Source organism: Streptomyces coeruleofuscus (assembly GCF_039532725.1).
Classification (GTDB): Bacteria; Actinomycetota; Actinomycetes; order Streptomycetales; family Streptomycetaceae; genus Streptomyces; species Streptomyces coeruleofuscus.
Genome location: NZ_BAAASE010000001.1, coordinates 1,282,570 through 1,339,282, shown reverse-complemented (window position 1 = coordinate 1,339,282; position 56,713 = coordinate 1,282,570). Strand labels below are relative to the sequence as shown.

Annotated in this window: 48 protein-coding genes and 3 pseudogenes (2 of these 51 running past the window's edge); 15 read left to right on the top strand and 36 right to left on the bottom strand. The window is 71.4% G+C overall.

All coding sequences use genetic code 11. From position 1 onward, the window contains the following. From ABFX81_RS05815 to ABFX81_RS05805, 3 genes are all read right to left on the bottom strand, one after another. Positions 1-203 carry the 5' portion of a DNA-formamidopyrimidine glycosylase family protein gene (locus ABFX81_RS05815; RefSeq protein WP_086854975.1) on the bottom strand. The gene continues 661 nt to the left of window position 1, outside the view, so only the first 203 of its 864 coding nucleotides appear in the window; its start codon is at positions 201-203; its stop codon lies off the left edge, out of view. A 22-nt stretch (positions 204-225) separates the two neighbouring features. After that, complete coding sequence (locus ABFX81_RS05810; protein ID WP_346137700.1) at positions 226-2,313, bottom strand: SpoIIE family protein phosphatase; 2,088 nt, start codon at positions 2,311-2,313, stop codon at positions 226-228. A 77-nt stretch (positions 2,314-2,390) separates the two neighbouring features. Continuing rightward, positions 2,391-3,533, bottom strand: coding sequence for a DUF6777 domain-containing protein (locus ABFX81_RS05805; RefSeq protein ID WP_346137699.1), 1,143 nt, complete (start codon positions 3,531-3,533; stop codon positions 2,391-2,393). A 140-nt stretch (positions 3,534-3,673) separates the two neighbouring features. On the opposite strand from ABFX81_RS05805, the gene ABFX81_RS05800 reads away from it, so the two are divergent. Then, positions 3,674-5,095 carry a lipase maturation factor family protein gene (locus ABFX81_RS05800; protein ID WP_086853549.1) on the top strand — a complete coding sequence of 474 codons (1,422 nt, stop codon included), beginning with the start codon at positions 3,674-3,676 and terminating at the stop codon, positions 5,093-5,095. Here ABFX81_RS05800 and ABFX81_RS05795 read toward each other — a convergent pair. The 8 genes from ABFX81_RS05795 to ABFX81_RS05760 are packed head-to-tail and all read right to left on the bottom strand — an operon-like array spanning position 5,083 to position 12,938. Then, positions 5,083-5,910, bottom strand: coding sequence for an amidohydrolase family protein (locus tag ABFX81_RS05795; RefSeq protein WP_086853547.1), 828 nt, complete (start codon positions 5,908-5,910; stop codon positions 5,083-5,085). The two genes, ABFX81_RS05800 and ABFX81_RS05795, sit on opposite strands and share 13 nt — an antisense overlap. Continuing rightward, positions 5,907-6,224 carry an L-rhamnose mutarotase gene (locus ABFX81_RS05790; RefSeq protein WP_086853546.1) on the bottom strand — a complete coding sequence of 106 codons (318 nt, stop codon included), beginning with the start codon at positions 6,222-6,224 and terminating at the stop codon, positions 5,907-5,909. Before ABFX81_RS05790 ends, ABFX81_RS05795 begins: the two co-directional genes overlap by 4 nt. After that, complete coding sequence (locus tag ABFX81_RS05785; protein WP_086853543.1) at positions 6,221-7,231, bottom strand: aldo/keto reductase; 1,011 nt, start codon at positions 7,229-7,231, stop codon at positions 6,221-6,223. Before ABFX81_RS05785 ends, ABFX81_RS05790 begins: the two co-directional genes overlap by 4 nt. Then, on the bottom strand, positions 7,228-7,983 hold the full coding sequence (locus ABFX81_RS05780) for an SDR family oxidoreductase (protein WP_086853541.1): 756 nt from the start codon (positions 7,981-7,983) through the stop codon (positions 7,228-7,230). The genes ABFX81_RS05785 and ABFX81_RS05780 overlap by 4 nt, the downstream gene beginning before the upstream one ends. Then, positions 7,980-9,320, bottom strand: coding sequence for an enolase C-terminal domain-like protein (locus tag ABFX81_RS05775; RefSeq protein WP_086853539.1), 1,341 nt, complete (start codon positions 9,318-9,320; stop codon positions 7,980-7,982). The genes ABFX81_RS05780 and ABFX81_RS05775 overlap by 4 nt, the downstream gene beginning before the upstream one ends. Before the next feature lie 36 nt (positions 9,321-9,356). Continuing rightward, the gene (locus ABFX81_RS05770) at positions 9,357-10,385 is read right to left on the bottom strand and encodes an ABC transporter permease subunit (protein WP_086853537.1); all 1,029 of its coding nucleotides are present in this window, start codon (positions 10,383-10,385) and stop codon (positions 9,357-9,359) included. Continuing rightward, positions 10,378-11,868, bottom strand: coding sequence for an ATP-binding cassette domain-containing protein (locus tag ABFX81_RS05765; RefSeq protein ID WP_086853535.1), 1,491 nt, complete (start codon positions 11,866-11,868; stop codon positions 10,378-10,380). The genes ABFX81_RS05770 and ABFX81_RS05765 overlap by 8 nt, the downstream gene beginning before the upstream one ends. Next, positions 11,865-12,938 carry a substrate-binding domain-containing protein gene (locus tag ABFX81_RS05760; protein ID WP_086853533.1) on the bottom strand — a complete coding sequence of 358 codons (1,074 nt, stop codon included), beginning with the start codon at positions 12,936-12,938 and terminating at the stop codon, positions 11,865-11,867. Before ABFX81_RS05760 ends, ABFX81_RS05765 begins: the two co-directional genes overlap by 4 nt. A gap of 166 nt (positions 12,939-13,104) precedes the next feature. On the opposite strand from ABFX81_RS05760, the gene ABFX81_RS05755 reads away from it, so the two are divergent. Continuing rightward, a complete protein-coding gene (locus ABFX81_RS05755; protein ID WP_346137698.1) occupies positions 13,105-13,848 on the top strand; it encodes a FadR/GntR family transcriptional regulator in 744 nt (247 codons plus the stop codon). Here the strand turns inward: ABFX81_RS05755 and ABFX81_RS05750 are convergent. Next, the gene (locus ABFX81_RS05750) at positions 13,841-14,314 is read right to left on the bottom strand and encodes a carboxymuconolactone decarboxylase family protein (protein ID WP_086851414.1); all 474 of its coding nucleotides are present in this window, start codon (positions 14,312-14,314) and stop codon (positions 13,841-13,843) included. The genes ABFX81_RS05755 and ABFX81_RS05750 overlap by 8 nt on opposite strands. A gap of 111 nt (positions 14,315-14,425) precedes the next feature. Here ABFX81_RS05750 and ABFX81_RS05745 point away from each other — a divergent pair, with 111 nt between their 5' ends. The 3 genes from ABFX81_RS05745 (at position 14,426) to ABFX81_RS05735 (ending at position 17,533) form a co-directional block, all read left to right on the top strand. Further along, a complete protein-coding gene (locus tag ABFX81_RS05745) occupies positions 14,426-15,451 on the top strand; it encodes a prolyl oligopeptidase family serine peptidase (RefSeq protein ID WP_086851416.1) in 1,026 nt (341 codons plus the stop codon). Between the two features lie 109 nt (positions 15,452-15,560). Next, the gene (locus ABFX81_RS05740; RefSeq protein WP_086851411.1) at positions 15,561-16,904 is read left to right on the top strand and encodes an amidase family protein; all 1,344 of its coding nucleotides are present in this window, start codon (positions 15,561-15,563) and stop codon (positions 16,902-16,904) included. A 209-nt stretch (positions 16,905-17,113) separates the two neighbouring features. After that, complete coding sequence (locus ABFX81_RS05735) at positions 17,114-17,533, top strand: VOC family protein (RefSeq protein WP_086855221.1); 420 nt, start codon at positions 17,114-17,116, stop codon at positions 17,531-17,533. On the opposite strand, the gene ABFX81_RS05730 is transcribed toward ABFX81_RS05735, so the two are convergent. From ABFX81_RS05730 to ABFX81_RS05720, 3 genes are read right to left on the bottom strand one after another with little or no spacing between them, the layout of a single operon-like run. Further along, entirely contained in the window at positions 17,505-18,110 is a 606-nt protein-coding gene (locus ABFX81_RS05730) for a GNAT family N-acetyltransferase (protein ID WP_086855222.1), read from the bottom strand. The genes ABFX81_RS05735 and ABFX81_RS05730 overlap by 29 nt on opposite strands. A 23-nt stretch (positions 18,111-18,133) precedes the next feature. Further along, entirely contained in the window at positions 18,134-18,616 is a 483-nt protein-coding gene (locus ABFX81_RS05725) for a GNAT family N-acetyltransferase (protein WP_086855223.1), read from the bottom strand. 57 nt (positions 18,617-18,673) lie between these two features. Next, positions 18,674-18,847 (bottom strand): hypothetical protein, encoded by a 174-nt coding sequence (locus ABFX81_RS05720; protein WP_010037330.1) that lies wholly within the window; start codon positions 18,845-18,847, stop codon positions 18,674-18,676. A gap of 426 nt (positions 18,848-19,273) precedes the next feature. Between ABFX81_RS05720 and ABFX81_RS05715 the strand changes: the two genes are divergently transcribed. Beyond that, entirely contained in the window at positions 19,274-20,038 is a 765-nt protein-coding gene (locus ABFX81_RS05715) for an SDR family oxidoreductase (protein ID WP_346137697.1), read from the top strand. 84 nt (positions 20,039-20,122) lie between these two features. Here ABFX81_RS05715 and ABFX81_RS05710 read toward each other — a convergent pair whose 3' ends face one another. From ABFX81_RS05710 to ABFX81_RS05685, 6 genes are all read right to left on the bottom strand, one after another. Beyond that, on the bottom strand, positions 20,123-21,625 hold the full coding sequence (locus tag ABFX81_RS05710) for an SDR family NAD(P)-dependent oxidoreductase (protein ID WP_086852873.1): 1,503 nt from the start codon (positions 21,623-21,625) through the stop codon (positions 20,123-20,125). Between the two features lie 105 nt (positions 21,626-21,730). After that, positions 21,731-23,074 carry a wax ester/triacylglycerol synthase family O-acyltransferase gene (locus ABFX81_RS05705; protein ID WP_346137696.1) on the bottom strand — a complete coding sequence of 448 codons (1,344 nt, stop codon included), beginning with the start codon at positions 23,072-23,074 and terminating at the stop codon, positions 21,731-21,733. A 144-nt stretch (positions 23,075-23,218) separates the two neighbouring features. Further along, positions 23,219-25,837, bottom strand: a complete 2,619-nt coding sequence (locus ABFX81_RS05700) for a PA14 domain-containing protein (RefSeq protein WP_346137695.1) — start codon at positions 25,835-25,837, stop codon at positions 23,219-23,221. Between the two features lie 100 nt (positions 25,838-25,937). Next, positions 25,938-27,158 carry a glucose-1-phosphate adenylyltransferase gene (gene glgC, locus ABFX81_RS05695; RefSeq protein ID WP_086600816.1) on the bottom strand — a complete coding sequence of 407 codons (1,221 nt, stop codon included), beginning with the start codon at positions 27,156-27,158 and terminating at the stop codon, positions 25,938-25,940. A gap of 51 nt (positions 27,159-27,209) precedes the next feature. Further along, positions 27,210-28,361: a glycogen synthase gene (gene glgA, locus ABFX81_RS05690; RefSeq protein WP_086854741.1), complete on the bottom strand. Its 1,152-nt coding sequence runs from the start codon at positions 28,359-28,361 to the stop codon at positions 27,210-27,212. A gap of 39 nt (positions 28,362-28,400) precedes the next feature. After that, the gene (locus ABFX81_RS05685; RefSeq protein WP_346137694.1) at positions 28,401-29,156 is read right to left on the bottom strand and encodes a (2Fe-2S)-binding protein; all 756 of its coding nucleotides are present in this window, start codon (positions 29,154-29,156) and stop codon (positions 28,401-28,403) included. Positions 29,157-29,365: 209 nt separating this feature from the next. Between ABFX81_RS05685 and ABFX81_RS05680 the strand changes: the two genes are divergently transcribed. Then, on the top strand, positions 29,366-30,784 hold the full coding sequence (locus tag ABFX81_RS05680) for a DMT family transporter (protein ID WP_086854743.1): 1,419 nt from the start codon (positions 29,366-29,368) through the stop codon (positions 30,782-30,784). Here the strand turns inward: ABFX81_RS05680 and ABFX81_RS05675 are convergent. Continuing rightward, entirely contained in the window at positions 30,774-32,045 is a 1,272-nt protein-coding gene (locus tag ABFX81_RS05675; protein WP_086854744.1) for a peptidoglycan DD-metalloendopeptidase family protein, read from the bottom strand. The two genes, ABFX81_RS05680 and ABFX81_RS05675, sit on opposite strands and share 11 nt — an antisense overlap. Before the next feature lie 348 nt (positions 32,046-32,393). On the opposite strand from ABFX81_RS05675, the gene gndA reads away from it, so the two are divergent. Continuing rightward, positions 32,394-33,833: an NADP-dependent phosphogluconate dehydrogenase gene (gene gndA, locus ABFX81_RS05670; RefSeq protein ID WP_346137693.1), complete on the top strand. Its 1,440-nt coding sequence runs from the start codon at positions 32,394-32,396 to the stop codon at positions 33,831-33,833. A gap of 550 nt (positions 33,834-34,383) precedes the next feature. On the opposite strand, the gene ABFX81_RS05665 is transcribed toward gndA, so the two are convergent. Together ABFX81_RS05665 and panD are read right to left on the bottom strand one after the other, a co-directional pair. After that, positions 34,384-34,728, bottom strand: a complete 345-nt coding sequence (locus ABFX81_RS05665; protein ID WP_346137692.1) for a GNAT family N-acetyltransferase — start codon at positions 34,726-34,728, stop codon at positions 34,384-34,386. A 28-nt stretch (positions 34,729-34,756) separates the two neighbouring features. Beyond that, on the bottom strand, positions 34,757-35,176 hold the full coding sequence (panD, locus tag ABFX81_RS05660) for an aspartate 1-decarboxylase (protein WP_086598998.1): 420 nt from the start codon (positions 35,174-35,176) through the stop codon (positions 34,757-34,759). Between the two features lie 144 nt (positions 35,177-35,320). On the opposite strand from panD, the pseudogene ABFX81_RS05655 reads away from it, so the two are divergent. The 3 genes and pseudogenes from ABFX81_RS05655 to ABFX81_RS05645 form a co-directional block, all read left to right on the top strand. Next, a pseudogene (locus ABFX81_RS05655) lies at positions 35,321-35,466 on the top strand (fumarylacetoacetate hydrolase family protein); the annotation flags it as partial. Then, positions 35,455-36,014, top strand: a pseudogene (locus ABFX81_RS05650) (SDR family NAD(P)-dependent oxidoreductase); the annotation flags it as partial. The pseudogenes ABFX81_RS05655 and ABFX81_RS05650, both read left to right, overlap by 12 nt. A 63-nt stretch (positions 36,015-36,077) precedes the next feature. Continuing rightward, entirely contained in the window at positions 36,078-36,320 is a 243-nt protein-coding gene (locus tag ABFX81_RS05645) for a CoA-transferase (protein WP_346137776.1), read from the top strand. A gap of 111 nt (positions 36,321-36,431) precedes the next feature. Here ABFX81_RS05645 and ABFX81_RS05640 read toward each other — a convergent pair whose 3' ends face one another. The 3 genes and pseudogenes from ABFX81_RS05640 to ABFX81_RS42160 all read right to left on the bottom strand — a co-directional run. Further along, entirely contained in the window at positions 36,432-37,022 is a 591-nt protein-coding gene (locus ABFX81_RS05640; RefSeq protein WP_346137691.1) for a hypothetical protein, read from the bottom strand. Between the two features lie 434 nt (positions 37,023-37,456). Beyond that, positions 37,457-39,343, bottom strand: a complete 1,887-nt coding sequence (locus tag ABFX81_RS05635) for a DNA/RNA helicase domain-containing protein (RefSeq protein WP_086851126.1) — start codon at positions 39,341-39,343, stop codon at positions 37,457-37,459. A 188-nt stretch (positions 39,344-39,531) separates the two neighbouring features. Further along, positions 39,532-39,792: pseudogene (locus tag ABFX81_RS42160) on the bottom strand (DUF2399 domain-containing protein); the annotation flags it as partial. Between the two features lie 1,085 nt (positions 39,793-40,877). Here ABFX81_RS42160 and ABFX81_RS05630 point away from each other — a divergent pair. Continuing rightward, positions 40,878-41,531, top strand: a complete 654-nt coding sequence (locus tag ABFX81_RS05630) for a GntR family transcriptional regulator (protein WP_346137690.1) — start codon at positions 40,878-40,880, stop codon at positions 41,529-41,531. 35 nt (positions 41,532-41,566) lie between these two features. Here the strand turns inward: ABFX81_RS05630 and ABFX81_RS05625 are convergent, their stop codons facing one another. Both ABFX81_RS05625 and ABFX81_RS42155 read right to left on the bottom strand, forming a co-directional pair. Beyond that, entirely contained in the window at positions 41,567-42,301 is a 735-nt protein-coding gene (locus ABFX81_RS05625; RefSeq protein WP_086851122.1) for an SDR family oxidoreductase, read from the bottom strand. 126 nt (positions 42,302-42,427) lie between these two features. Beyond that, positions 42,428-42,562, bottom strand: a complete 135-nt coding sequence (locus ABFX81_RS42155) for a hypothetical protein (protein ID WP_428837135.1) — start codon at positions 42,560-42,562, stop codon at positions 42,428-42,430. A gap of 623 nt (positions 42,563-43,185) precedes the next feature. Here ABFX81_RS42155 and ABFX81_RS05620 point away from each other — a divergent pair. Continuing rightward, the gene (locus ABFX81_RS05620) at positions 43,186-43,812 is read left to right on the top strand and encodes an isochorismatase family protein (RefSeq protein ID WP_086851132.1); all 627 of its coding nucleotides are present in this window, start codon (positions 43,186-43,188) and stop codon (positions 43,810-43,812) included. A 61-nt stretch (positions 43,813-43,873) separates the two neighbouring features. Continuing rightward, positions 43,874-44,773: an acetylglutamate kinase gene (gene argB, locus ABFX81_RS05615; protein ID WP_346137775.1), complete on the top strand. Its 900-nt coding sequence runs from the start codon at positions 43,874-43,876 to the stop codon at positions 44,771-44,773. Positions 44,774-44,786: 13 nt separating this feature from the next. On the opposite strand, the gene ABFX81_RS05610 is transcribed toward argB, so the two are convergent. Genes ABFX81_RS05610 through ABFX81_RS05600 form a run of 3 tightly spaced genes read right to left on the bottom strand, consistent with a single transcriptional unit; the run spans position 44,787 to position 47,125 of the window. Next, positions 44,787-45,290 carry a GNAT family N-acetyltransferase gene (locus tag ABFX81_RS05610; RefSeq protein WP_086851121.1) on the bottom strand — a complete coding sequence of 168 codons (504 nt, stop codon included), beginning with the start codon at positions 45,288-45,290 and terminating at the stop codon, positions 44,787-44,789. Positions 45,291-45,307: 17 nt separating this feature from the next. Then, on the bottom strand, positions 45,308-46,906 hold the full coding sequence (locus ABFX81_RS05605) for an amidohydrolase family protein (RefSeq protein WP_086851120.1): 1,599 nt from the start codon (positions 46,904-46,906) through the stop codon (positions 45,308-45,310). 6 nt (positions 46,907-46,912) lie between these two features. Continuing rightward, positions 46,913-47,125: an MbtH family NRPS accessory protein gene (locus ABFX81_RS05600; RefSeq protein ID WP_086851119.1), complete on the bottom strand. Its 213-nt coding sequence runs from the start codon at positions 47,123-47,125 to the stop codon at positions 46,913-46,915. A gap of 90 nt (positions 47,126-47,215) precedes the next feature. Here ABFX81_RS05600 and ABFX81_RS05595 point away from each other — a divergent pair, with 90 nt between their 5' ends. Next, positions 47,216-48,316: an alpha/beta hydrolase-fold protein gene (locus ABFX81_RS05595; protein WP_086851117.1), complete on the top strand. Its 1,101-nt coding sequence runs from the start codon at positions 47,216-47,218 to the stop codon at positions 48,314-48,316. Between the two features lie 86 nt (positions 48,317-48,402). Here ABFX81_RS05595 and ABFX81_RS05590 read toward each other — a convergent pair whose 3' ends face one another. The 4 genes from ABFX81_RS05590 to ABFX81_RS05575 all read right to left on the bottom strand — a co-directional run. Then, entirely contained in the window at positions 48,403-50,409 is a 2,007-nt protein-coding gene (locus ABFX81_RS05590) for a nitrate- and nitrite sensing domain-containing protein (protein WP_086851115.1), read from the bottom strand. A 49-nt stretch (positions 50,410-50,458) separates the two neighbouring features. Beyond that, positions 50,459-51,280, bottom strand: a complete 822-nt coding sequence (locus ABFX81_RS05585; protein WP_086851113.1) for an MHYT domain-containing protein — start codon at positions 51,278-51,280, stop codon at positions 50,459-50,461. Positions 51,281-51,652: 372 nt separating this feature from the next. Further along, the gene (locus tag ABFX81_RS05580) at positions 51,653-53,353 is read right to left on the bottom strand and encodes an ABC transporter transmembrane domain-containing protein (protein WP_086851129.1); all 1,701 of its coding nucleotides are present in this window, start codon (positions 53,351-53,353) and stop codon (positions 51,653-51,655) included. Further along, on the bottom strand, positions 53,340-56,713 hold the 3' portion of the coding sequence (locus ABFX81_RS05575) for a non-ribosomal peptide synthetase (RefSeq protein ID WP_346137689.1). It continues 7,537 nt past the right edge of the window; the window shows 3,374 of its 10,911 coding nt (coding positions 7,538-10,911); its start codon lies beyond the right edge, outside the window — the gene reads right to left on this strand; the stop codon is at positions 53,340-53,342. The genes ABFX81_RS05580 and ABFX81_RS05575 overlap by 14 nt, the downstream gene beginning before the upstream one ends.

Here is a 56,713-nt window from a genome sequence, read left to right as displayed (position 1 = left end):
TGCGGGCCGTCCGCGGTCCGGATGTCGAGGAACTTGCCGTACCGGCGCACGGCGGCCACCTCGTGGCCCTCCAGCGCGGACAGGGGCGGGTCGTACGTCTTCAGGACGCTGATCGCGACGGGCAGCACCCGTACGATCTCGTGGCCGACGAGGTGCTCGGTGAGGAAGTCCTTGAGCGCCTCGACCTCGGGGAGTTCCGGCATAGGTCCAGAGTGCCACGCGGTTTCACTCGGGGTCGGGCACCACGAACTCGCACCACACGGCCTTGCCGCCGCCGCGCGCCTCCACGCCCCACACGTCGGTGAGCAGCTCGACCAGCAGCAGCCCCCTCCCGGAGACGCCCGACTCGCCCGCCTCGCGGCGGCGCGGCAGGGCGCTGGAGGAGTCCTCGACCTCGACGCGCAGCCGGCGTTCCGAACCGGTGAGGGCCCGCAGGGTGACGATCGCGGAGCCCTCGGTGTGCATCAGGGCGTTGGTGACCAGCTCGTCGGCGACCAGTTCGATCTCGTCGGCGCGGTCCGCGGCTCCCCAGACGCCGACCGCGGTGCGGATCGTGTGCCGGGCCTCGGCCAGGGCCGCCGGATCGCCGGGGGCGACGAGCCACTGGAGCCGGCGGCCGGACTGCGGGCCGTCCGGCCCTCGCCGGCGCAACAGGAGCAGCGCCACGTCGTCGTCGCCGCCGCGTTCGGCGGCCACGTCGATGAGCCGGTCGGCGAGGTCCCGTACGTCGTCGGGACCGGTGGCGACGAGCGCGGTCAGGGTGCGCATACCGTCGTCGAGGTCGGCGCCGGGCTGCTCCACCAGCCCGTCGGTGCACAGCAGCAGTGTCTCGCCCGGGTCCAGTTCCACGGTGCCCACCGGATAGGAGAGGCGGCCGAACTCGGCGGACAGGCCGAGCGGCAGACCGCCCGGGACGGTGACGCGGCGGCAGGAGCCGTCGGTCTGCCGCACGAGCGGATCGATGTGGCCGGCCCTGACCACCTGGAGCACGCCGGTGGACAGGTCGGCCTCCGCGTAGAGGCAGGTCGCGGAGCGGTCGGTGTCGAGTTCGTGCAGGAAGACGGAGGCCCGGGCCATCACGGTGGCCGGGGTGTGCCCCTCGGCGGCGTAGGCGCGCAGCACGATGCGCAACTGGCCCATGACGGCGGCCGCGTGCGTGTCGTGGCCCTGGACGTCGCCGATGACGGCGCCGACCCGGCCGCCGGGCAGCGGGATCAGGTCGTACCAGTCGCCGCCGATGTCACGGCCGAGGGAGCCGCCGATGGTGGCCGCGCGGTAGCGGACGGCGATGTCGGCACCGGGCACGCTCGGGATGGTCCGGGGCAGCATGGCCTGCTGGAGGCCCTGCGCGAGGTCCATCTCCTGCTCGTAGAACATGGCCCGCTGGAGGCTCTGCGCGATGCTGCTGCCGAGGGCGACGAGGATGTTGCGCTCCTCGGAGGTGAAACCGTGCCGGTCGCTGTAAAGCAGGCCCATCGCGCCGATCGGCTGTGCCTGGACGATGAGCGGCAGATACGCGGCCGACGTGATGTTCAGGTCTGTGATGTGCGGCCAGAGGATCGGGTAGCGCTCGGCGAACTCCTCCGGCGACTCGATGAAGCAGGGAGCGAGGGTCCGTACGGCCTCGCTCATCGGGTAGGGCTCGTCGATCCGGGTGACGCGGGTGCCGGGCACGAAGCTGTCCGAGGGGCCCTCGGCGACCAGACGGATGCGGCCGGCCTCGACCAGGCCCATGACGAGGCTGGTGGCGCCCAGGTGGGTGAGGCCGTGAGTGTCCTTGAGGACGTCGATGACGTCCTGGACGGTGCGGGCGTGGGCGAGGGCGGCCGTGGTGAGTTCGACGACGCTGGTCTGCTGCCGGCGGGCCTCGTCCTGGGCGGCCTGGTCGCTGCGGGCCTCGCTCTCGGCGAGTTCCTGGGTGGCGTCCCGGACGATGCCGATGATGCGGCGGGGCCGTCCGGTGTCGTCGCGCCGGATGTAGCCCTGGGTGTGGGTCCAGCGCAGGGAGCCGTCGCGGCAGCGGACGCGGAAGTAGGCGCCGTAGTTCTCGCTGCCGTCCTTGAGGGCCTGGGTGACCGCGGTGTCCAGGCGCCGGGCCTCGCCGGGCGGGACGCGCTTGGAGAGGGTCTCGGGGTGGTCGTCGTACTCGTCGGGGCGCACGTCGAAGACCTCGTGGGCCCGGGCGTCCATCTGCATCAGGCCGGTGTCCAGATCCCAGTCGAAGCTGCCCATCCGGTTGAGCGCGAGGATCGGGTCCGGGTGGGTGGGCCAGTCGTCCGGGAGGGACAGGGCGCTCGCTCCCCGATCAGCCATGGGCCCACCTTGCCAGGATTCGTCCGATTCTTCGACCGGATGTGCTGAGTTTACGGGCCACTCCGCCGAACCGGCCCTCAGTTACCGAAGACGTCCGTGGGGCTGCCGAGGATGCTGCCGTCGGCCGGATCATCGGGAATCAGCCCGGCTCCGTCGGGCAGATCGGGACTGTCCGGCACGGCGACGGGGCCGACCTCGTCGGGGCCGCCGGGGTCGTCGGGGGGCGGTTCGTCGGGCATCGGGCCGGGCTCGTCGGGCGGTGGTGCGTCCGTGACGGTGACCGGGGGGCTGATGTCACCCGGGGAGCTCACGTCCCGGGGGGACGTGCTGCGCGGGTCCGCGGAGACGCCGGACTCGCGTGGAGCGGGGGGCGGTGGCTCGGACGGCCGGGGCGTCGGAGCCGGGGAGTTCATCGCCCAGACCGGTGGCGGCAGGGCCCGGTCGCGGCGCACGTCGTGGCCGGTGCGCCGTTCGATCCAGGTGCGGGTGGTGACGTCGACGATCGTGAAGTCGGTGATCGTCTGCGGAGCGGGCCTCACGACGACGACCCGGCCGGGCCGGTAGCCGGGCCACGGGGTGCCCTGGACGGCCGGTGTGCCCCGCAGCGCCACCGGGGGGCGGAGCGGGTTGCCGCAGGCGCACCGGACGCGCGGCACGCCCCGGCCGTCGACCAGGACGGCGGTGCCCGCCTGGAGGACGGCCTGGTAACCGACGGCCCGGCCGGCCCGGAAGCCGTGGTTGGTGACGCGGGTGTCGGCACGCAGCACGACCGGCGTCAGATCGCGCAGGCGATCCGGGACGGACGCCGGGGAGACGCCCGCGACCCGGGCGAAGGCGCGTGTCCTGGCCCGGTCGCGGGTGAGGTGGCCGATCTGCCGGGCGACGTCGCAGCTGCCGGTCCGCTCGATGCCGCCGTACAGGCCGGGTGTTCCGCCGGAGAGCGAGCGCAGGCCGCTCAGGTCGGCGGAGACCGGTGCCGCGTCGCCCGGGCCGGCCGTCTCGGGCGTTCGGGGGATGGGGGACGGGGTAGCCGTCGTGGTGGCCGTGGAGTCCGTGAAGGGGTTCGGCCCCTGGGCCGCGGCCGGTTGGAGGAAGAGGGCCCCGTCGGCGCCCGCGGCGTCGTCCTCGCCGGCGCCGTCACCGTCGCCGCCGCAGCCCGAGAGGAGGAACGTCACGAAGAGCACGCAGACCGTGGCGAGGGTCCCGGTAGGTGTCCGCACGTCGCCCTCCAGCCCACTTCGTCACGTATGAGGTAATTGATCACTATTGTTTGCTTCACTCACTCGGGTCACGCAACCGGAGTGGTTGCTCACGGAGCGTGACAACGGGTCTGGCGCGGCACTGGGAGGAGCGCACGGCCGTGGACTGGTTCACCGCATCCGACTACTGGCTGAGCCGGCTGGTCTTCCAGCGGGCGCTGGCCGCCGTCTACCTGGTCGCGTTCCTGACGGCGGCGTTGCAGTTCCGCGCGCTGATCGGGCAGCGCGGCATGCTGCCGGTGCCGAGGTTCGTCGAGCGGGTGCCCTTCAAGCGGGCACCGAGCCTGTTCCAGCTGCACTACTCGGACCGTTTCTTCGCCGTCTGCGCGTGGGCGGGCTGCGCGGTGTCGGCGGCGCTGCTGGCCGGGCTGGACTCGCTGCTGCCGCTGTGGGGCGGCATGCTGCTGTGGCTGGTGCCGTGGGTGCTGTACCTGTCGGTCGTGAACGTCGGGCAGACCTGGTACTCGTTCGGCTGGGAGTCGCTGCTGCTGGAGGTCGGCTTCCTCGCCGTGTTCCTCGGCAACGACGAGGTGGCGCCGCCCGTCGTCGTGCTGTTCCTGCTGCGCTGGATCCTGTTCCGGGTGGAGTTCGGCGCGGGGCTGATCAAGATGCGGGGCGACGAGTGCTGGCGGAAGCTGACGTGCCTGGACCACCATCACGAGACGCAGCCGATGCCGGGCCCGCTGAGCTGGTTCTTCCACCATCTGCCCCGCCCCCTGCACCGGGTCGAGGTGGCCGCGAACCACTTCACACAACTCGTCGTGCCGTTCTTGCTGTTCACGCCGCAGCCGGTCGCGACGGCCGCCGCCGCGCTGATGATCGTCACCCAGCTGTGGCTGGTGCTGTCGGGCAACTTCGCCTGGCTGAACTGGATCACGATCGTGCTGGCCCTGCCGGCGGTGCGGTTCCCGGCCGATCCGCCGTCGGTGCCCGGCGCGCCGCTCTGGTACGAGGTCGTGGTCCTCGTGGTCGCCGCGCTGCTGCTGGGACTCAGCTACCAGCCGGTCCGCAACATGATCTCCCGCCGCCAGGTGATGAACCGGTCCTTCGACCCGCTCCATCTGGTCAACACCTACGGCGCGTTCGGCAGCGTCAGCCGGGTCCGCCACGAGGTGGTCGTCGAGGGCACGGCCGACGACGTGCCCCGCGAGGACTCCGACTGGCAGGAGTACGAGTTCAAGGGCAAGCCCGGTGATCCCCGGCGCTGGCCGCGTCAGTTCGCGCCGTACCATCTGCGGCTCGACTGGCTGATGTGGTTCGCGGCCCTCTCCCCCGCGTACGCCGGGTCCTGGTTCGGCGCCCTGGTGGAGCGGCTGCTGGAGAACGACCGCGACACGCTGAAGCTGCTGCGCCGCTCGCCGTTCCCGCCGGACGAGCCCCCGCGGTACGTGCGCGCCCGCCTCTTCCGCTACCGCTACACGACCTGGAGCGAGCTGCGGGAGACGGGCGCGTGCTGGGAGCGGACGTACGTACGGGAGTTCCTGCCGCCGACGCGGCTGGCGGAGACCGTTCAGAGGTCGTAGACGCGGGTGGCCGTGGCACCGAAGATCCGGGCGTGGTCGGACGGGCCGGTCAGCCGGCGTGCGGTGTCGAGCACGTCGCCGTAGGTCGCCGCGAGGGTGCACACCGGCCAGTCCGAGCCGAACATCAGGCGTTCCGGGCCGAAGGCCTCCAGCACCGTGCCGGCGTACGGGCGCAGGTCGTCGATCGTCCAGGACGCGAGGTCGGCTTCGGTGACCATGCCGGAGAGCTTGCAGACGGTGTTGGGCAGTGCGGCGAGGGCACGGACGTCGGACGCCCAGGGTTCGATCGCGCCGGAGGCGATGGGCGGCTTGCCCAAGTGGTCCAGGACGAAGGTGAGTCCGGGCAGGGAGGCCGCCGCCTCGGTGCAGGCCTGGAGCTGGTGGGGCAGCACGACCAGGTCGTACACCAGCCCCGCCTCGGCCACGGCGGTCAAGCCCCGGCGTACGTCCGGACGCAGCAGCCACCGCGGATCCGGCTCGCCCTGGACTTGGTGCCGGATGCCCTTCAGGTATCGCCCGCCGGGCAGTTCCCGCAGCCGGGCCAGCTCGTCGGCCACGTCGGGGCGGGTGAGGTCGGTCCAGCCGACGACCCCGGCGATCAGCTCGTGCTCGTCGGCGAGGGCCAGGAACTCCGGGGTCTCGTCGGGGACGGTGACGGTCTGGACGAGGACGGTGCGGTCGACGCCCGCCGCGCGAGCCTCGGGTGCGAGATCCTTCACGGTGAAGTCGCGCCGGATCGGGCTGCCTTCCGTGATCCAGTCCTGGTCCCGCACGGACAGGTCCCACACGTGGTGGTGCGCGTCGACCACGGTCATGACGGCAGCTCCCAGACGACGGGCAGGCCGGCGTCCGCGCCCTCGCCGGAGTAGTCGTGCACCACGTCCAGCAGCTCGGCCATGCGGGCCTGCCAGGCGACGTTGACCGGCAGTTTCTCCAGTTCGGCGAGGAGGCGGGCGTAGTCCTCGCACTCCAGGACGTGGAACAGGTCGGTTCCGCTGCGCCAGATGGTCCAGGAGGTGGCGCCCGCGGCGCGGATGGCGTCGGTGAGCTCCCCGGGCACCTCGCGGTGGGCGGCCTCGTACTCCGCGATGCGGTCGGCGCGGACCTTGGTGTGCAGGGCGACTCTCATGACGGCTCCTTGGCCGGCGTCTCGGACTGCTCCTCGGCGGGCACGGGGGCGTCTGCGGGCAGCAGGCCCTTGGCACGCAGTTCCTGCCAGAACGCGGCGGGCACGCGGGCCGCGAACTGGTGGGCGCAGTCGCGGACTTCATGCGCAGAGCGGGCTCCGACGAGGACGCTGGCGACGGCCGGGTGGGCGGCGCAGAAGGCCAGGGCGGCGGCGCGCAGCGTGGTGCCGTGGCGGTGGGCGACGGACTTCAGGCGCAGCGCCCGCTGGACCAGGTCGGAGGGTGCGACGGTGTAGTTGTACTTCGCGCCCGGCTGCGGGTTCGCCAGCAGGCCGGAGTTGAAGGCACCGCCGATGACGACGGACCTGCCCCGTTCCTGGGCGGCGGGCAGCAGGCCGGTGAGGGCGCTCTGGTCGAGCAGGGTGTAGCGGCCGGCGCACAGCACCACGTCGACGTCGGTGTCGCGGACGAAGCGGGTGAGCATCTCCGCCTGGTTCATCCCGGCGCCGATCGCCCCGACCACACCCTCCGAGCGGAGCTTCTCCAGCGCGGGGTAGCCCTCACGGAAGGCCCACTCGGCGTGCTCGTCCGGGTCGTGGAGGTAGACGATGTCGACCCGGTCGAGACCGAGGCGTTCCAGGCTGGCCTCCAGGGTGCGGCGGATGCCGTCGGCGCTGAAGTCCCAGACGCGCCGGTGGGTGGCCGGCACGGCGAAGCCGCCGGCGAGGTCGTCGCCGGTGCCGTCCGTGGGCTCCAGACGGCGGCCCACCTTGGTGGAGACGGTGTACCGGTCGCGGGGGTGGTCGCGCAGGGCGGCGCCGAGGCGGCGTTCGGACAGGCCGAGGCCGTAGTGCGGGGCGGTGTCGAAGTAGCGGATGCCCCGCTGCCAGGCGGCCTCCACGGCCTCGCGGGCCTGCTCCTCGCCGACGGCCGTGTACAGGTTGCCGATCGCGGCCGCGCCGAAGGACAGGGCGCTGACCTCGACGCCGCTGCCGCCGAGCCGGTTCACCGGGCCACCGGCCGCAGCCGCAGGCCCTGCATGCCGCCGTCGACGGCGAGCGAGGTGCCCGTGGTGGCGCCGGACAGGGGGCTCGCCAGGTAGGCGATGGCGCCCGCGACCTCGCCGGCGCCGACCAGGCGGCCGGTGGGCTGGCGGGCCTCCAGGGCGGCGCGTTCGGCGGCCGGGTCGGGGGCGGCGTCGAGGAGGCGGCCGACCCACGGTGTGTCGACCGTGCCCGGGTTGACGCAGTTGACGCGGATGCCCTCGCGGACGTGGTCGGCGGCCATGGCGAGGGTCAGCGAGTACACGGCGCCCTTGGTGGCGCTGTACAGGGCCCGCTGCGGCAGGCCCGCGGTGGCCGCGATGGAGCAGGTGTTGACGATCGCCGCGTGCGCGGAGGCACGCAGGTGGGGCAGGCAGGCGCGGGCGGTGCGCACCATGCCGACGACGTTGACGTCGTAGACGCGGTGCCAGTCGTCGTCGGAGTTGTCCTCGACGGTGCCCTGGGCGCCGATGCCCGCGTTGTTCACCAGGACGTCCAGCCCGCCGAGGTCGGCGACGGCCGCCGCCACGGCCTCGCGCACGGACGCGTCGTCGGTGACGTCCGCCCGGTAGGCCAGCAGGGGCTTGTCGACCGACGACGGGTCCAGGTCGAGGACGGCGACCTGTGCACCGCGCTCGGCCAGCAGTTCCGCGGCGGCCCGGCCGATGCCGGAGGCGCCGCCCGTCACCAGGGCCCTGATGCCCTCGAAGTCGCTCATGCAGCCCGACCCTTCTTCTTGTCGAGGTCGGCGGCCCAGAACTCGCCGCCCGGGTAGGTGAACCGCGCGAGCGACTCGGGCCGCATGGCGGCCGAGAAGCCCGGCGCGGAGGGTGCCGTGTAATGACCTTCGCGGATGACCACCGGGTCGAGGAAGTGGTCGTGCAGATGGTCGACGTATTCGATGACGCGGTCCTCGGTGGTTCCGGTCAGGGCCACGTAGTCGAACATCGACAGGTGCTGGACCAGTTCGCACAGGCCGACACCGCCCGCGTGCGGGCACACCGGGACGCCGAACTTGGCCGAGAGCAGCAGGACCGCGAGGTTCTCGGGGACGCCGCCGACGCGGGCCGCGTCGATCTGGACGACGTCCAGCGCGCCGGCCTGGAGGAGCTGTTTGAAGACGATCCGGTTGTGCACGTGCTCGCCGGTGGCGACCTTCACGGGGGCGACGGCCCGGCGGATCGCCGCGTGGCCGAGGATGTCGTCGGGGCTGGTGGGCTCCTCGATCCAGTAGGGGTCGAACTCGGCGAGGGCCTTGGTCCAGCGGATGGCCTCGTCGACGTCCCAGCGCTGGTTGGCGTCGACGGCCATGCGGACGTCCGGGCCGATGACGGAACGGGCCACGCGGCAGCGGCGGATGTCGTCGTCGAGGTCGGCGCCGACCTTGAGCTTGATCTGCCGGAAACCGTCGGCGACGGCCCCGGCGGCGAGCCGCGTGAGTTTCTCGTCGTCGTAGCCGAGCCACCCGGGCGAGGTGGTGTAGGCGGGGTAGCCGCGCTCCAGCAGCCGGGCCGTGCGCTCCTCGGCGCCCTCTCTGCCCCGGCGCAGCAGGGTCAGGGCCTCCTCGGGGGTGAGGGCGTCGGTGAGGTAGCGGAAGTCGACCTGGCGTACCAGCCATTCGGGTTCGGCCTCGGCGAGCAGCCGCCACAGCGGCAGGCCGGCGCGCTTGGCGGCCAGGTCCCACACGGCGTTGACGACCGCGCCGATCGCCATGTGCATCACGCCCTTCTCGGGCCCGAGCCAGCGCAGCTGGCTGTCGCCGATCAGGTCGCGGTTCAGGGTGGACGGATCGGCGCACAGGTCGTCGACGGAGCGGCCGATCAGGTGTCCGCGCAGCGCGTCGATCGCCGCGACCTGCACCTCGTTGCCCCGCCCGATGGTGAAGGCGAATCCGTGCCCCTCGTGCCCGTCGGCCGCGTCCGTGCGCAGGACGACGTAGGCCGCCGAGTAGTCGGGGTCCGGGTTCATCGCGTCGGAGCCGTCGAGCTCGCGCGAGGTGGGGAAGCGGATGTCGTGGGTGTCGACCGCGGTGATGCGGGCGGGCGTCGGGGACACAGAGGGCCTTTCGGGTCGGTTGCGGAGGCGGGCGGGTCAGTCCTGGGCGCGGCCCGTGGTGACCCGGGCGATCATGAGGGCGACCAGGATGATCCCGCCGTAGATGGCCTGGATCCAGAACGACGGCACCTGGGCGAGGGTGAGCAGGTTCTGCACGACGCCCAGGAGGAGGACGCCGGTCAGGGCGCCGAACATGGTGCCCTTGCCGCCGTCGAGGGCGATGCCGCCGATCACCGCGGCCGCGAACACCGTGAAGATCATGTTCTGGCCCTGGTTGGCGCTGATCGCGCCGACGTACCCGGTCTGCATGATGCCGCCGACGGCGGCGAGGACGCCCGCGACGACGAACACGCCGAGCATGACGCGCTCGACGCGGATGCCCGCCGCCCGGGCCGCGTCCGCGTTGCCGCCGATGGCGTACAGGGCGCGGCCGACCCGGTGGTACTTCAGGACCAGCCCGGCGACGGCGAAGGCGATCGCGGCGATCCACACCGACAGCGGGACGGTGAGGAAGGTGGTGGTCGCCAGCGAGTAGAAGCTGTCGGGCATTCCGAACAGCGTCTTGCCCTTGGTGGCGCCGACCAGCAGGCCGCGCAGCACGATCAGCATCGCGAGCGTCACGATGAACGCGTTGAGTTTGAACTTCACGACCAGCACGCCGTTGAAGGCGCCGACGGCCGCACCCGCGACCAGGACCGCCAACAGGGCGAGAGCCACCGGGAGTTCGGTGCCCCAGCCGGACTGGGCGGCGGGCAGCACGAGCAGGGCGCCCACGGCGGGTGCGATGCCGACGACCGATTCCAGGGACAGGTCGAACTTGCCGGTGATGAGCACGAGGGACTCGGCGAGCACGACCATCGCGAGGGCGGCGGAGGCGCCGAGGATCGAGATGATGTTCCGCTCGGTGAGGAACGAGTCGTTGACCACCGCGCCGAGCACGAGGAGCAGCAACAGGGCGGGCACGAGGGCGAGTTCGCGGGCGCGGCGGAGCAGGACGGCCTTCGCGGCGCGCGGGTCGGTGACGCGCGCGGGCGCGAGCGGCGGGGCCGCCTTGGTATCAGCCATGGTCCACTCCTTCGATGGAGGCGATGAGCTCGTGGTCGCGCCAGCCCGCCGGGTGCTCGGCGACGACACGGCCGTGGAAGAGGACGAGGACCCGGTCGCAGCGCCTGAGGTCGTCGAGTTCGTCGGAGACGACCAGCACGGCGGTGCCGTCCTCGCGGGCGCTGTCCACCCGGGCGAGCAGGGACTCCTTGGACTTCACGTCGACGCCCGCGGTCGGGTTGACGAGGACGAGGAGCCGTGGGTCGGAGGCGAGAGCGCGGGCCATGACGACCTTCTGCGCGTTGCCGCCGGACAGGTCCGAGACGGGCTGGTCGGGGCCCTCCGCGTGGATGTCGAGGCGTTCGATCAGCGCCGTGGCGACACCGCGCTTGCGGTCGGTACCGACGAAGCCGAAGCGGCCGAGCCGGTCCAGGACGCTGAGGGTGGCGTTGTCGCCGATGGACATGCCGAAGACCAGCCCCTCGTCGTGCCGGTCACGGGGGACGAAGCCGACACCCGCCTTCAGAGCGGCCTGGACGTCCCCGAACGGCAGCGGGGCGCCGTCGATCCGGGCCGTCCCACTTGTGGGCGTGTGCAGCCCGGTGAACGACTCGGCGAGTTCGATCTTGCCGCTGGCGCTGGATCCGGCGAGTCCGACGACCTCGCCGCGGCGGACGGTGAGGTCGACGTTCTCGTACGCCGGCGAGGTGAGGCCGCTGACGTCGAGGAGGACGGGCCCGGCGGCCGCGACGGTCCTCAGCCGCTCGGCCTGTTCGGCGATCGTCTCCCCCGCCATGGCCTCCACCAGGGCCCGGCGGGGCAGGTCGGCGACCGGCGCGGTGGTGATCCAGCGGGCGTCGCGCAGGACCGTGACGGTCTGGCAGACCTCGTACACCTCCTGGAGGTGGTGGGAGATGAACAGGAAGGTGACGCCCGAGTCCTGGAGGGCGCGCATGCGCGTGAACAGCCGCTCGATCTCCCGGTTGTCGAGCTGGGCGGTGGGTTCGTCGAGGACGATGAAGCGGGCGCCGAAGCTGAGGGCCCGGGCGATCTCCACCATCTGCCGGTCCTCGACCTTGAGGTCGGCGGTGCGGGCGCCGGGATCGACGCGCACGTCCCAGGTGTCGAGGAGCCGGGCCGCCTCGGTCTTCAGGCGGCGCCAGCTGATGAACCCTCGCTGGAGCGGCTGCCGGTTGATGAACAGGTTCTCGGCGACGGTCAGTTCCGGGACGACCGTCGGGTGCTGGTAGACGCAGGCGACCTTGCGGCGCCAGGCGTCGCGGTCGGTGAGCGGGGGCGCGGGGTCGCCGTCGAAGCGGACGGTGCCCTCGTCGGGGGCCTGAAGGCCGGTGAGGATCCTGACGAGGGTCGACTTGCCCGCGCCGTTGCGCCCGACGAGGGCGTGGGACTCGCCCGGCAGGACGGTGAGCTGCCCGTCGGCGAGGGCGGTGGTGGGGCCGTACCGCTTGACGACGCCCCGCGCTTCAGCCAGTGGGGTGCTCATTCGACCGTGTTGCCCCAGAGCTTGGGGTCGTCGACGTTGTCCTTCGTCACCAGCGGCGCGGGCAGCTGGTCCTCCAGGATGCCGCTGGGCAGCTTGACGATGGTGGAGTCGTGGTCCGTCGGGCCCGGCTCGAACGTCTTCCCCTGCATCGCCGCCTTGATGTAGTACATGCCGTACTTGGCGTAGGCGTCGGCGGGCTGGGAGACGGTCGCGTCGATCTCGCCCTTGCGGATCGCGTCGAACTCCTGCGGGATGCCGTCGTTGGAGACGATGGTGATGTGGCCCTGCTGCCCGGCCTTCTTCAGCATCCCCTTGGACTTGAGGGTCTGGAGGGTGGGCGCGAGGTAGACGCCGCCCGCCTGCATGTAGATGCCCTTGATGTCGGGGTTGGCGTTGAGGAGGGTGTCGAGCTTCGAGGCCGCCGCGTCGGACTCCCACTTGGCGGGGATCTCCAGGACCTTCAGCTTCGGGAAGTTCTTCTTCACGCAGGCGCGGAACGCCTCGGAGCGGTCGCGGCCGTTGACCGAGGCGAGGTCGCCCATGATCTGCACGACCTTGCCGGAGGTGATGTGCTCGCCGAGGTACTGGCAGGCCTTCTCGCCGTACGCCACGTTGTTCGCCCGGACCACCATGGCGACCTTGCCCTTGTCGGGCGCCACGTCCACGGCCACGACCGGTACGCCCTTGCGCTCGGCCTGGTCGAGGCCGGCCTCGATGGCGGCGCTGTCCAGCGGCGCGACGACCAGGCCCTTGACGCCCTGGTTGAGCTGGTTGTTGATGTCGGTGATCTGTTGCGAGGGATCGCTGTTGGAGTTGACGGTCTTCATCGCGTCCACGCCCTCGGACTTCGCCATCTTGGGCACGTAGTCGTTGTACGACTGCCAGAACGGTGAGGTCAGCAGGGGCAGGACGACCCCGACCTTGCCGCTGCCGTCACCGCCGCCGGTACTGGAGGCGCCGGTGTCCTTGGTGCTGCCGCACGCGGCGAGCACGAGACAGGCACCGGCGGCCAGGGCCACCGTGCCGACGATCCGGGACCTGTTGCGCTTGGGCACTGTGCTTCCGGGCATCCGAGGGTGCTCCCATCGACCGGTGTTCCAGCAGATGTCCGCATACTTATCAGACCACTCGCCCGCCAGAACACCCTGCGACACCAGATTTTCGCGCTTCTGGCGCATAGTGGTCCGACCACTCCGCCGATTAGACTGCGCCGCAGCCGGTGATCGGAGGAATGGCGTGGACGACGAGACAGCCCCGCAGAAGGGCACCGTGACGCAGCGCGCCATCGAGCGGATCAAGGCGATGATCGGCGAGGGCCGGCTGGAGCCGGGCCAGCGGTTGCCCACCGAGCGTGACCTCGCCGTCCAGCTCGGCATCTCCCGCAGCTCGATGCGGGAGGCGATCCGCGCGCTCACGGTGCTGGGCGTGCTGGAGGCCCGGCACGGGTCGGGCATCTACGTCACGCAGCTGGAGGCCGGCGACCTGCTGGAGACCTTCGGGGTCGTGGCGGACCTGTCGCGCGGCCCGCGTCTGGTGGAACTGCTGGAGATCCGGCGGATCCTGGAGTCGACGGCGACGGCGCTGGCCGCCGCCCGGATCACCGCGGACCAGCTGGCCGAGGTCGAGAAGCACCTGGCGGCGATGAACGCCACGGACGATCCGGAGGAGATCCTCGCCCACGACCTGGCCTTCCACCGTGAGATCGCGGTGGCCGCGGGCAACGAGACCATGGCCGCGATCCTGGAGGGACTGTCGTCGCGGACGTTCCGCGCCCGTGTCTGGCGCGGCTATCAGGAGGAGGGCGCCTTCGCCCGCACCCGCCGCGAACACGCCGCGATCCACCGCGCCCTGGCCGCCCGCGACCCGGAGGCGGCCCGCGCGGCGGCGGCCGCGCACGTGGGCGAGGTGGAGGAGTGGCTGCGGGCACAGCTCGGGCCCCAGGGACAGTCCCCAGGGCCCGACGTGCCGCCGCTTACTTGAACTGACCGGGCTGGTAGTCGCCCGCCGGCTGCTGGAGGATGACGTTCAGCCGGTTCGCCGTGTTCATGAAGGCGATCAGGGTCACCAGGGCGACGAGCTGCTCCTCGTCGTAGTGCTTGGCGGCCCGCTCCCACACGTCGTCCGGCACCCCGCCGGCGCCGTCCGCGATGCGGGTGCCCTGCTCGGCCAGCTCCAGTGCGGCGCGCTCGGCCTCGGTGTAGACCGTGGCCTCCCGCCACGCGGCGACCAGGTTGATGCGCACGGAGGTCTCACCCGCCGCCGCGGCCTCCTTGGTGTGCATGTCGATGCAGACCGCGCAGCCGTTGATCTGGCTCACGCGGAGCGAGACCAGCTCCCGGGTGGTGGCGGGCAGCGGTGAGTCCACGACCAGCCGCCCCAGGGACATGAACTGCTTGATGACCTTGGCGGCGCTCGGGAGGGCGAAGACGTCCAGTCGCGCGTTCATGGTGAACTCCTGTGTCGTTGTCGATGCTTACGCCCTTATGAGTCGGCGGTCCGGCTCGATGTGACATCGCGGAATGTGACGTGCGTCTCCCGCAGGGCGACAATGGGCCGTATGCGACTGCGGGGCACGGCCTGGGTCAGCGCCGGACTCCTGGCGGCCGTCGCGACCGGCTGTACCGGCGGCGGGGACGAAAGCGCGCCCGAGGCGTCTCCCACGTCCACCCGGGCCACGAGCGAGCGGCCTCGCACCACGCCCTCCCCCACCGCGGCCGACCCCGTCTCCCTCCCGGCCCTGATGCAGCGCAAGCACACCGGCTCCGACCTGCGGCTCGGGGACGTGCTCGACCGGACCTCCGACTACACCCGCTACGCGGTCACGTACGAGGCGAACGGCCTGACCATCTCCGGGATCATGAACATCCCGGAGGGCAAGGGCCCGTTCCCGGCACTGGTGCTGGCGCACGGCTACGTCGACCCCGACGTCTACGTCAGCGGCCAGGGCATGCCCCGGGAGCAGGACCGCCTGGCCCGCAGCGGCTACGTCGTCCTGCACACCGACTACCGAAACCACGCCCGCTCCGACGACGACCCCGACAACGACGTCGGTCTGCGCCTCGGCTACACCGAGGACGTCATCGGCGCGGCCCTGGCCCTGCGCGACTCCGGGCGGCCGGAGATCGACGGCGACCGGATCGGGCTGTTCGGCCGGTCGATGGGCGGCGGGGTCGTGTACAACACGCTGGTCGTGGCGCCCGGCCTGTTCGACGCCGCGGTGGTGTACGCGCCGGTGAGCGCCCGCCCGGAGGAGAACATCGACCACTTCCAGCGGCCCGAAGGCGATCCCCTCGTGACCGAGATCGAGGAGGAGCACGGCACGCCGGAGGAGAACCCGGCCTTCTGGCGCGCGGTGTCGCCCCTGACGTACGCCGACCGTGTCACCGAGCCCCTGCTGATCCAGCACGGCACGGCGGACGACACCTGCCCCCTCACCTGGTCACGGCAGGTCGCCGCCGCGTTCGAGAAGGCGGGCAAGGACGTCGAACTGCGCACCCACGCCGGCGAGGGACACACCTTCGGACCGCGGTGGCCGGCCTCGATGGACCTCACCGAAGCCTTCTTCGCACGCCACTTGCGCTGAACCGCTCGGATCATCCGGCTGCCGAGGGCCTCGACGTGCGCCCCCGGCCGGTGCACAGTTCTCCCTACGTACTCGCCAGTAAGCCCGTCCTTCCACTCCTGGAGCCTCTGTGACCACCTGGGCCGGCCGCACCGCCGCCGAGATATCCGCCGCCGTACGCGAGAAGCGGGTCACCCCGCGCGAGGTGGCCGCCGAGCACCTCGCACGGATCGAGCGGCTCGACGGCCGTGTCGGGGCCTTCCGCACCGTGCGCGCCGAGGCGGCGCTGGCCGAGGCCGACGAGGTGGCCGCACGCGGCGACTTCGACCGTCTGCCCCTGGCCGGGGTGCCCGTGGCCGTCAAGGACAACCTCGCCGTGCGCGGCGAGTCCACCCGCGTCGGCTCGGCCGCCACACCGGACACTCCGGCCGCCGAGGACCATGTGACGGTGGCCCGGCTGCGGGCGGCGGGCGCGGTGGTCGTGGGCCTGACGAACGTGCCCGAGCTGTGTGTCTTCGGCACGACGGACGGCGTGCTGGGCACCACCCGCAACCCCTGGGACCCGACGCGGTCGGCGGGCGGTTCATCGGGCGGCAGCGCCGCCGCGGTCGCCGCCGGGATGGTGCCGATCGCCCTCGGCAACGACGGCATGGGCTCCCTGCGCATACCGGCCGCGAACTGCGGCCTCGTCACCATCAAGCCGGGACACGGAGTGGTCCCGACGGGTGCCGGGGACGGCGGCTGGTTCGGCCTGTCGGAGAACGGACCGCTCGCCACGACCGTCGAGGACGCCCGTCTGATGCTCTCGGTGCTCGCGGACGACGAGCCCGCCCTCCGCTCCGAGCCCGGCCCCCTCAGGGTCGCCGTGTCGCTGCGCAGCCCGGTCGCCGGCGTCACCATCAGCCGGCCGTACGCGGCGGCCGCGCGGGAGGCGGCCGGGGTGCTGATGAAGGCGGGCCACCAGGTCCGGCGCGCCGATCCGCCCTACCCGATGTCGCTCGCCACGACCTCACTGGCCCACTGGACGGCCGGCACCGCGGCGGACGCCCAGCACCTCGACCCACGTCTGCTGACCCGACGCACCCGGGTCCACGCGCGACTCGGCCGGCCCCTCATGGGCAGGGTGCGCTCCGGGGCGGCCCGGGAGCAACTGCGCCGGCGGCTGGAGCCGTTCTTCGGCGAGTACGACGTGCTGCTCACGCCCGCGCTCGCCCGCCGCTCCCCCAAGGCCACGCCCTGGCACGAGCGGGGCTGGCTGAGCAACGTCCTGGCCAACACCAACTACTCGCCGCTGACGCCCCCGTGGAACCTCACCGGCTGGCCCGCCATGTCGGTCCCCTGCGGAACCCTCCCCTCCGGCGCCCCGTGTGCCGTGCAGTTGGTGGGACGTCCCGGCACGGAGTACCAACTCCTGGAAGTGGCCCAGCAGTTGCAGGAACGTAATCCGTGGCGGCGTACGGCGCCGATGAACTAGAGTCGGCCGGGTGACTGCCGGGTCGGCCGTAGGCCATGCACGAGTGAGGCGCCCGGCCTCGGAGTGAGCGCGGCGGGGGTGACCCCGCCCGGGCCCGCCCGAGAGCCGGAGAGGGCACGAGCCCCGCCTCCCGTCTCCGTGTCCTCATCCCCTCGCGCCCGCTGCGGCGCTTCACCACGGATCCCGAGACCCGGAGACCCTTCAGACTCATGTCCCACGCACAGCACACACCCGAACTGCCGGCCACCGTCGCCCGCCTCGACCACACCGCCGTCTTCGCCTCGGACCGCCAACTGTCGGCGGAGTTCCTGGCGGCGGTCCTGGGCCTGGAGGTCGGCGCCCCCTTCGGGCCGTTCCTGCCCGTCGACCTGGGCAACGGCGTGACCCTCGACTACTACGAGAAGCGCGACGAGCCGATCCAAGGGCAGCACTACGCGTTCCTCGTGCCCGAGGAGCAGTTCGACACCATGATCGCCCGGCTGGAGGCGCTCGGGGTGACCTACTTCGCCGACCCGGGCCACACCGAGCCCGGCCGGGTCAACGACCTCTTCGGCGGCCGCGGCGCCTACTTCGCCGACCCGGACGGCCACAACATGGAGATCATGACGCGACCGTACGTCCGTCCCTGACGGCCGCCCGGGAGACCGTCCTGGCCACCACCCAGTGGTGCTTGCCGAGGCGCCGGATCCGTTCGAAGCCGTGGCTCTCGAACAGGGTCACCGTGCCGGTGTACAGGAACGACGCGGAGACCGACCGGCCCTCGGCGTCCTCGGGGTAACCCTCCACGGTGCCGCCGCCGAGGCGTGCGATCTCGTGGAGGGCGCCGTCGAGAGCGGCGGCGGCCACGCCCTTGCGGCGGTGGGCCCGATCGACGAAGAAGCAGGTGATCCGCCAGTCCGGAAGGACGTCGAGGTCCTTCTCGTAGGCACGCCGGTGTTTGATGCGGGGCAGTTCGGGCGTCGGCCCGAACTGGCACCACCCCACGCAGACCTGGCCGTAGTAGACGAGGGCGGCGTGCGCGCGGCCCTCGCGGACCCGGCTCTCCTTCTCGGCGCGGTTCTGTTCGGGCGTCTTGGTGCGGCTCAGGCCCTCGGGGTGGAAGGCCATGCACCAGCAGCCGCCCCACACGCCCTTGTGCCGCTCGACCAGACCGGCGAAGTCGGGCCAGCTCGCCGCCTCCAGGGGCCTCACCCGAAAGCCGGCCATGGCACCTCCGATGTGCTGATGCTCTAGAGCGCCCGGTGCATGATGTGCAGTCCCACGAGGCCGTGCCGGGGATGGTCGAACGCGTCGGGCACCGTACCGAGGACCGTGAAGCCGAGGGAGGTCCACAGCTTCACGGCCGGGTTGGTCTCGACGACGGCGTTGAACACCATGCCCCGGTATCCGGCGGCCCTGGCTTGGGTCAGGAGGTGTTCGGCGAGGGCCCGGCCGTAGCCCCGGCCGCCCTGGTCAGGGTCGACCATGAAACCGGCGTTGGCGATGCGGGCGGCGGGACCGCCGTAGTTGGGGGTGAGGTAGGCGGAGGCGACGACGCCGCCGCCGTCGTCCTCGACGACGTAGACGCGTTTCGCCGGATTCATCCAGAGGACCCGGGCCTCGTCCTCGGAGGTGCCCGGGTCCCATGCGTAGGTCTCACCCGCGGCGACGATGCGGTGCCAGAACGGCCAGATGCGCGGCCAGTCGTCAGCCGTTGCTTCCCTGATCAGCATGGACGCGAGTCTGGCACGCCCATGCTGACCGGCGAACGCGGAGGGTACGGCGCCCGTTCAGTCGACGCTGGGCAGGATGTGGGGCTCGGCGAGGTCCTCCTCGTAGCCCGCGAGGCGGATCGGGGCCGACCGGGCCCACACGTCGAGGCTGCCGAGCTCGTCGGACCGGCGGCCCTTGCGCTCGGTGCGTTCCTTGGGGCGTTGCTCGCGATTCGTCTTTTCCGGTGTCACCGCGCACTCCTTATGTGTCGGTCACCCTCGGGACGTGTGCGCCGGTCCTGCTCTACGCCTGACGCCCGCTCGGGTCTGATGCCAAATGCAGTTCGGACGCGGTGGCGCCGGTACTTCGCGGGAGCGCGGGCCGTGGTGTACCGGCTTGTCCCATGACGGACCGTGGGTGTGGGTCCCGTCCTGCTGTCCGTCCGCCCCAGATTAACCAAATGAGCGGCCCCCCGCTCGATGGGGCTGAAAACTAGCGGTAACGATCGCGCGTCATCCCGTGTTCAACTCGGGTTTACGCACCGATTTACCACGGAAAGGACGTTTCGCAGATCACTCGAACGGCTTAAGCCCGCACCGGCGGTTTCCAGACGGCGGCGCGGGCCCCATGCCGCCTCGGGGCTGTCGGCTGACGGACCGTCATGAGACGGTACGTCGATGACGTCACCGTCGTACGGCCTGGAGGGCAGGGCCGCCGTGGTCACCGGGGCCACACGCGGCATCGGACGCGCTGTCGCCGAAGCGCTCGCCTCAGCGGGCGCACTGGTGTGCGTCACCGCGCGCGACGCGGACGAAGTACGGCGGACCGCCCTGGAACTGGGCGGTATCGGGCTCGCGGGCAGCGTCGCCGACCCGGGTCATCCCCGGCGCCTGACGGAGCTGGCCCTTCGGGAGTTCGGCCGCCTCGACGTCCTGGTCAACAACGCGGCGACCAACCAGCCGTACGGACCGCTCATGGACGCGGCCCCGGAGGCCTGGCGCGAGGCCTTCACCGTCAATGTCGAGGCACCGCTGCGGCTGGTGCAGTGCGCGTGGCGGTCGTGGATGTCGGAACACGGCGGCACGGTGATCAACGTGTGCACGGAGGGCGCCGGCCATGTCGGCCCGAACGTGGGCGCGTACGGCACGAGCAAGGCCGCGCTGCTGCACCTGACTCAGCAGCTCGCGGGCGAGCTGGGCCCCCGGGTGCGGGTGAACTCCGTCTCCCCCGGCCTGGTCCGCACCGAGATGGCACGGTTCATGTGGGAGGCAGGCGAGGAACAGATCGCCGCGGGGCTGCCGCTCGGCCGGATCGGGGAGCCCGAGGACGTCGCACGGGCGGTGGTGTGGCTGGCGTCGGACGAGGCGGAGTGGGTGACAGGGGCAGACCTCGTGGTGGACGGCGGCACCCGGGCACGGGCAGCGCGCACCCCGGCCTCTTAGGGGCGCGGGGCTGTATCGACATGCGGCTTCGCCGCGTGGGCGCGCCCAGCCACACTCAATCCGCTGACACCGAACCGCGAACCTCTACCACTTCCCGGGCTCGTAGTCCTTCAGGAAGACCCCGTACAGATCCTCCCCCGCCTCACCCCGCACGATCGGGTCGTACACCCGGGCCGCCCCGTCGACCAGGTCCAGCGGTGCGTGGAACCCCGCCTCGGCCAGCCGCAGCTTGTCGTAGTGAGGCCGCTCGTCCGTGATCCACCCCGTGTCGACCGAGGTCATCAGGATCCCGTCGGTCTGGAACATCTCCTGCGCACTGGTCCGCGTCACCATGTTCATGGCGGCCTTGGCGGCGTTCGTGTTCGGGTGCCCCGCACCCTTGTAGCCGCGACCGAACACGCCCTCCATGGCCGAGACGTTCACGACGTACGCGCGTCCGCTCGCCGCCTTCTTCGCGGCCTCGGCCATGACCGGGCGCAGCCGGCTGATCAGGATGAACGGCGCCGTGTAGTTGCACAGCTGGGTCTCCAGCAGCTCCACCGGGGAGATCTGCTCGATCGTCTGCACCCAGGTGTTGCTGTCGACGACGTCGGGGACCAGCCCGCCCGCGTCGATCGCTGTGCCGTCGAGGTGCCGCTCGACGCTGGCGTTGCCCGCGACCAGGGCGAGGTCGGCGACCTGCTGGGCGTCGAGGCCGCTGGTGCCCAGGGGCAGCGCGGCCAGGCCGTCGACCGCGCCGGAGTTGAAGGCGCCGATGACGTGGTGGGCGGGGAGCTCACCGGCGGGCAGCGGGGCGCTCTCGCCCTCGACCAGCGCCGCGTAGGCGGAGGGCAGCCGGCGTACGGTCTGGGTCGCGTTGTTGACGAGGATGTCGAGCGGGCCCGCCTCGGCGACCTGCTCCGCGAGGGCCACGGCCTGGGCCGGGTCGCGCAGGTCGATGCCGACGACCTCCAGGCGGTGGATCCAGTCCGCGGAGTCGTCCATCGCCTTGAAGCGGCGGATGGCGTCCTTCGGGAAACGCGTGGTGATCGTGGTGTGCGCGCCGTCGCGCAGCAGCCTCAGCGCGATGTACATGCCGATCTTGGCCCGGCCGCCGGTGAGCAGGGCGCGCTTGCCGCTGAGGTCGGCCCGGACGTCGCGCTTCTCGCGGTTCACGCGGGCGCAGTCGGGACAGAGCTGGTGGTAGAAGTAGTCGACTTCCACGTACCGGGTCTTGCACGTGTAGCAGGAGCGCGGGCGCTGGAGTATCCCGGCGATCCGGCCCTCCTCGGTGCGCGAGGAGGGCAGCAGGCCCTCGGTCTCGTCGTCGATGCGCTGGGCGGAGCCGGTCGCCGTGGCCTCCGTGACCGCCTTGTCGTGGGCGGTCTTGGCGGCCCGGCGCTCCTGGCGGCGGCGCTGCTTGACCGTGCGGTAGACGCCCGCGGTGGCCCGGCGCACGGCGACGGCGTCCGGGTGGTCGACCTCCAGCTTGTCGAGTTCCTCGAGCACGCTGAGGCAGACGGCCAGCCGCTCCGGGTCGATGCCGGGTCCGTACGAGAACCCGCTCGCCTCGTCCATGGCCTGCGGGCCGTCCTCTGTCACCGTCATCGCCGCTGTCGTTCCCTGCTCTGCTGTGGCGGCGCGCCGGTCGCGCCCGCTTTCGAAGGACGAATTTTACGTCAGCGGCGGGCCACACCGCCAAACCCGCCCGGTTCAGGACCGGCAGGCGGTGATCAGAGTGCGCACCTCCTCCGTGACGGCCGCGGCGAGCCGGTCGAGGTCCGGGACGGCTTCGCCGTCGGCGACGAGCCCGTAGTGGACGCTCCCGCGGTAGGTCGAGACCGCCACCGCCACCGAGTGGCCGGGGGCCAGCGGGGCGAGGGGGAACACGGCGGTGAGCGGGTTGCCGCCGAGCTTCAGGCCGAGACTGGGCAGGGGCACGCTGGTGACCAGGATGTCGAACCAGAGCCGGGCCGCCTGGCCGACCAGGGGTCCGCCCAGCCGGTGGGCCAGGGCCGGGACGTGGTCGGCGAGCAGGGCGACGGCGCCCGCGCCCCGGTTGGGGCCGGCGTCCTTGTTGCGGTCCATGGCGGTGCGGACCGAGGCGAGGCGGGCCAGCGGGTCCGGGTCGTCCACCGGAAGCCGTATCAGGTAACCGGAGAGCCGGTTGCCCTGCGGGTACGCGGTGCGCGGGCGGCGCTTGGAGACGGGGATCAGGGCGCGGGGCGCGACGTCCTCGCTGCCGTCGCCGCGCTCGTCGAGCCAGCGGCGCAGCGCGCCCGCGACGACCGCGATCAGGACGTCGTTGACGGTGCCGCCGACGGTCTTGCGGACGCGGTGCACGTCGTCGAGGTCGAGCAGCACTCCGGCGGTGCGGCGGGTGCCGCTCGGCTCGCAGGTGAGCGCGGGGGTGGAACGCACGTCGAGGGAGGAGAGGGCGACGGATGCGCCGATGTCCAGGGCCCGGCCCACGTCGGACAGGGCGCCGCGCACCCTCCCGGGCAGCTCGCGGACGTCCGGCAGCAGGCCGCGCGGGGGCTCGGCGGGGCGGGGCCGGGGTGCGGGCATGTCCATCGGGTCCATGACGCCCGCGGCGAGGGTCAGCGCCCGCAGGCCGTCGGCCAGGGCGTGGTGGAACTTGAACAGCACCGCGAAGGAGATCCCGTCCTCGCCGGGCAGCACATGGGCCTCCCACGGCGGCCGGCCACGCTCCAGCGGACGTCCCATGAGCCGGCCCGCGACCGTGTGGAAGTCGGCGGTCGGGGCGTGCAGCCGCACATGGTTGAGGGCATCGAAGTCCGGGGCGGGTTCGCGGGCGGCGCCGCCGAAGGCGAGGGGCCGGCGCAGCGCGGCGGGCAGCGGCTGCCACACGTTGCGGATCCGCATCCGCAGTCCGGGCACGCCGGCGGCGCGGGCCGCGAGCAGGTCGGCCGCGTGGGCGCCGGCGGCGGGCGAGTGTGCCGAGAAGATCCCGAGCGCACCGAGGTGCATCGGGTTGTCCGCGGACTCGATGTTCCAGAACGCCAGGTCGAGAGGAGCGAGCAGGTCAGCAGTCAAGGGCTTGCCTCGCGTCGACGACGGGTGGGCCAGCAGTCAATCGCCCCCAGCCGATTACGGTCAAGTACGATCAGGCTACGTACAGTTAACAGCAGATTAAGTCCCGCCCCGATGAAAGGGGCGGGACTTATGGTGCATGTGAGGTCAGTCCAGCACGGGACGCGGCGCCGGGCACCCCGTGGGAGTCACCCGGGAGGCGTCACGGATCAGCGCCTGGTGGGCTGTCCTCAGCCGGGCCGTGTCCGGTTTCAGCACGGCCCGGTCGTACGTCAGGAAGCCGTTCAGCTCGCCCTCGACGTCCGCGATCTGGGTGTAGACGGCCCCGTTGCCGCCCCGGCAGACCAGCGCCCGGACCTCGTCCAGCTTCGCCAGGTAGTCGTCCGTGTAGGTGGCCGGGTCCACGTCGACGTACGACTGCTGCACCGACCAGGCGTGGCCGGGCACCGCGAGACCGAGGCCGCCGTACTCGCCGCTGACCAGGGCGCGCTCGCCGTCGGGGCGGGGCGGCAGGGCCGGGCTCGGGTAGCCGTGCTCGTCCATGATGTCGCCGGTGCCGCCGTCGGCGCCGAGGTTCAGCCCGGACTGGCCGTTGACGAGGCGGGTGGGGTCCCAGGCCTTGGCCTGCTGGGCGATCCGGCCGACGTCGTACTGGCCCCAGCCCTCGTTGAAGGTCACCCACATGACGACCGACGGGCTGCTGACGTGTTCGTCGATCATCTCCTTCAGCTCGCGCTCGTAGCGAGCGCGGGAGGCGGGGCTCGGGTTCACCCCGGCCGTCATGGCGGGAATGTCCTGCCACACCAGCAGTCCGAGCCGGTCGGCCCAATAGAACCAGCGGTCCGGTTCGACCTTGATGTGCTTGCGGACCGAGTTGAAGCCGAGCCGCTTGTGCGCCTTCAGGTCGTGGGCGAGGGCCTCGTCGGTGGGCGCGGTGTGCAGGCCGTCGGGCCAGAAGCCCTGGTCGAGGGTGGCCATCATGAAGACGGGCTCGCCGTTGAGGACCGTGCGCGGGACGCCGTCGACCTTCTCGACGGTGATGGAGCGCATGCCGAAGTAGCTGCCGACCCGGTCGGCGCCGACCTTCACCTTCAGGCCGTAGAGGAACGGGTCGTCGGGGGACCACAGGTGCGGGTCGTGCACGGTCAGCGTCAGCGGGCTGCCGGTGCGGCCGCTCGCCGTGGCCACCTCGCGCCGGCCGTCGTACGCCGTCGCCGTGATCGGCACGCCGTCCCGGACGCCCCGGACCTCGACGGTCACCTTCTCGCCGGTCACGTCGGGGATGAGCTTCAGGGAGTCCACGTGGTCGCGGGCCACCGGCTCCATCCAGACCGTCTGCCAGATGCCGGAGGACGGGGTGTACCAGATGCCGCTGGGGTCCAGGCGCTGTTTGCCGAGCGGCGGGTTCTCGCCGGAGGCCGCGTCGGTGGGGTCGTAGACGCCGACGATCAGCTCCTGGGTGCGGCCGGGCTTCAGCGCGTCGGTGATGTCGGCGCTGAACTTGTCGTAGCCGCCCTCGTGCTCGGCGACCTCGGTGCCGTTGACGTACACCTCGGAGCGCCAGTCGACGGCGCCGAAGTTGAGCTTGAGCCGTTTGCCGGAGCCGATCCGCCAGTCTGCGGGGACGGTGAAGGTGCGGCGGTACCACATGCGGTCCTCGTGCCGTTCGATGCCGGAGAGCTGGGACTCCACCGGGTACGGGACGAGGATGCGCTCCTTGAGGGTCCTGCCCACGGGCGGCTGCTCGCCCGGCTCGGCGGCGGCGAACTGCCAGCGGCCGTTGAGGTTGCGCCAGGCGTCCCGGGTCAGCTGCGGGCGCGGGTACTCCGGGAGGGCGTTGCCGGGTCCGACCTCGTCGGCCCAGCGGGTGCGCAGCTGGTACGTCGAGCGGTTGGGGCCGCTGCTCCAGAACTCCTTGACAACGTTGCCGTCGGTGTCGGCGAGGCCGCCCCGGCCGTCGTAGCGGACGTCGGCCGTGCCGCGGGCCGTGCCGGTCTTGTTGCCGACGACCGGTTCGTCGAGGGTGACCAGGAGGGACGTGGGGTCGGACGGGTCCGGCCGTGCCGCGCCCAGGGGCCATTCGGCGCCGCCGATCAGCGCGCGCAGGTGGTCGGTGAAGCCGGGCGGGGGTGCGGCGAGGGGCTGGGCGAAGTCGAGCTTCAGGGTGCGGCCGGTGGACTGGACCGTGGCCGCGAGGGCTCCGTCGTAGTCGAAGCCGTCGGGGAGGCGGAAGGCCGACTGCGGGACGGGCTCCTTGCCGCCGCCGGGCTGCGTCCAGCGGAGGTGGAGGTTGGAGCCGCCGTAGTGCTCGAAGTACTCGACCTTGATGTCGTAGGGCGTGCCTGCGGTCAGGTCGACGGGCTGCGCGGTCTGTTCGCGGTCCCAGTCGTCGACCCAGTGGTCGACGGCGAGCTGCCCGTCGATCCAGAGGCGGAAGCCGTTGTCGCCGATGATCGAGAAGGTGTGGGGTCCGGTCTTCTCCGGGACGAGCTTGCCGGTCCAGCGGACGCTGACGTCGTCGGACTGTCCGGTGGTGAAGGTCAGGCGCGGCTCCAGGTTGTCGAAATCGAGGTCCTGGTCGAACGTGGTCGCCTTCAGGGTGTGGAAGTCGAAGGCGCCGGGGGCGGAGTGCGTGTAGTACTCGCCCTTGAGGCCGTGGATCCCGGCCGGGTCGTCCGCGAGGGCGGGTGCCGCGGTCAGGCCGGTGAGGGCGAGGAGCGCGGCGAGAAGTAACGCGAGTCGGGTTCTGAGGCGTCTGGTACGCACGGAACCTCCATAACAACGTTGTCATGGACAGGAGTTCGCATGACAACACGGATTCCGTTCTTCGTCCAGAGGCAGGACAAAGTCCCCCGGCCGCTCCTCGTCAGGTGACCAGCTGCCCCTTCCCGAGGGCGATGACGCCGCCCTTGGAGACCGTGTACAGCTCCGCGTCGCGCTCCGGGTTGACGCCGATCGTCGCGCCCGGCGGCACCTCGACGTTCTTGTCGAGCACGGCGCCGCGCACCACCGCGCCCCGGCCGATGTGCACGTTGTCGTGCAGCACGGACCCCTGCACGACGGCCCCCGGGTCGACCACCACACCCGGCGACAGCACGGACCGCGTGACCTGGCCGCGGATCAGGCAGCCGGCGCTGATGATGGACTCGCTGGCGATGCCACCGGCGTTGAAGCGGGCCGGCGAGAGCTGGTACGAGTGGGTGTAGATGGGCCAGCTGCGGTTGAACAGGTTGAAGGCCGGGCGCTCGGCGATCAGGTCCATGTGCGCCTCGTAGTAGGCGTCCAGCGTGCCGACGTCCCGCCAGTAGCCCTGGTCGCGGGTGGTCTCGCCGGGCACGTGGTTGGCGCTGAAGTCGTACAGCGCGGCCTCGCCCCGGTCGGTGAGCTGGGGCAGGATCGAGCCGCCCATGTCGTGCACGGAACGCTCGTCCTCGGCGTCCCGCTGGAGCGCCTCGATGAGGGCCTTCGTGGTGAAGATGTAGTTGCCCATGGAGGCGAAGACCATCTCGGGGTCGTCGGCCAGGCCGGGCGGGTCCGTCGGCTTCTCCAGGAAGCGCTCCACCGTCTGGCCGTCCGAGCCCGGCGTGATCACGCCGAACGCCGAGGACTCGGTGCGCGGCACCCGGATCCCGGCCACCGTGACGCCCGCTCCGCTGTCGATGTGCTGGGTGAGCATCTGGCGGGGGTCCATGCGGTAGACGTGGTCGGCGCCGAAGACGGCGACGTACTCGGGGCGCTCGTCGTAGATCAGGTTCAGCGACTGGAGGATCGCGTCGGCGCTGCCCAGGTACCAGCGGGGGCCGAGGCGCTGCTGGGCGGGCACCGGGGTGACGTAGTTGCCGAGCAGGCTGGACATCCGCCAGGTGGTGGTGATGTGCCGGTCCAGCGAGTGCGACTTGTACTGCGTCAGGACGCAGATGCGCAGCACGTCGGCGTTCACGAGGTTGGACAGGACGAAGTCGACCAGGCGGTACGTACCGCCGAAGGTCACCGCGGGTTTCGCCCGGTCCGCGGTCAGGGGCATCAGACGCTTGCCCTCTCCGCCCGCCAGCACGATTCCCAGGACCGAAGGACCACCACGACGCATGGCCGCTCCCCTCACGCAGATTTCCCGATGCCTGCCCCTGAGCAGCTCGTACTAAGCCTGTTTCAGGATCTCCTCGTAGAGCCGTACCGTGCGGCGGGCCACCGCGTCCCAGCCGAACTCGCCGACCGCGCGTTCCCGCCCGGCCTCGCCCATCCGCCGGGCGGCCTCCGGGTCGCCCAGTACGGAGTCCATGGCCCGGGCGAGTCCCGCCTCGAAGCCGTCGCCGGCCGGGACCAGCAGGCCCGTCCTGCCGTCGTCCACGACCTCGGGGATCCCGCCGACCGCCGAGGCCACCACGGGCGTGCCGCAGGCCATCGCCTCCAGGTTCACGATGCCGAGCGGCTCGTACACCGAGGGGCAGACGAACAGGGCGGCGTGCGTGAGGAGCTGGATCACCTCCGGGCGCGGCAGCATCCTCGGAATCCAGAACACGCCGTCGCGGACCCGGCTCAGCTCCCCGAACAGCTCGCGGAACTCCTGGTCGATCTCCGGTGTGTCCGGCGCGCCCGCGCACAGCACGACCTGCGCGGCCGGGTCGATGTCCCGCACCGCGCGCAGCAGGTGGGGCACGCCCTTCTGGCGGGTGATGCGGCCGACGAACAGCACGTACGGACGGGAGCGGTCGAGGCCTATGCGGTCCAGGGCGTCCGTGCCGTGGTCGGGCCGGTACAGGCTCGTGTCGATGCCGTTGTGCACGACGTGGACCCTGTCCGGGTCCAGTGCCGGGTAGCAACCGAGGATGTCCTCGCGCATGGCACCCGACACGGCGACCACCGCGTCGGCGGCCTCGATCGCGGTGCGCTCGGCCCAGCTCGACAGCTCGTAGCCGCCGCCGAGCTGCTCGGCCTTCCAGGGGCGCAGCGGCTCCAGGGAGTGCGCGGTCATCACGTGCGGGATGCCGTAGAGCATCTTGGCGAGGTGGCCGCCGAGGTTGGCGTACCAGGTGTGGGAGTGGACCAGCTCGCGGCCTTCCAGGGCGGCGGCCATGGCCAGGTCGACGGAGAAGGTGCGCAGCGCGTCGTTGGCGCCGTCGAGCGTGGACCAGGGCCGGTGGCGCCGCACGCCGTCGGCGCGGCCCTCGCCCCAGCAGTGCACGTCCAGGTCGACCAGAGGCCGGAGTTCCCGGGCGAGGAACTCCACGTGGACGCCCGCACCGCCGTACACATCCGGCGGGTACTCCCGGGTCAGCAGTCCCACTCGCACCCGCAACTCCCTGCTCTCAGCGGTCGTTCCCTTTCATGGTCACCCAGATGGGGCCTGTGGGGAAGAGCGGGGCGTCCGTGTGAAGCAACAGTCACCACAAAGACCCCCGCCGGGCACGCGGTAGTACAGACAGCAGCTGCGGCGCCGGAAGGCGGTCCCGGTGAGGGTTCCCGAGCCGGCCAGCAGGGGGTGCGCGAGGAGTTCCCCGGCCAGGGAACGGGCCCGGGCGGCGGTGTCCGTCCGGCCGTGCCGCCGGGCCCAGCGGTCGAGTTCCCGGGCGGCGCCCGCCAGCGCGGAGGCGGCGTTGCCCCGCAGCAGGCCCGGGGCGAGGCGGTGGTGAGCGCGCAGGGCAGCCGAGAGGGGGTCGAGGTGGCCGCGCAGGACGACGTCCGCGAGGGTCTGTGCGTCCCCGGGGAGCGGCCGTACCGCCGAGAGCCACAGGTCGTCGGGGGCGCCGGCGTCGGCGTCCCAGTGCAGCAGCCGGGCGTCGAGGTCGGGGACACGGCCGTAGAGCGCGGCACAGCCGAGCGCCACGGACCAGAGGCGGGCCGCGAGTCCCAGGTGGGCCACGGACGCCGCGACGCGAGGCTCCGGGGTGCGCAGGGCGGTCGCTACTTTTCCGACACGGAAAATCAGGGGATTTCCGTATACATCCGGTGCCGCGGCGGCGTAGGCCTGTGCGAGAGTGGGAAGAGGCCCGGCCGCCGCTCCTCCCGTGCGCAGCACGAAGTAGCCGCCGAGCGGGCGGAGCGCGGCGAGGTCGGGGTCGAGGTTCACGAAGAGCAGTAGTACCAAGGCCCCTAAGGGACGCGACCCGGTGACCCCCGACCGGGGCGCCCACCCTGGGGATGACGGGTGTCCCCTCGTACTCCATCGGCAGTAGGACCCAATGAGTGCTCAGGGACGACGACGGGAAGACCTGGACACGGCAGGGTGTTGGTCATGAAAGCCGACCTTTCGCCGCGCCGGGCTGATCGCCCCCGCCTGACGCAGAGGAGCAGCCGATGAGCGCCCTCGCGTTGTCCGTCCTGCTGTCGCTCGTCTCCGCGTTCGCCTACGCGGGCGGGGCGATCGTGCAGGAGCGGGTCGCGGTGTCGTCGCCGGACGAGCAGTACGCGCCGCTGCGCCGGCCGGGCTGGTGGGCGGCGGTCGCGCTGAACGGCCTCGGCGGGCTGCTGCACGTGGTGGCGCTGGCGTACGGTCCGCTCAGCCTGGTGCAGCCGCTCGGCGCGCTCACCATCGTGGTGGCCCTGCCGATGGCGGCGCTGTTCGTCGGCCGCAAGGCGGGCGCCACGGCGTGGCGGGGCGCGATCATGGCGACGGTGGGGCTCGCCGGTCTGCTGTCCCTGGTCGCCGCGTCCGACGCGCAGTCGCTGGACGCGGCGGAGCGGGTGGCCGTGGCCGTGGTCACCGCGGGTGTGGTCGTGGCGCTGATGATCGCCGGCCGGGCCGCGCACCGGCACCCGGCGGTGCGCAGCATGCTGCTGGCGACCGCCTCCGGTATCGCGTTCGGCATGTCCTCGGTGTTCACCAAGACCGTGGCGGTCGACTGGACGGGCGGTGTGTCGGCGGCCGACGTGCCGTCCCTCGCCGTGATCGGCGTCCTCGCCACGGCGGGCATGCTGCTGTCGCAGGCCTCCTACCGGGGCGCCGGCCTCGCGGCCCCGCTGGCCACGCTGACGGTCGTGAACCCGGTGGTGGCGGCCGCGGTCGGCATCACGATGTTCGGCGAAACCTTCCGCTACGGCACGACGGGCACGGCGCTCGCCCTGAGCTGCGGCGTGGTGGCGGCGGGCGGCCTGATCCTGCTGACAACGGAGCGGCTCACCCACGCCCACCCGGAGGGCGAGGGCACGGGGCTGGAGGTCGCCGGCACGGGACTGGTTCCCGTGGACACGGGCCTCGGGACGACGGGGACGCTGCCCGGGCCCGCCGCGGAACCGGCCGGGAGCGGGCGGGGTCTGCTGGAGGCCGTGGGTGCGGAGGCCGGGCGCGGGGGTGACTTGAGCGGGGCTGTGGCTGCGGAATCCCGGCTCGCGGGTGACCTGGCCGGGACCATCGGCAGCCTGCCCGGGCCGGCCGGGGGCCGGCGGGATCTGCTGGAGACGGTAAGTGCCGAGGCCGGGCCCCTGGGCTCCCCGACCGGCGTCGGCGCGCTGCCCGGGACTGTGGCGCCGGGCGTCGGGGCCGGTGACCTCGGCGGAGCCGGTCGGGGGCCGTCGGGGGACGTGTCGGTGCCCGTGCCCGCTGTTGCCGTCGCCGACGTCGCCGATGAAACCGACGTGGGTCCGGACGTCACGTACGAGAGCGGGGAACCGTCGGTGTCCGCCGGGGAACGCCCGCTCTCCTACGCCGCCTTCTACGGGATCCCGTACGTGGCGATGCCCACGGTGGACCGGCACCGCAGGCGCATCAGATCCTGACGCCGCCGGCCCTGAGGTACGCGATGGGGTCGACGTCCGAGCCGAACCCGGGCCCCGTCCGCACCTCGAAGTGCAGATGCGGGCCCGAGCTGTTCCCGGTGGAGCCGGAGCGGCCGATGCGCTGGCCCGCGCTCACCGTCTGCCCGTCCCGCACGGAGATCGCCGACAGGTGGGCGTACTGGCTGTAGCGGCCGTCGCCGTGCCGGATCACGACCTGGTAGCCGTACGAACCGCCCCACCCCGCGCTGACGACACTGCCCGAGGCGACCGACTTCACGGACGTGCCGGTGGGCACGGGGAAGTCGACGCCGGTGTGGTAGCCCTTCGACCAGGACGAGCCCGCCTTGCGGTAGGGCGTCCCCAGGGAGGCGCTGACGGGGGCGACCAGCCCCTGCCGGGTGGCCGTGGACCGTGCGGCGCGCTCCTTGTTCTCGTCCTTGGACCGGTCCTTGGCGCGCTCCCCGGCGCGGTCCGGGGACGCCTTCTTCGATGACTGCTTCTGCGATGACTGCTTCTGCGACGGCGGTTTCTTCGCTGACGGCTTGGCCGACGGGACCCGCTCGGGCGCGGGGCGCGTCTTCGTGGCGCCCTCGCCGCTCAGCGCGAGCCGCTGGCCCGGCACTATCAGATCGGGATCGCTCCCTATGGCCGAGCGGTTGGCGGCGTACAGACCTCGCCAGCCGCCCCGCACCTCCCGCTCCTCCGCGATGCCCGAAAGCGTGTCGCCCCGCACCACCGTGTACATCTCGGCGCTGCCCGCCCGGGACTGCGGCGTGGACTGCGGCCGCACGTCCTCGATGGAGGTCTTGGGCCTCTGCTTCCGGTCTGCCTTCTCGCCCTTCCTCGTGCTCTCGGAGGCCGGCCGGATGTCGGGCTCGGCTCCGCCCCGGGTCAGTCCGGCCCGTACGGAGCACACCGGCCAGGCGCCCGGGCCCTGCCCGTCGAGCACCTTTTCGGCGACGGCGATCTGCTGGTCCTTCCCGGCCAGGTCCGCGCGCGCCGCGTAGGCCCGGCCGCCGTACGCCTCCCAGGTGGACTGGGTGAACTGGAGTCCGCCGTAGAAGCCGTTGCCGGTGTTGATGTTCCAGTCGTTGCTCGACTCGCAGGCGGCGACCTTGTTCCAGGTGTCCACGTCCGCCGCCTGGGCGGTGCCGGCGCCCATGAACGGGAGCGCCATGCCCGCGCCGCCCGCCGTGACGGTGAGTGAGGCGCGGTTGATCCTGTTCGGCTGATACCGGCGATGCCGGCCGCGTACGGCCATCGAGAGCCCCCCTAGACATGCGTCAGGAGGGGCAAAAGTAAGCGCTGCGAACCGGCCAGGACAAGGCGGCTATCGGCCGCCCGGTTGCCCAAATGGCCGGGATGAGGCCCCTGTTGCGCGTCGTGCGCCTCGGCGGTGCACCGCGTACGGCACCCGGTGCGCGGGTGCGGCGCACGCGGGGACGCGTACGTCGGGTGAGTGCGACGGGGGCTCTTGTGCGTATCTGCCTGCGCGACGTCGTGCGACCCGCGCGTGCGGACGAAGTAGCGGCACGTCAGGATGGGCGACGGGGGCATGCTGGTGGACAGCACCGCAGCACCGATACCGAGGTCTTTAGGAGCCAACCGAATGAGCAGTACAGCGCAGATCGGCGTCACGGGTCTCGCGGTCATGGGCCGCAACCTCGCTCGCAACTTCGCCCGCAACGGCTACGCGGTGGCGGTGCACAACCGGACCCCCGCGCGCACGCGCGCCCTGGTCGACGAGTTCGGCGGTGAGGGTGAGTTCGTCGCGTGCGAGTCCGCCAAGGAGTTCGTGGCCGCGCTGGAGCGGCCGCGGCGGCTGGTCGTGATGGTGAAGGCCGGTGAGCCGACGGACGCTGTGATCCAGGAGTTCGCGCCGCTGCTGGAGCCCGGCGACATGATCATCGACGGCGGCAACGCGCACTTCGCGGACACCCGGCGCCGGGAGCGCGACCTGCGCGAGCAGGGCATCCACTTCGTCGGCATGGGCGTGTCCGGCGGCGAGGAGGGCGCGCTCAACGGGCCGAGCATCATGCCGGGCGGCCCGAAGGAGTCGTACGACTCACTGGGCCCGATGCTGGAGAAGATCTCGGCCAAGGCCGCCGACGGTTCGCCGTGCGTCTCGCACGTCGGTCCGGACGGTGCCGGGCACTTCGTGAAGATGGTGCACAACGGCATCGAGTACGCGGACATGCAGCTCATCGGCGAGGCGTACCAGCTGCTGCGCGACGTCGCCGGGTACTCCCCCGCCCAGATCGCGGAGATCTTCCGCACCTGGAACCAGGGCCGCCTGGACTCGTACCTGATCGAGATCACGGCCGAGGTGCTCTCGCACGTGGACGCGGAGACGGGCAAGCCGTTCGTGGACGTGGTGGTGGACCAGGCCGAGCAGAAGGGCACCGGCCGCTGGACCGTGCAGATCGCGCTCGACCTGGGTGTGCCGGTGTCCGGCATCGCCGAGGCGGTCTTCGCCCGTTCGCTGTCGGGCCACGCGGAGCTGCGGGAGGCCTCGCGCGGGCTGGCCGGGCCGAAGGCGCAGCCGATGAGCGAGGCGGAGGCCGGGGCCTTCGCCGACCGGGTGGAGCAGGCGCTGTACGCGTCGAAGATCGTGTCGTACACGCAGGGCTTCCACGAGATCGACGCGGCTCGCGGCGAGTACGGCTGGGACATCGACCTCGGCGCGGTCTCCGCGCTGTGGCGGGGCGGCTGCATCATCCGCGCGGCCTTCCTGGACCGGATCCGCGCGGCCTACGACGCCCGGCCGGACCTGCCGAGCCTGCTGGCGGACGACACCTTCGCGCGGGAGATCGCGGACGCGCAGGACGACTGGCGCGAGGTGCTGGTCGCCGCGACCCGCCAGGGCGTGCCGACGCCCGGTTTCGCCGCGGCGCTCGCCTACTACGACGCCCTGCGCGCGGAGCGGCTGCCGGCCGCGCTGACGCAGGGGCAGCGGGACTACTTCGGTGCGCACACCTACCGGAGGGTGGACCGGGACGGGTCGTTCCACACGCTGTGGGGTGGCGACCGGTCGGAGGTCTCCGCGTAGGCGCTCCGCGCTGACGGAAACGGTACGGGGCCGGTGGACGGCCGCATCGGCTGTCCACCGGCCCCGTTCTCATGCCCTGTGCCGGTTCTCATACCGCCGTTCAGGACAGCGGCGGGCCCGGCTCGGGGTTCGGTACGGGTTCCGGTCCCGGCGGGATCGGGGACGGGTCGGGTCCCGGCACCGGGTCGGGGCCCGGGGGTGCCGGCGGGGTCGGTCCCGGTGGAGTCGGACCCGGCGGAGTCGGACCCGGCGGCGGGGTCGGGGCCGGGGGCGGAGGGGTGGGCTCCGGGCCCGGCGGCGGCTGCGGGTTCGGCACCGGATCGGGGTGCGGCTCCGGGGGCTGGGGCTCGGGGCCCGGCGTCGGCCCCGGCGGCACGGGGTCGGGATACGGATTCGTCATGAGGTCCTCCAGCCAGTCGCTCGACTCCGGCTCTGGACTACTCCCCCGCCTACCCGTCGGCCGCCTCCCCAGTCACCCCCGCGCGGGACGGGGAGGGGCCAGGTGGAGGTAACGGGGCCGGGCCCGGAACCGTACGTCCCGGCTCCGGAGTCAGAAGCGGCCGGGGTGTTCGGTCAACCAGCCCTTCGCGGCCGTCAGTAGGGCCTGGTCAGCCGGTGGGGCCTCGTCGGGGTGGCGTTCGGACCACTTGGCGATGTAGGGACAGAGCGGGGCGACGGCGCTGTGCTCGCGGCCGGCGATGCCGTAGAGCTCTCGCGCCAGCGCACCCGCGATGCCCTGGCCCTCGTGGGCCGGTTCGACGATCGTGTGCACGGGCACGAGCGCGCGCTCGGGGCTGTCGAGGACGAAGTACTCCATGCGGCCGACGACTTCACCGCCGGACACCGCCTCCAGGCGGCCCGCCTCGCGTTCGTCGCGGATCTCCAGGTCCTTCATGGACACGCTCCTGTCCCCTGTACGTCGGTCAGGCCCGGACGGCCTGCGGGCTGCGCTGCTGGTCCGAGCCCGGTACCGGCTCGGACGGGTCGGCGCCGAGGTCCACGATCCGGTTGTCGCGGTCCACGTGTACGACCCGGGGGGTGAGTGCCCGCGCCTCGGCGTCCGTCACCTGGGCGTAGCTGATGATGATCACCAGATCGCCGGGGTGGACGAGATGGGCGGCGGCCCCGTTGATCCCGACGACACCGGATCCCCGCTCGCCCTCGATGACGTACGTCTCCAGCCGGGCGCCGTTGGTGATGTCCACGATGTGCACGAGCTCGCCGGGCAGCAGGTCGGCGGCGTCCAGCAGGTCGGCGTCGATGGTCACCGATCCGACGTAGTGCAGGTCGGCCTGGGTGACGGTGGCTCGGTGGATCTTGGACTTGAACATGGTACGAAGCATTTTCAACTCCCAGAAGACGGCTCCCTGCCTGCTTGCTGCAGGTCAAGGGCGTTCGTCACTGTACAACGGCACGCGTTGGACTCGAAGAGTGTGAGAACATCGCTTCGCTGTGATGAGAAGGCTCCCTGCCTGCGCTTCCGGACGAGCTGGACATTCGAGGAGAAGGTCGCCACGCCTCGCGCGGCACCTGGGTGCGCGCCGGTGACGTCCTCGGCTCAGGCACCTGCGGCAACGGTGGCTGCCTCGCCGAACTGTGGGGCGTACGCGGCGAGCAGGAGCCGCCCGAGCTCGCCGCTGAGCTACAGGAGTCGTACGGGCAGGTGCGCGGCCTGGTCGACAACGCCGGCATCACCTAGCTTGCCCGCCTCGACGACGTGTCCCCTCAGGACATGGCCCACGGCCACGCCATCAACGTCACCGGGCCGCTGCTCGGCATCCAGCACCTGGCGCCCCCGATGCGCCCGGGGGCGCCGATCGTGAAGCCGGCTCGTCGGCGGCGCTGACCGCCCAGTACCTGGTGGCGTACACGACCAGCAAGTGGGCATTGCGCGGTCTGTCGAAGACGGCCGCATAGAACAGGGGGCCCGGCGGCGTCCGCGTGAACATCATCCACCCCGGCTTCATCGAGACGGACATGACCGCCTCCCCCGCGCCCGCGTTCCGCGAGACGAACGTCCTCGGGACACCGCTGGGCCGCACAGGGAGTGTGGAGGAGGTCACCCCGCTTGTAGTATTCCTCCTCTCCGCCGACGACTCCTTCATCACCGGCGCCGAGATCCCGGTGGGCGGCGGACTCACCGCGCACGGCGGCGCCACGCCGATCTCGGACGCCGTACGCTGGCAGCCGAGCCCGGACGCCGACGCCGTACCACCAGTAGGCAGCAGAACGGCTCCCTCTCCCATGGACAAGGTCCGCGCCGGTGCCGCCGAAGCGGTCGCCGACATCTCCGACGGCGCATTGCTGGCCGTCGGCGGGTTCGGCCTCAGTGGCATCCCTGGCGTGCTCATACTGGGATGCACAAAGGCCGGCGCAAAGACTCCTCATGACATGTCCTGGTCGACACGGCATCGCCCACCTGAAGAACTTGCGGGCACTGATGTCTCAAATCCTAGCGACTGCCTGGTACATGGGAAGAGTCCGTAAAGGACGGGAATATGGGACATCAGCCCATACGGGCCGCATCCTCGTGCCGCCTCCTGCCAACGCAAGCGGCAGAAGCCACCTGATCAACTACATACGAGAGCAAAGCACCCTTCATGTGGCGTCGTACGCAAGTTCAGCCAAGGCGAGGGCCTGCTTCAGGGTCTTCTCGTCACGAATCTGAATGTTCACCCGGTATCGGCGGTGCCCAGTTGCGAGCGGATAGGCGTCCGGCGCCAGCTCCGCGATCTCAGCGCTGTGCAGCAGACGAAAGTTGACCACGCCCGTGGACGCGAAGGCATAGGCGAAACCGCCGTACTGGCTGCCCTTGCGGCGGAGCCGGAGGTAGCCGGAATAGTCGAGCGGATCGCCCTCCTGCCACGTCTTGCGCTTGATGCCGTGCACTCCGACGCTCTCCCAGGAGCCGGCTTCCGCCATGAAGTCGATGAACTGCTGCGCAGCGGGGTTGAAGCCGAGCTGCGCCTTCACCGTCTCCTGCCCCTCGTCCGCCACCCCCGGTACGTCACCCTCGACTTGCCATCCGAAGTTCACGAAGTCATCACTGTCGGGGTCAGCGACCACCTGAGGCGTCGGGCGAGCGGTGTCGACCGTGCCGGGGAGTTGCTGCTGGATGAGCTCGCGAACTACGTCGGACGCGTCGAGCTCCTGCGGCGTGCCCTCAAAGCGCACATAGGTGAGTTTCACGGGTTCCCCCCCGTTCTACGAGCCGTGTCGGAGCGGACACACTAGCGCCCGGCGACGTCGGTGACAGCAAAGTCGGAGAAGGTCCCGGGACCAGGGTTGACCGTAAAGAACGCTCGCCCCACCTCGGTGTACGTAGGCTCGCCATGCGGTATGCGCCCCCAGGGCGCATACCAGAGTCAACCCGGCCGTATCCGGTGGACGAGCTACTGGCCGCGGTCCGACTGGAGATCGCTACCGAGGTGCGCAGCGACGGCACAAGTAACCCGTGCGGGTGAGGGCGTGTCCGCGCAGGAAGCTCGTCGGGCCGCGACCGGTGTCAGTGATCTTAGACAGGCACCGACTCGTCCCGAAAACGACGAACGCCTTTCGGCCAGTTCAATGGAATGGCTTGGCCGACTCGCGACAAGCGCGCTGTCCTGCCGTGCGCTCCGCTGTCACACTCGAGCCGATTCCCGCGCTGAACCACCCACGAGTTCCCTCAGCTTCGCCCGCGTCTCCGAGTCGGTCGAGTACACGACCGTGCCGACCATGCCCCGGGTCAGCAGCACCTTGTAAGTGTTGCGGATCAGGCGGTCCACGTCGGCGTCGGAGGTGGACCGCCTGAACACCGGGTCCTTGGACGCCGTGCGGTCGGTGACCCAGCGGTCGCCGCGCCAGAGCAGGTCGGGGCCGATGATGACGCCGGACCAGTCGTACTCGAAGCCCTGGGCGGTGTAGACGCAGCCGACCTGGCCGAAGCCGGCCGGGTCGGTGGCCCACAGGGCGGCCGGTGGAGCTCCGGAGACGGAGCGGTCGCCACGCAAGTTCCAGGGGCGGGCCCAGTCGCCGATGACGACGTCGGGCGGCAGCGGCTCGCCGGGCCTGGGCTCTGGGGACCAGCGCCAGCAGTAGCCGGCGGACATGCGGGCACCGTAGCCCTGGGCTCTCCGGGCCTCAAGGAACGCCTCCATTTCCTGAGGGCTCTCGGCAACCAGCAGCTGCATACGGCCGTCGGGCTCCCAGGTGACCGGTCCGCCGAGCTCCAGTCCGAGGAGTCGGACCACCCAGCGCAGGTAGGCGTCGCTGCCGCCGCAGCGGAACTGGCTGTCCAGGGGTACGACGTGGCACGGGATGTCGCGCTTCGCCGCCGCCTCCTTGATGTCGGCGACGGTGCCCATCTCGCCGGGGCGCACGACCTGGTGCTCGTCGAGGAAGAAGACGGGCACGTAGGCGACGTCGATGAGTTCGTCGATCTGGGCCCTGCCGGTCCGGTGCTCGGCGCGGGTGTAGCGGTTGGCAGAGGTCTCCCGGATGCGGTGGGCCTCGTCGCAGATCAGGGCGCCCAGGCTGTTCTTCTCGGCGGTCATGAAACTGTTGAAGTACTTGAACAGGTCCTGGACTTCACGTTTGCGGGCCCCGGCGATCTTCCGCATCGTCTTGGTGAAGGACTGGGATCCGGTGGCGTGCAGCGCCGGTACGCCACGCCGGTACAGCTCTCCGAGCAGTTGGAGAGCGATCACGCTCTTTCCGGTGCCGGGTCCTCCCGTGACGATGACGACTTCCTTACGGTCGGCGTTCTTCGCCTTCTGCACCGCGTTGAGCACCATGCGGTACGCGACCTGCTGTTCGTCGAGGAGCACAAACTGCGTACGCTCCCGCACTTCTTCGGCGGCCACGGACATCAGCTGCTTCGACGGCACGGCGACGCCTGCGCAGAGTTCGTCCGCCGCCCCTGACCCCGGGTGCTTGTCGCTCAGCCTCGTACGGAGGTGGTCGAGGAAGGCGCCTCGGCGCTCCCCGGTGAAGAGCAGGCCATGACCGTTGCGTTCGATCTCCCTCAGCCCGGTCACACCGAACTCGGTGGCGTTGTGCAGGAACGCCACCCCGTTGACCCGGTGGCCGTGTCCGGCCAGGGCCCCGTTGAAGTTGACGAGGTACTCACAGTAGCGGCGCACCTGCTCGACCGGGTTGAGGACCGGGTGGGCGTAGGCGTCGACATGGCAGAGGGTGGGATCGTCCTCGTGGGGAAGGGCCTGGCTCCACTGCTTGAGTTCCACCACGACGTACGACGGCTCCCCTGTGGCCGGGTGGACTCCGGCGAGGACGACGTCGGCCCGTTTGCTGTTCAGCGGGAGCGCGTACTCCAGCATGACCTCCACGTCGCCCAGGCCCGCGTCGTTGAGCGCGGTGGCGAGGACGGGGATGCTGCGCTCCCAGGAGCGCAGCTCCGAGGTACCGGGCCGGTAGCCGTGCATGTGGACGAAATTGTCGGTGAGGTGCAGGAACAGCGAACCGTCGAGCGCCATGACGGCGACCGTTTTCGCGGACGCGCGGAACAGCAAGGACTTCCCCCGGGCAGCACGAAGAGACTCGTGCGGGTGGGGGCATGTCCTTCGAAACTCCACCGAGGTGGAGCGGAAGCCCGTCGGGCCGCATTGACGACGAGTCGAGGGTACCTGGCAGCACTGACGGCCCTGTTGGAGGGCGCATTTGGCGTGGCACCGCTACACCATCGGCTTGTGGCCAGTGCGATGCCAGACCAGGCGAAGTCACCGTCATAGAAGGACCTGCAGTCGGCCGTCGCCACCGTGTACAGAATGTCTAGGCAGACCGTCGGCACGCCACCCGAGGTGCGCTCAAGGGCGCCGTACTGCTCGCCGGAACCGACGGCACACTCGGTCAGACGGGGGGTCTCGCAGACGTGGACCCGGGTCCGAGATGGGTATGGCCAGGAGCAGGCCGCGCAGTTCGCGCAAATCGTGGGATTCCACGTGGTGGTGGGCCCGCCCACCCCTGCAAGGCCGCCTCGCGCCAGGTGTCGCCGGTCGGGCGCAGGTAGGTGAGCACCGTGCTGAAGATCTCGTCGACATTGACCGAGCCCATGCGTGGACAGGGCCCGGCGGGCCGGGGGCACGAACCGATGCCGGGGAAGAACCTCGCCAGGTGCGGATCGCCTGAGTGACGACGGTGTTCGCGCCGAGCAGGCTCTGGCGGGCGAGTGCGCCGCCGCGGCGTGCTCCCTCCAGGTGTTGGGCAGCCCAGGCGTGAGCGGACAGTGGTGCGGCTTCCAGCTCTCGATCGTGCGCGGGCTCGTTCGGCCGCCGCCGGGTGAGGGACCGATCGACAGGGCCGTCAGGGGCGGTTCCCCAGTTGCTCCGGTGTCGGGGCCAGGCCCTGCCCGACAGCGCGGGCTCGCCAGCGGACATCTAGGTTCGGCCGGCGGATCGTGGCGGTGAGGCCTGTGATCGGTCTGACAGGAAGGAGTCGGGGAAATGCCTCGCACCTCTGCTTGTACAGGCGTTTGAGTTGATCGTGCTGGACGGTTGCAGGCCGCCTCCCGACGGGCCCACTCGGCAGGCTCGTAGTCGGTTCGGCCCGCGCAGCGGCCGTCGGCAGGTTTCACGCTCACCCGCGCCACAGCCGCTGCGTCCCCTGCCCGAGACCGACCAGGGCCAGGCGAATCCGTCTCGTGTGCGGGCCGGGTCCTCCGCAGAGAGCTCCTGGGGACTCGCCGGCGCCTCGCTCACGCCTGGTGACGACCCAGCAGGCCCACGACTGCTGCGCCACACGTGCGGCCGGGGCCGCGTGTCCGCCGAGGGATTCGGCCGCGCTGTCTGCTCCCTGCCTGCTCATCGCAGGTCAAGTACGGCATCCGGAGATCACCCCGATACGCGTGTTCAGCCAGCCGTCCCGAGATGTTCGAGGACTCACACTGACACTGACCCATGCAGACAGCACTGCCGACTGTTGACATTTGACAGACCTGCGTTCATGAATGTTAAGAAGAGCGCCACGGACCGCGACCGACGAGAGGGAAGCCCTGTGAGTCCACAGTCTGCAAGGCCGACCCGACTGCCTCGCGAGACCTTCGCCTCGATGGTGACCGAACGCCTTCGGGAGGACATCATCGATGGCACCCTCGCCCCCGGCACACAGCTCAGCGAGGTGGAGTTGGCCACGAACTTCGGGGTGAGCCGCGGGCCGATCCGTGAGGCGCTCCAGCGGCTGATCCAGGAGGGGCTGCTTCGCGGCGAGCCTCATCGGCGGGTCTCCGTCCCGGTCCTCACCAAGGAGGACGTCGCCGACATCTACCTGGCCCGTACGGCGTTGGAGTCCGCGGCCGCCCAGTCCATCATCGCCTCCGGCAAGTCGGAGGAGGCCTTCGAGCAACTGGACAGGAACGTCAGGGCGATGGACTCCGCCGAAGCGGCCGGCGACTGGGAAGCGGTGAAGAGGCACGACCTGGAGTTCCACACCGTCCTGGTGGCCGCCTCGGGGAGCCGGCGACTCCAGCGCATGTTCAGCACGGTGATCTCCGAGACCCGGCTGTGTGTCGGCGTCCTCACCGCGGAGGAGGCCCGGCACGGTCACGAAGGTGGAAGCCCGGGTGAAGGCACGCATCGCAAGATCAGCGAGATGATCCGGGACGGCGACACCGCGGGCGCGCTGGAGGCGCTGAAGAAGCACTTCGATGACGCTGTGTCGGTTCTGGCCGGCCGGGACGCGGAGGGACCGGCCCCCCGGAAGTGACGCACGAGGTCAGGGGCCTCGCCGCGGTGGAGCAACTAGAAGGCGGTGTAGCCGCCGTCCACGGGGAGGACCGCTCCGGTGATGTACGACGACTCCGGCGAGGCGAGGAACAGGACCGCGTTCGCGATCTCCTCGGGGCTGGCGAGGCGCTGGAGCGGTATCTGCGCTTCACGCTCGCGGCGGTAGGCCTCGGGGTCGGGCCGGCGCTGGAACGACGCCTCGATGACGGGTGTGACGGTCAGGCCCGGAGCGACGACATTGACGCGGATGTTGCGGGGCGCCCATTCGATGGCCGCTCCCTTGGCCAGCATGATGAGGCCTCCCTTGGCGGCGGAGTACAGCACTTCCTCGGGCTTGCCGACCATGCCGAGCCGTGAGCCGACGCAGACGAAGGAGCCCCCGGTCTCGGGCATGAGCGGCGCGAAGTGCTTCATCACCAGGAACGCGCTGAGCAGGTTGCTGTGCAGCACGTTCTTCGCGTCCTCGTACGCCATCTCGGTGAGCGGGCTGCTGACCTGCAGACCGTGGTTGATGACGACGACGTCGACAGTCCCCAGGGACTCGACGGCCCGCTGAGCGAGGCTCGCGACGAACGTCTCGTCGTTGAGGTCGCCGGGGACGTACAGGTCGTCGGGCTCGGCGGTGTGCAGCTGCTCCCTGCGGCCGGTGAGGAGCAGCCGTGCGCCCTCCCGGCGGAAGTGGGAGCTCACCGCCTCCCCGATTCCGCTACCGGCTCCGGTAACCAGCGCCGTGACCTTCTCAAGTCTCATGTCAGCCACTCTTTCTTGGTTGGGCGGGGAAGTGGGGGGGGCGCTGTCGCGCGGCCGCTCAGCTGAGACGGCCCCGGGCCGCGACCGGCCATCGCTGCGGCATCGTGCCCTGCGAGTCGGTCACGATCAGTTCCTCAAGTTGTTCACGATCGGGCACACGTGGTTGGGCACCATCGGGAGGACGGTTCCGAGACTCGGCCGCGGCTCCTCGGGGGGCACGGCGAGAAAGCCGTGGTACTCGTTGAGCTTCGACAGGACCAACGGTCGATGTTCCGCTGCACGAGGTCGATCAGCACGATGGGCGCGGGCGTGCCCACCCGCTCGACCAGCGCGTCGAGTGCTCGTTGGAGCCGGTGCACGCTGCGCTCCTTACCCTCTCCGCGTCGGCCACCTGACTGCTCACCGAACTCCGGCGTACTGGCGACGAAGACCAGCATCTGCACGATCCGGACCCGGTCCAGGTCACCCACCGCTTGACGTGCCAAGCCCCGGGCCGCCTCCATCTCGACGTCCCGGCCGACGATTCCCTGCCCCAGCAGCACACCGTCCTTGTAGGGAAGCTGGCCCGACACGTAAACGCTGAAGCCGAGCCGGTTCGCGTGCTGGTTTCCACTGCGCGATCCGGGCCGCCTCTGGGAGGCGGCCCGATGTCGATGGAGTGACGGTAAGACGCCCTCTGCCAACTGTCAACAGTTATCTGTTTGCACTCAACCTGGTCGTCGCGGGGATGCTCTCGGGCGTCCGGGTGCACGCGCAGTGCGTCAACTTCCGGGAAAATTAATTAGGTTAGGCTAAGCTAAGCGGCACTCGTGAGTTCGGATCCGTGCGGTGCGTCATCAGGGGAGGGAACCGCCGTGGGCTTGCCGACCATCGACTCGTCTCCGATGCCGGATCGTTCCTGCCTTCCCCGCGCGCATGTCTCCTGGAGGATCGACCCGGCCCGTGCGGCGCTGCTGGTCCACGACGTGCAGAACCACTTCGTCGGGGCGTTCCCGGCTGGGCGCTCCCCCGTGGTGGAACTCGTCGACAACATCGTGGCGCTGCGCGAACTCGCCGACGCCCTGGGCCTGCCCGTCGTCTTCAGCGCTGAGTCGGCCGGACAGCCGCCGGGCACGCGGGGTCTGGTCGCCGACATGTGGGGGCCGGGCATCGGGGACGAGCCGGATGCCGCCGCGATCATCGCGCCCCTCCGGCCCCGCCCCGGCGAACATCTGCTGGCGAACGTGCGGCACAACGCCTTCCTGCGCAGCCATCTCGGCAGACTGCTGCGCTCCAAGGGCCGCGACCAGCTGATCATCTGCGGGGTGCACGCACATCTCGGCGTCCTGCTGACGGCGGCGGACGCCTTCATGAACGACTTCCAGCCGTTCGTCGTCGCCGACGCAGTGGCCGACATCTCCGCCGAGGAACACTCCCTGGCCCTTCGATGGGCCGCGCGCAGCGGCGTGGTCTGCACAACGGACTCCCTGCTGCGCGGCCTGCTCCTCGACAAGGAGCGGCGGAACGCGTGACGACGCTCCCCCTGTCCGTCCGAAGTCCTGGCCTGCCCATGAATGGAGTGGCTCCGTGAGCGTGATCCGAGCCGACCAGGTCGCGACCTGGTCCCCCGAAGAGCTCCACCCGCCGGAGGAGCTCAGGGGCAGCACGGTCGTCGTCAAGTACGGCGGCCACGCCATGGTGGACCCCGGCCTCCAGGAGGCGTTCGCCCACGACGTCGTGGAGCTGTGGCGGGCGGGTCTGCGCCCGGTCGTCGTGCACGGCGGCGGACCGCAGATCAGCGCGATGCTCGACCGCCTCGGCCTGGAGAGCCGTTTCGAGGCGGGCCTCCGGGTCACCACCCCGGAGACCATGGACGTGGTGCGCATGGTGCTGACCGGACGGGTCCAGCGGGAATTGGTCGGCCACATCAACACCCATGGCCCCCTCGCCGTGGGGATGACGGGCGAGGACGCGCACACCATGACGGCCGTACGGCGGCCGGCCTGGGTGGACGGCCGGGCGGTGGACATCGGCCTGGTCGGCGACGTCGTCGACGTGAATCCGCGCGCGGTGCGCACGCTCCTGGAGCAGGGGCACATCCCCGTGGTCTCCCCTGTGGCCCGCGGTGAGGACGCGCAGGTCTACAACGTGAACGCCGATCTGGCGGCGTCGGCCCTGGCCGTGGCTCTCGACGCCGCCCGCCTGGTGGTGCTCACCGACGTGGCGGGACTGTACGCCGACTGGCCGCACAGCACCGAGGTGATCGAGCGGCTGACGGCCGACGAACTGGCGGCGTTGCTGCCTGGGTTGGCGGCCGGGATGCTGCCGAAGATGGAGGGCTGTCTGCGGGCCGTCCGCGGCGGCGTGGACAGGGCGCACGTGCTCGACGGCCGTGTACCGCACGCACTGCTGCGGGGCGTACTGGGCCGGAACAGCCCCGGCACCACGGTGTTGCCGGAGCAGGGCCCGGGCGCCGGGGCGAGCTTCGCCTGAGGATCCGAGGCCGTCACAGGGTCAGCGCGAGGACGCGCGCGTTGCGGCGCGGGTCCAGGGAGGTCGCCCAGGCCGGAGGCGCGAGGCGCACGCCGGCCGGGGCGAACCCGTGCCGCAGGAAGAGGCCGCCGCCGCCGACCGTCGCGGTGAACAAGGAGCCCACCGACTGGGCGCGCGCCCTGGCCACCGCGGCACGCAGCAGCCGGCCTCCCAGTCCGCTGCCCTGCCGGTGCCGGGCCACGCAGAAGTTGTAGAGGACGCCCGCGGGACCGCGACCCGCCTCCGCGTCGGCCACGTGTACGCGCAGGGCCAGGCAGCCTTCCAGGGCGCCGTCGGATCCCTCGGCCACGACGAAGTCGGCCGCGTGGGCGGCATAGAGCGAGGCCGGTCGGCGGCGTAACGCCCCCGAACGCACGAAGGGCTGGGACAAGGCGGCGAGTGCGGTGGCGTCCTCGGGGCGGGCGGGGCGTACGACGGAGGTCGCTGTGAGAGGAGCACGCGGCAACGGCGGTGCCATGCGGTGCGTAGCCGTGTTCAAGGCTTCCCTTCCCCGCTTTCGGGTCCGCCGTCGCGTCGATCGCGACCGTCGACGTACGTCGCCACCACCTCGATGTCGCCGATGCGGGAGGTGTCGACGCGTCGCGGGTCGTCGCCGAGCACGACCAGGTCGGCGCGCTTGCCCGGGGAGAGGCTGCCGACGCTGTCCTCCCAGTGGCAGGCATAGGCCCCGGCGACGGTGTAGGCGCGCAGCGCCTCCTCCACGGTGATGCCCTCGTCCGGACCGATCACCTGGCCGGACTCGGAGGCGCGCTCGACCATGAACTGGACGGCCCGCAGTGGGGATCCGTCGGTGACCGGACGGTCGGAGCTGCCGACGAGGGTGATGCCGTGGTCCAGGAAGGCCTTGCCCCGGTACAGCCACGGCGCCCGCTCGGCGCCCATGATCGCCGCGTAGTCGTCGCCGAAGTAGCGCAGGAAGTTGGGCTGGACGACGGCGCTCACGCCGAGCCGCGCGAAGCGCGAGAGCTGGTCGGGGCGGATGAGGCCCGCGTGTTCGACACGGTGCCGGACGCCGTGGCGCGGGCGCAGGCGCTGGGCCCGTTCCAGGGCGTCGAGGGCGACGTCGGCCGCGCGGTCGCCGATGGCGTGCACGGCGAGCTGCCAGCCGGCGAGGTGGCCGGCCACGATCGTCTTGGTGAGCGTCTCCGGGTCGTCCTGCAACTGGCCCGTGTGGTCCAGCCCTTCATAGGGGCTGCTCAGCGCGGCGGTGCGGGCCATCATGCCGCCGTCGGTGTAGATCTTCAGCGCGCCGACGGAGAGCCAGTCGTCACCGAAACCCGTGCGCAGGCCGAGGTCCAGGGCCCTGGGAATGCCGTCGGCCTCGTGCGCGGCGACGGGCCGCAGCCGGTCCGCGGCGACCATGAGCTGCACCCGTAGCGGCAACAGGCCCTTTTCACGGGCGAGTTGGTAGGCGCCGAGTTCGACCGGACTGTGCCCGAAGAGGGCGCCGCCGATCCCTGCCTCGGCGCAGGCGGTGACGCCTTCGGCGACGCAGGTCCGGGCGGCGCGTCCGATCGCCTCGGCGAGTTCGTCCTGGGAGTACGGCAGGCGCAGTGCGCGGGCGGCGCCCATCGCGCCCTCGGCGAGGAAACCGTCCCCGTGGGGAACGCCGGCGGGGAGCAGGTCCAGGACGGCGGTGTTGACGACGCAGCCGTGTCCGGAGTCGTGCAGCACGAACACCTTGCGTCCGTGGCTCACCCGGTCCAGTTCGGCGGCGGTCAGATGACGGCCCAGGGCCCGCTGGTCGTAGCCGGCGATGCTCACCCAGGCGCCGGGCGAGCCCTTCCGGAGGACGGCCTCCTCGACGACGGCCAGCACGTCGTCGATCCGCGTGCGGCCCGCGATGCTCGGCGTGTTCTGCTTGAAGCCGGTCCAGGCCAGGTGCACATGGGCGTCGATGAACCCGGGCAGCACGGTGGCGCCCTGAAGGTCGATCACCTCCCGTGCGGGCAGCGAGGTCACGGCCTCGTCCAGGCCCACGATCCGGCCCTTCCAGATGCCCAGGTCGTGGGCGACGGGGTGGGCCGGGTCCATGGTGACGAAACGGGCGTTCGTCAGTTTGGTGCAGAGCATCGGGTGTCAGGCGTCCATGGACTCGGCGAGGGAACGGGGGCGCAGATCGGTCCAGTTGGCCTCGACGTACTCCAGGCAGGCCTCCCGGGTGTTCTCCGCGAAGGCGATGGTCCAGCCCCCGGGCACATCCGCGAAGGACGGCCAGAGCGAGTGCTGGCCCTCGTCGTTCACGAGGACGAGGAAACGGCCGTCGGCGTCGTCGAAGGGGTTGGTGCTCATGTGCCGGTGCCTCCTGTGAAATTAGGTTAGGCTCGCCTAATCGCAACTGAGCTTAGCCTTCTCGCTTTCCGCTCCACAAGGAGACGTGCAATGAGGTTGGTGGGGGAAGACACGTTCGCCGCGTTCGGACTGCCCGGCACACCCGGCTCCGACGCGTTCTGGGCGGCCGCGCGGACACCCGTGTCGATACCCGACGGCGACGGCTGGACGACCCTCTTCCTGTGGCGTGGGTCCGATGCGGCGAGCATCGACTTCGAGAGCTGGTCAGAGCCGGTGCCCCTGCGCCGGTTCGGCGACACGGACTGCTGGTACGCCGAGGTGCGCATGCCCGCGCGGCTGCGGGTGACGTATCAGTTCCGCGTGGGCGAGGAGGCGTACGCCGATGCGCTCAACCCGGTCGGGGCCGGCGGAGACCGGTCCATCGCGGCGACGCCGGACGCGCCGGCCCAGCCGCACTGGCCCGCTGTCGGCGCCGACGGCGTGCTTCCCCTCCCCCGCACCCGGATCCGCTGGGCCAGTGAACGGCTGGGCGGGCGGCGGACCGTGCGCGTGCATCCGGCGGGCGGCGGCGGGCCGGTGGTCCTGCTCCTCGACGGGGACGACTGGCTGTATCTGCACCCGGCCATGACCGCGTTCGACTCGGCGGTCGCCAGTGGGGAGATGCCACCGGTCACTCTCGTCTTCCTGCCGGCCAAGGACAGGGAGGCCGAGTTCGCGTGCCGGGCCGCGCTGTGGGAGGCGGTCCGGGACGAACTGCTGCCGCTGGTGGTGGAGTCCGGGGTCCCCGCCGAGCTTGACCGGCTGGTGGTCGTTGGGCAGAGCCTGGGCGGGCTGAGCGCGCTGTACGCGGCACTGGAGTTCCCTGACCTGGTGTCCCGCGTCGCCTGCCAGTCACCGTCGTTCTGGTGGACACCCGATGCCCTGGGCCTGGCGGACCCCTTGGGCGGCCCGGTCGGCGGAGCGATCGCCGCGCGCCTGCGGGAGCGCCCCGACCTGTCCGGTCTGCGGGTCGCGTTCGACGTGGGGGAACACGAGAAGCGGATGCTGCCCCACTGCGAGCTGGTCGAGACCCAGGCCGGACAGGCCGGTGCGACGGTTCGGGTTGCGCGGTCGGCGTCGGGCCACGACCGGGCGGGGTGGCGGCAGGCCCTGCTCAGGGATGTCGCCTGGGCCCTCGCTCACCACGGCTGACGCGATGAGAAGATCCGACTGAGCCGTGTCCGCGTGATGAGTGGTTGAGCGTTGTCATCAGCACGCCCTGCGGCCCACAGTCGTCGTCACTCCCCCTGCGGCGGGATCAACGCCGCCGCGGGGGCCAGTGTCCGGCCGTCGCCCTGGCCGCCGGGGACCGTCTCGTCGTGCACCGGCATGTCGTCCCGTATCAGGTTCTCGGGGATGAGGACGGCGGCCGTGGCCCCGCCGCTCTCCGAGGAGCGCAGTTCGACGCCCAGGCCCTGCCGGGCGGCGATGCGGCTGACCACGATGAGCCCGATCCGCTTGGCGTCGAGCAGGTCGACGTCCTCGGACCGGATCTTGCGGTTGGCCTCGGCCATCGATTCCTCGTCCATGCCGAAGCCGCTGTCGTCGATCTCGATGAGAAGGCCGTCACGCATGCGGGCGGCCCGCAGATGGACATGAGCGCTGGGCGGTGAGAAGGAGGCCGCGTTCTCGACGAGCTCGGCGAGCAGATGGATGACGTCGGCGACGGAGCCGCCGTTGAGGGAGACGCGCGGTATGGCCCAGAGCCGGACCCGGCCCGGCTGCTCGATCTCCGCGACGGCGGCCCGCAGGACGTCCACCAGCGGGATGGGGTCGTGCCAACCGCGTCCGGGCGCGAGACCGGACAGGATGAGCAGGCTCTCGGAGTGGCGGCGCATCCGGGTGGCGAGGTAGTCGACCTGGTACAGCTCCTGCATCTCGGCAGGTTCGCGCGGGCGCTGCTCCAGTCGGTGGAGCAGGTCGAGCTGGCGGTGCAACAGCACCTGGCTGCGGCGGGCGAGGCTGACGTACACCTCGGAGATGCCGCTTTGCAGTTCGGCGCGCTCGGAGGCGGCCTTGAGCGCGGCCCGCTGGACGGCGGTGAGTGCGGTGCCCACCTGGGCGAGTTCGTCGCCCACGAGGCGGCGCATCGGGGCCTCGGCGTCGATGTCCACGCCTTGCCCTGCGTGCAGTCTGCGCATGGCCCGCGGCAGCCGGCGCCCGGCGACCTCCAGGGCGGAGTCGCGCAGGTCGAGCAGTTCGACGATGAGCCCCCGGCCGACGCCCACGGACACGAGCAGCGACAGCAGCACGCCGACCAGACCGAGGATGACGGCGATGCCGGAGCTGCCCAGGGTGTCCCAGCCGAACGGGTCCGCCTTGGCCGTGGCCCCCGTGCCTGCGTCCGACTCGGCCCGGGCGAGCCCCTCCAGTACGGTGTCGGCGGCCTCGTCCCAGTCCCTCAGGAGGCCCGCGGAGATGACCGAGGTGCCGGGCCCGGCGCCGCGCACCTTGTTCTCGACGGCCCTGAGGGTGTCGTAACTCCCGTCCCGAAGCACCGCGTTGTACGCCGTCCGGTGCTCCGGCTTCAGGTCGGCCACCGCGGGCTCCAGCAGCTCCCGCTGGGTGGCGACGGCACCGACGAACAGCGTGTACTGCTCCGTGGTGAGCTTCCCGGCCCCGCTCGCCGCCGCGATAAGGGCCTGTTCCTGGGCCACGGCCTCGCGGACGCGGGCGAGTTCGAGGACGACCCGCGCCTCGGACGCGGCGTCGGTGCCGTTCTCGCCGGTGAGCGCGCCGGTGACGGCGAAGGCGTGCTCGATGACCGTCGAGTACCCCGTGAACAGCGTCTGGGCGGCGCCCTTCGCGTCGGCCCGTGCGCGCAGTTCGGTGAGTCCGCGCGCGTCGGCCTCCAGGCGGTCGATGCGGGCGGGCAGCCCGGCGTCGAGGAGTTCGGCGTCCGCGGTGGCGGCGTTGGCGCCGTCACGGAAGGCGGCGGCGGCCTGGTCGGTGGCCTTGCGGGGTTCCTCGATCGTGTCGGGGCCGGCCGTGCCCGGCGCGGCGGCGTGACGCGTGGCGGCGGTCCGTTCGGCCTGCAGCGCGGTGACGAAGCCGTCGAGCGGGGCGAGGAGTTCGGCGTTGACGTCCTTGACCCGCTCGGCGTCGCCGATGCTGGAGGCCGTGGTCACCGCGGCGAAGCCCCACAGCGCCATGAGGGACACGATGGGCAGCATGAGCAGCGCGACGATCTTGGCCCGGACCGATCTGGGGCGCAGCCGTTCCGTTGTACGGCGGATGACACGCATGGGATACCTCTTCGAGGGTGGGTGTGGTGCGGCTCTGCGGACGTGCGGCTCAGGCGGTCGCTGTGGTGGCGGGAGCGGGCGCGGTGGCGGTCGCGGTCGCGGTGGAGAGCTCGACCTCGCGCAGCAGTTCGGCGGCGACGGACTCGGCGCGCTTGCCGGTCGGGGAGAGCGCGACGTACGCGGAGGTGAGGAAGAGGAACGAGCCGAGCACGACGGCGAGCGGGAAGAGGAACTCGGTGGCCGTGGCCCCGGGGAGCTCCGCGCTGCTGGGCGCGAGGCTCACGTCGACTGCGTACATGGCCGTGTAGTGCATGCTGCTGACCGCCAGTCCCATGACGAGCGCGGCGACGGCGGCGAGGACGGGGCCACGCACGGTGAGGGTGAGGGTCAGCGCGGCGCTCGCGGCGACGACGGCGATCACGACGGAGGCGGTGACGCTGACCGGATCGTAGTCGACCGTGCCGTGCAGGTTGAGCGCGGCCATGCCGGTGTAGTGCATGGCCGCGACACCCAGTCCGGTGCCGAGCCCGCCGAGCGCGACCGACGCGACGCGCGAGCGCCCGTACCCGGCGGTGAAGACGCCGGCACTGACGACGGCGATGGCGATGGCGAGGCTGAGGACGGTGAGCGGGACGTCGTAGCGGATGGGCGTGCCCTCGACGCCGAAGCCCATCATCGCGACGAAGTGCATGGTCCAGATGCCGGAACCGATCGCGAACGAGGCCAGCAGCAGCCAGTTCCGTTTCGAGGCGCCGTCGGTCTCGAGGGCCCTGACGGTGCACCGCAGACCCAGGGCCGAGCCGACGCAGGCCATGATGTAGGAGAGGACGGGAGTGACCCATCCGGCGCTGAAGTGATCCATGTGTCCCACGGGGAAACCCCCTCTCGCCCGCCGGGCGGAGAGCTCAGCGCGCACGTAAGTACCGCCGGTAACAGAGACCCGGGGGAACGCAATCACGCCACTGCTTGCCGGAGGTCGGTGAGGATTAAAGTACTGCGGTGTGGAGTACTGCCCCGTTTTCACGCAAGTGCTTCACACTCCCCTTACCTCGTCTGTACTTCGCCGCCCCCACGGCTCGCCGAAGAGGCGGGGGGCCGCACCAGCGCGGCGGTTCGGGCCGGAATATGCCCCTGAGCCGGCCTCGTACCGTGGCCGAAAAGATGCGCTAGGAGGCGGTCGTGGGGACGAGTGGGCCGCGACGGCCGCCCGCTGAAGCGGACCACCGGTCACCGGGCCACCGGCTCACCGGGCCACCGCGAGGCAGTAGTCCTCGTCCGTGGCCAGGAGGTTGCGGTGGGTGTCCTCGGCCGTGACGGCGCCGTCGTCCACGACCAGGACCCGGTCGGCGGCGTCCAGGAGGGCCGGGCTGCTGGTGAGGACGATGGTGGTGCGGCCCCGGCGCAGCTTCGCGACGTTGCGTGCGATGAGCTGTTCCGTGACGGCGTCGACGGCCGTCGTCGGATCGTGCAGCACGAGCACGTCGCTGTCGGCGGCCAGGGCGCGGGCCAGGGAGAGCCGTTGGCGCTGTCCCCCGGAGAGGTTGGCACCGCGGTCGCGGACGCCGTAGTCGAGGCCTTCGCGGTGGAGGGCGACGACGTCGGTCAGCATGGACGCCTCGACGGCCTCGGGGACCATGCGGCTGGTGCCCGACGGGTCGATGTTCGAACGGAGCGTCCCCGCGAAGATCTCCCCGTCGTAGGGGTTCACCAGCACGTGCTCGCGGACCGCCTCGACCGACAGGTCCGCGAGGTCCCGCCCGCCGACCCGCACCGTTCCCTCGTACGCGCCGGGCGGGACGTTCACGGCCAGGATCGACGCCAGGTCGGCGGCGGCACGCGGCTGGTAGGCGGCGATCGCCACGAACTCCCCTGCTGATACCTGGAACTTCAGCTTGCGCAGGGTTCCGTACCGGACACAGTCGATCTCCACGTCCGCGCTCTCGGCCGGGCGTTCGGATCCCGGCGTCATCACCGGCGGCGCGGTCAGCACCAGCGCCATGCGCTCGGCCGAGGCGCGCGCCATCATCACGTACTTCGGCATCTCCGAGAACAGTTTGAGCGGTTCCATGATGAACTGCGCCAGCCCGACGGCCATGACGAGTTCGCCGATGCTGATCCGGCCGTCGAACGCCAGCCAGCCCGCCGTCAGCGTCACAGCGCCGGCGAGGACCGCGTTGAGGGCCAGCGCGGTGCCCGCATAGGCGCCGTTCACCTTGGCGACCGTGATCGCCTGGACCTTCGCCTCCGTGCTGACCTCACGGTAGGAGCGGAACGCCGCGTGGTTGCCGCCGAAGCCGTGCAGCGGGCGCAGGCCGGTGATCAGGTCGGCGACCTTCGCGCCCGCCCGCGCCACCCGGGCCTGCTGTTCCTGGGTGCTGGTGCCGATCCGCTTGGACAGCACGCTCAGGCACGACAGGATCGCGACGGTTCCCACCATCACCAGCAGGCCGAGCCGGATGTCGGCCATACCCAGCGCGACCGCCGCGACCACCACCGCGACCAGCGAGCTGATCAGCAGCGGCACCACCTCGATGATGTCGGCGGTCTGGTCGGCGTCCTCGGTGGCGATGGTCAGCACCTCGCCGGACTTCAGGTCGACGTCCCTGGCCACCGGCTGGAGTCCGCAGGCCGCGACCTTCACGCGCCAGCGGTGCGCCTCCGTCGTGTTGGCTTTCTGAAGGATGCGCATCCCGAACCGCCACGACAGCGACACGGTCGTGATGATCACGGCCAGCACGGCGATCGAGAGGCCGAGCGCACCGAGGCTCCGGTCTCGCATCGTGTGCTCGACGATCAGGCCGAGCGCGATGGGGAAGGCCGTCTCGCCCGCCTGGTACATGCCCATGAGGAAGGTGCCGCCGGCCATGGCGCCCACGTTGCGGCGCAGTGCGGTGCGGAGGATGTCGGACCCCGAGCGGGGCCGCTGCGTGTCAGGAGTTGTCATCGAGGTGGCGGGCAATCGCTTCCGGGGTGCGCAGGGTGAACAGATCTCGGATCGTGATCACTGGACCGTACTCGCGGCGGAGCAGCCCTATCAGCCGCACCGCCAGCATGGAGTGTCCTCCGAGGGACACGAAGTCGCTCACCGCGCTCACCTCGTCGTCGTCCAGGTCCAGTGCCTCGGCGAAGTACTCGCAGACCACGGTCTCGGTCTCGGTCTCGGGCCCCCGCTCCCCCACCGTGGTCAGCGCGCCCAGCGGCTTGGCCTCCGGCAGCGCCTTGGTGTCAGCCTTCCCGTTCACCGTCAGCGGGATGCTGTCGACCTGGGCGTAGTGCGTGGGGCGGAGGAAGTCCGGCAGTCCGGCGCCGACATCGGCCGCCACCGTCGCCAACTCCGCCCCGTTTAGCACCAGATAGGCGGCCAGCCGGTACGAGCCGTCGACCTGCGGGTCGGGCTGGGCGACCGCGGCGACGAACCGCACCGCCGGGTGTGCCGCGAACGCGGCCTCCACCTCGCCGAGTTCGACGCGGTGCCCGCGGATCTTGACCTGCTGGTCGGTGCGGCCCAGGTACATCAGGTTGCCGTCGGGCCGGCGGACCACCAGGTCCCCGGTGCGGTACATGCGTTCGCCGGGTTCCCCGAAGGGGCAGGCGACGAAGCGGTGCGCGGTCTGGGCGGGCTGCCCGAGGTAGCCGCGCGCGATGCCGATGCCGGACACGTACAGCTCACCGGGGACACCGTCCGGCAGGGGGCGCAGCCAGGGGTCGAGGACGTACACGTCCGTGTTGTCGATCGCCACGCCCACCACCGGGTCCTCGCACTCGAAGGTGCCGACGCCGAGGGTGTTGATGGTGTACTCGGTGGGTCCGTAGAGGTTGTAGCCGACCGTTCCCCCGGTCTCGGCGAGCCGCTGCCACAGCGTCGGCGTGACGGCCTCACCGCCGAGCAGCACCAGCGGCGGCCGGCGTTCCGGGTTGTCGAGCAGGCCCTCGGCCACGAGCTGCTGGGCGTACGTCGGGGTCACGTTGACGACGTCGATCCCGTGCTCCAGGCAGTACTCGACCAGCCGGGGCGCGTCGCGGCGCAACTCCTCGTCGCAGACGTGCACTTCATGCCCGTCGGCGAGCCACAGCAGCTCCTCCCAGGACATGTCGAACGCGAACGACACGGTGTGCGCGATACGGAAGATCCGGTGGCCGTGCTCCGCCAGCACCGGCTCGAAGATCCGGCGCTGATGGTTGATCAGCATGTTGGTGAGTCCGGCGTACTCGGTCACCACGCCCTTGGGCTTGCCGGTCGATCCCGAGGTGTAGATCGTGTACGCGGGGTGCCGCAGGCGGTCGGGGTCGTCCGGTGCGAACGTCACGTACGGCTCGGCCTCGGGCAGCGGGAGGTCCAGCTCGATCAGCTCGCCGTTCAGCGAGGTCAGCCGGGGCGACACGGCGCTCACGGTGAGGATCACCTCCGGGCGGGCGTCCTCGACGATCGCGGCGATCCGCTCGTCCGGGTGGTCCAGCTCCAGCGGCACGTACGCGGCGCCGACCCGCAGCACCGCGAACAGCGCCACGATCGAGTCGAGGGAGCGCGGGATCGCGAGCCCCACGTTCGTCTCGGGGCCGATGCCCCGCCGGGCCAGCACGCCGGCCACCGCGCGGCTGCGGTCCCGGAGTTCGGCGAACGTCATCGTCGAACCGTGGGCGACGAGCGCGACCCGCTCCGGTGCGCGGTCCGCCGCCAGGTCGAACCGGTCGACGACGGTGTCCGTGCCGACGTCCGTGCGCTCGCCCCGGGAGGGCTCGGGCCCGAGGCCCCGCAGCGCGCCCACCGGGCCGGTCGACCGGGCCAGGTCCTCCAGCACGCGCAGGTAGTCGTCGAGGAGGCGGCGGGCGTTCCCGGTGTCCTGGTCGCGGTACTCCAGCTTGACGGTGAGCCGGTCGCCGGGCGTGACGACCCAGGTGAACGGATAGTGGGTGGAGTCGTCGGCCTTCACCGAGGTGATGCCGTGCCGGGCGTTCATCTCGGCGAAGGCGTCCATGTCCAGGAAGTTCTGGAGCACGAACAGGTTGTCGAACAGGGTGTCGTGCCCACTGGCCCGCTGGATCTCGCCGAGCCCCAGGTGCTCGTGCTCCATCGCCTCGACCCTGGCCGTCTGCACGGCCGAGAGGTAGTCGCGGACCGTGTCGTCCGGCCGGGGCCGCGTCCACATCGGCACGGTGTTGAGGAGCACGCCGACGATGTCGGACAGTCCCTCGCCCTCCCGGCCGGATACGGTCACGCCGAACACGGCGTCGCTGCGGCCCGTGTGGGCGCCGAGGAGGAGACCGAACGCGCCGGTCAGCACGGAGTTCAGGGTGACGCCGTGCGTCCTGGCCGCTTCCCGCAGCAGGTCGGACTGCTCGGCGGACAGTGTGTGCACGAGCGCGCGCGGCAGGTCGTCCGAGAAGGACGGCGCCGGTCCGGCGAGCAGTGTGGGGCCGGGGAGGCCGGCCAGGTGCTCCGCCCAGAAGCGTTCCGAGACGGCGGGGTCCTTGGCGTCGAGCGCCCGGGCGTAGTCCTCGAAGCTCGGCGTGGCCGGAACCGCGTCGAGGGGTTCGCCCGCGACGGCGGCCTCGTAGGCGTCGAACAGGTCCCGCAGCAGGATCTCGCGGGACCAGCCGTCCCACAGCAGCAGGTGGTAGCTGAGCAGCAGGCCGTCGCGGTCGTCGGGCAGACGCACCACGGTCAGCCGGATCAGCGGCGGTTCACCCGGATCGAACCCCGTGTCGCGGTCCCGGGCCCGCAGGGCGTCGACCTCGGCTTCCGCCGCCAGCTCGACCGTGCGGACGTCGACCCGCCGGCCGGCCTTGAGGACCTGGACCGGATTGCCGTCGGGGTCGGTCGTGAAGCCCGCGCCGACCACCGGGTGCCGGGCGATCACGTACGCCATCGCCTCGGCCAGCGCGCCGGTGTCCAGGCGCCGGTCGAACGTGAACCAGCTCTGCGCCACGTAGTGCCCGGCCGAGCCCGCCATCTGGGCCTGGAAGAACAGGCCTCGCTGGAGCGGGGTGACCGGTGCGGTGCGCTCGGCTGTCGTGGCGGCGTCCGCGATGCGCTGGAGGGCGCGGTGCCAGTGCTCGGTGATCTCGTCGGGGATGCCCTCGGCGAGGGTGAATGCCGCGTGCAGGCTGCCGGTGGTCTCGTCGAGCCAGGCGTTGACCTCGACGGCGTACGGGCTGCCCTGGTCGCCGCCGGTGAGGTGCACCGCCTGGGACTCGCTGCCCCGGCCGAGGTAGTTGAACAGCACCTGCGGGCGGGCGGTGCCGAGCAGCGGGGCTGTCTGCGGGTTGAGATACCTGAGCTGTCCGTAGGCGACGTGGGCGCGCT

Bases quoted from the DNA above. Each gene is read 5' to 3' on its own strand.
- ABFX81_RS05600 (WP_086851119.1), bottom strand. From the start codon at position 47,125: ATGAGCACCAACCCCTTCGACGACGCCGACGGCCGTTTCCTCGTCCTC.
- ABFX81_RS05675 (WP_086854744.1), bottom strand. From the start codon at position 32,045: ATGGCCGTACGCGGCCGGCATCGCCGGTATCAGCCGAACAGGATCAAC.
- ABFX81_RS05595 (WP_086851117.1), top strand. From the start codon at position 47,216: ATGAGGTTGGTGGGGGAAGACACGTTCGCCGCGTTCGGACTGCCCGGC.
- ABFX81_RS05665 (WP_346137692.1), bottom strand. From the start codon at position 34,728: ATGAAGGACCTGGAGATCCGCGACGAACGCGAGGCGGGCCGCCTGGAG.
- ABFX81_RS05735 (WP_086855221.1), top strand. From the start codon at position 17,114: ATGTCCCACGCACAGCACACACCCGAACTGCCGGCCACCGTCGCCCGC.
- panD (WP_086598998.1), bottom strand. From the start codon at position 35,176: ATGCTTCGTACCATGTTCAAGTCCAAGATCCACCGAGCCACCGTCACC.
- ABFX81_RS05725 (WP_086855223.1), bottom strand. From the start codon at position 18,616: ATGCTGATCAGGGAAGCAACGGCTGACGACTGGCCGCGCATCTGGCCG.
- ABFX81_RS05620 (WP_086851132.1), top strand. From the start codon at position 43,186: ATGCCGGATCGTTCCTGCCTTCCCCGCGCGCATGTCTCCTGGAGGATC.
- ABFX81_RS05680 (WP_086854743.1), top strand. From the start codon at position 29,366: ATGAGCGCCCTCGCGTTGTCCGTCCTGCTGTCGCTCGTCTCCGCGTTC.
- ABFX81_RS05765 (WP_086853535.1), bottom strand. From the start codon at position 11,868: ATGAGCACCCCACTGGCTGAAGCGCGGGGCGTCGTCAAGCGGTACGGC.
- ABFX81_RS05590 (WP_086851115.1), bottom strand. From the start codon at position 50,409: ATGCGTGTCATCCGCCGTACAACGGAACGGCTGCGCCCCAGATCGGTC.
- ABFX81_RS05605 (WP_086851120.1), bottom strand. From the start codon at position 46,906: ATGCTCTGCACCAAACTGACGAACGCCCGTTTCGTCACCATGGACCCG.
- ABFX81_RS05795 (WP_086853547.1), bottom strand. From the start codon at position 5,910: ATGACCGTGGTCGACGCGCACCACCACGTGTGGGACCTGTCCGTGCGG.
- ABFX81_RS05645 (WP_346137776.1), top strand. From the start codon at position 36,078: ATGGACAAGGTCCGCGCCGGTGCCGCCGAAGCGGTCGCCGACATCTCC.
- ABFX81_RS05780 (WP_086853541.1), bottom strand. From the start codon at position 7,983: ATGAGCGACTTCGAGGGCATCAGGGCCCTGGTGACGGGCGGCGCCTCC.
- ABFX81_RS05790 (WP_086853546.1), bottom strand. From the start codon at position 6,224: ATGAGAGTCGCCCTGCACACCAAGGTCCGCGCCGACCGCATCGCGGAG.
- gndA (WP_346137693.1), top strand. From the start codon at position 32,394: ATGAGCAGTACAGCGCAGATCGGCGTCACGGGTCTCGCGGTCATGGGC.
- ABFX81_RS05625 (WP_086851122.1), bottom strand. From the start codon at position 42,301: ATGAGACTTGAGAAGGTCACGGCGCTGGTTACCGGAGCCGGTAGCGGA.
- ABFX81_RS05580 (WP_086851129.1), bottom strand. From the start codon at position 53,353: ATGACAACTCCTGACACGCAGCGGCCCCGCTCGGGGTCCGACATCCTC.
- ABFX81_RS05610 (WP_086851121.1), bottom strand. From the start codon at position 45,290: ATGGCACCGCCGTTGCCGCGTGCTCCTCTCACAGCGACCTCCGTCGTA.
- glgC (WP_086600816.1), bottom strand. From the start codon at position 27,158: ATGCGTCGTGGTGGTCCTTCGGTCCTGGGAATCGTGCTGGCGGGCGGA.
- ABFX81_RS05760 (WP_086853533.1), bottom strand. From the start codon at position 12,938: ATGCCCGGAAGCACAGTGCCCAAGCGCAACAGGTCCCGGATCGTCGGC.
- ABFX81_RS05770 (WP_086853537.1), bottom strand. From the start codon at position 10,385: ATGGCTGATACCAAGGCGGCCCCGCCGCTCGCGCCCGCGCGCGTCACC.
- ABFX81_RS05810 (WP_346137700.1), bottom strand. From the start codon at position 2,313: ATGGCTGATCGGGGAGCGAGCGCCCTGTCCCTCCCGGACGACTGGCCC.
- ABFX81_RS05730 (WP_086855222.1), bottom strand. From the start codon at position 18,110: ATGGCCGGCTTTCGGGTGAGGCCCCTGGAGGCGGCGAGCTGGCCCGAC.
- ABFX81_RS05745 (WP_086851416.1), top strand. From the start codon at position 14,426: ATGCGACTGCGGGGCACGGCCTGGGTCAGCGCCGGACTCCTGGCGGCC.
- ABFX81_RS05710 (WP_086852873.1), bottom strand. From the start codon at position 21,625: ATGACGGTGACAGAGGACGGCCCGCAGGCCATGGACGAGGCGAGCGGG.
- ABFX81_RS05715 (WP_346137697.1), top strand. From the start codon at position 19,274: ATGACGTCACCGTCGTACGGCCTGGAGGGCAGGGCCGCCGTGGTCACC.
- ABFX81_RS05750 (WP_086851414.1), bottom strand. From the start codon at position 14,314: ATGAACGCGCGACTGGACGTCTTCGCCCTCCCGAGCGCCGCCAAGGTC.
- ABFX81_RS05630 (WP_346137690.1), top strand. From the start codon at position 40,878: ATGGTGACCGAACGCCTTCGGGAGGACATCATCGATGGCACCCTCGCC.